The organism is Nitrincola lacisaponensis, assembly GCF_000691225.1.
Lineage (GTDB): Bacteria > Pseudomonadota > Gammaproteobacteria > Pseudomonadales > Balneatricaceae > Nitrincola > Nitrincola lacisaponensis.
Map to the genome: position 1 here is coordinate 228,553 of NZ_JMSZ01000016.1, position 56,032 is coordinate 284,584.

Here is a 56,032-nt window from a genome sequence, read left to right on the forward strand (position 1 = left end):
TGAGCTCAGCTTCGCTGGCGCCCGGGTGTTGGTGGTGCATGGTTTCATACAGGCTGTCAAACAGATACTGCTGTACCCGCCAGGGGCGCCAGCCATCCAGAATCACCAGACTCAGGCCATCAGGTAGCGAGCGCGCCACTGCCAGCAGGCGGCGGTAGACACCCTCGCGGATAAAACAGTCAGCTACCGCGCCGGGTGTGCCCAGTCGATTATAGGCAGGGAACACCTTGATCGGTGCGGGTGCCAGAGATAAAGGCACCAGCGGTTCGGCACACTCCTGAATTGGAATCTGACTGACCTGGCTCCAGTCAGGTTCCGTCTGGTGGGGAATGGGTTTTAGCAAGCGTTCGTTGTGTAACGATTTCATAGTGTTCAACATCCGTTTATCCGAGCGTGTTAGGCAGCCAGAGCGTCAGTGCCGGGAAGAGTATCAGCAAGAGCAGAACCAGAATGGCGGTCAGTACAAAGGGCCAGATGGTCTTGAACAGCTCGACGATTTCGATGCGACTGACCGCTGCTGCGACAAAGACACAGGCTCCCATGGGCGGTGTAATCAGGGCAATGGTGATATTCAGCGTAATGATGATGCCCAGATGCACAGGGTCGATGCCGGCCATCATGGCAATGGGGGCAAAAATAGGCGTCAACAGCATCAATGCCGAAACTTCTTCCATGAACATACCCGTGATAAAGGTGATCAGGCTGAGTATCAGCAGAATCATGACCGGCTTATCCACATAGGGTGCCAGCAGCTCAACAAACTGAGCCGGTACCTGTGCGTAGGACAGTAGCCAGCTGATGGTGGCTGAGGCTGCCATGATCAGAAAAATAGCTGATGTCAGGCGAGCCGTGTCCTTGATCGCCTGCCACAGCGCGCGCAGGCTGAGTTGCCCCAGCAGCATGCCACACAGCGCCACATAGGCAGCGGTCAGAGCACCGGATTCTGTCGGTGTGACGATTCCCATGACGATACCCGCCACGATGATAAAGGGCGCGACCAGTGCGGGCATGGCACCGAGCGTTGCTACTGCCAGCAGCTTTAACGGTGGAAATCCGCCTTGCTTCTTGAGCTGGTGTTTCCATGCATACCAGGCGTTCAATCCCATGAAGGCGATACCCAGAATCAGGCCGGGAATGACACCTGCCAGGAACAGGCTGCCGACGGAGGTGTTTGTCAGCGAAGCATAGAGGATCATGAAAATACTGGGTGGAATAATCGGGCCGATCAATGAGCTGCCGGCAGTAAGTCCCGCCGCAAACGCGGTAGAGTAACCCTCTTTTTTCATCGCGGGTACCAGCAGTGAACCCAGCGCTGAGGTATCGGCTACTGCCGAGCCATTCACACCGGCAAAGAACACGCTGGAGACGACATTCACATGACCGACGCCACCGCGCAGATGGCCCACCAACAGTTTTGCCAGACGCATCAGGCGTTCGGTCAGGCCACTGGCATTCATCAGATTGCCTGCCAGAATAAACAGTGGAATTGCCATCAGTGAAAAGACGTTAATACCACCAAAAAACTGTTGTGGCATGATGCGCCCGATCATGCTGGGGTCAACAAACAGAAAGCCCACCACGGCGGTGGTCAGAAGGGCCAGAAACAGGGGTAGCCCGAGCAGTACATGGGCCAGGAAAACGAGCAGCATTACCAGAGTCATTCCGGATTCTCCGACATCACGGGCAGGCGTTTAGGGCCATGCAGTAATACCTGCACAGCCAGCAATCCGAAGCCGATGGGCATGGACAAGAGTGGCCAGGTTCGGCTGATCCCCAGTCCAGGGGTTTTGAACATGCCGACAGACAGCGCATAGCGGTAGCTGAATACCGCCGCACACACGGCGATCCCCAGTGTTAACAGCCACTGATAGGTGATCAAAAGTTGGGACAGGCGTTTAGGCAGCCGGGTCTCCAGCAAGGCAATACGCATATGTCCCCCTTCAACCCATACGGCTCCCGCAGCCAGCAGGGTGCAGCCGATGATCAGGAAACGGGCGGCCTCATCGGTCCAGATCGGAGCACCCCCGACGAGATAGCGCAGTGTCACGGCATAGAGAATAATCAGTATATTGGATAGCAGCAGCGCGCTAGCCAGCAGCAGTGTCGTGCGTTGCAGCCACGACAGTGTCTGTAATCGTAACCAGTTCATAGGATTTCCATCGTAAACAGGCCGGAGCAGCGCTGAGCACTGCTCCGGAGAGAGACGTCACTGACGAGAATCACTTCACTTGGCGAGTGCTTTGGCGTCTTCCAGAGCCATCTCGATCAGCTGTGGATCAATTCCTCGCTCATGCAGCCAGGTCAGGAATGCCGGTTGACCGATGCTGCGGAAGGCTTCCATGTCTTCGGTGCTGGGACGAATCACTTCCATGCCTTTTTCAGCCAGGAAGGCGATACGTGATTCTACCTGTGCTTCGTTGTGAGTACGTGCAGCAGCGGTGGCTTCTGCAACAGCTTCAAGGAAGGCTGCACGAGTCGTGTCATCCAGGCTTTCCATCAGCGCGCTGTTACCGACCAGGAACTGCATGGAGTACTTGATGTTCGCCAGCGTCAGGTACTGCTGTACTTCATACAGACTGCCCAGAATGATATACATCGGCGGGTTCATCTGACCATCCGCTACACCGGTGCGCAGTGACATATACACTTCAGTCCAGGGAATGGGCGTGCCGGATGCGCCAAAGGCTTCATACAGCGCGACCTGGCTGGGGTCCATGGCACGGAAACGCAGTCCCTCAAAGTCTGCAGGTGAGTGGATCGGACGCTTGTTGTTGGTAAACGCCAGGAATCCGCCTTCCTCAACGACTGCCAGCATATCGACACCGGCACGTTCTTTCAGTTTGGCCGAAATAGCCTGCCAGTACTGACCTTCATCAAAAAAAGCCCGGGCTGAATCGAAGTTCTCGAACAGGAACGGTGTCGCACTGACAAACACCTCGTCAACCAGAGGAGAGACACCCGCAAAAGAAGCAATATTCAGGCTGGGTGAGGTCATGGTTTGCTCCATGCGCTCTTCTTCGGTGCCCAGCATGCTGTTTGGATAGAGTACCAGCTCGATCTGCCCGTTGGTTTTCTCTTCTACCAGCGACTTCAGGTGAGTTGCAAAAACATGTACGGCGTTTTTATCCGGATCTGGCGCGCCGTTGTAACTCAGGTTAACGCTGGTGGCGGCGGTTGCATAGCTGCTCAGGGTAGCGGCGCACAGCAGACAGCTGGCAGCCAGTGCTTTCAGGGAAAACCCTTTGTGTCTCAACATAATGATCTCCATTGTTGTTATTCAGAGTGGCCGGTAGACCGGTTAGCTCGATCTTAGGAGTTGATATGTTGACTATGCAATAGAGAAGGTGTTGTTATTATAACAACACCTTCTGGCCGCTGAGACGCGGTGCATCTGCACGAAAAAAGTGCATACCCTGACGCAGGTGGGCGACACAGGCCTTGGCAGAAAGGGTCAGCTCATGACCGGCCAGGCTGACAATCTGGGCACGGGCACCGTTGAGAATACTGTGCGCCATTGGCAGCGCATGGATTTCACCGCGCTGCAGTTCAGCGGCTACAGTGAGTTCCGGCATAAAGGTCACGCCAATACCGGAACGGACAAAGTTTTTCAGCACTGTGACTGAATTGGTATGCAAGCGGGCATGCAGGTGTACGCGTTCCTGTTGTGCCACCATATTGACCATCTGGCGCATGCCAAAGGGGTTATCCATCAGCCCCAGGGGCAGACCTTGCAGCTCACTGAGGTGAATCGGACGATTCAGTGCCAACAGCGGATGTTCCGGTGGCACTATCAGATCAAGTGGCTGACAGGTTTCCACGTGACAGGTCAGCATCGGGTCAACGGGTGGGGCATAGAGCAGGGCAATATTGACCTCCATCTCCTTGACCAGTGCAATGGCTTCATTCACTCCCGCCATACGCACTTCGATTTCGATTCCATCAAAAGCCGACATGAAGGACTGTAGCGGTGCTGCAATCAGGTCGCTGAGGAAACCTTCTCCAACAGCGATCCTGACTTCACCGCGAGCCAGTCCCTGAATCGCCATAATCTGTGACAACACCACTTCTTCTGCACTGCGCTGGGTGTGGTAGTGGCGAACCAGCAAGCGTCCGGCTTCGGTAGGGCGCATCCCATTACCCTGGCGCTCACACAGGGCTACACCCAATGTTTCTTCCAGGCTTTTAATGTGGCGGCTGAGCGCAGAAGCATCGATATGCAGATGGGCAGCGGCCCGACGAATCGAGCCCCGCTTGACCACTTCATTCAGACACGCCAGCGCACGCTGATTGAGCATAAGCCTTACTCCAGCAGGCGTCGATCAGACAGCCAGTTTCCAGCGCAGGGTTTCACCCGCACGTAATGGCACGATCACATCCTGCCCGAAGGGCATTTCGAGAGGCGCTTGCCAATCCTGCCGGACCAGGGTGATCTGCTCGGTGTTACGTGGCAGGCCATAGAAATCAGCACCGTTAAAGCTGGCAAAGGCTTCCAGTTTATCCAGTACCCCAAGATCTTCAAAAATCTCGGCATACAGCTCGATAGCGGCATAAGCACTGTAACAACCGGCACAGCCACAGGCATTTTCCTTGGCGCCTTTGGCATGCGGAGCGGAGTCTGTGCCCAGGAAGAACTTATGACTGCCACTGACGACAGCATCCTGAAGAGCTTGCTGGTGGGTGTTACGCTTGAGAATCGGTAAGCAGAACAGGTGTGGCCGGATACCTCCTACCAGCATATGGTTACGATTGTACGCCAGGTGCTGAGGTGTAATGGTTGCACCGACCTTATCACCATGTGCCAGCACAAACTCGGCGGCATCACGGGTAGTGATATGCTCGACCACCAGCTTCATGTGAGGATGGCGAGCTGCCAGCGGGGTCAGGATCTCATCCAGAAACTGCTTTTCACGATCAAAAATATCGACATGCTGATCAGTGACTTCGCCATGGACCAGCAAAGGCATGTCTGCCTCGGTCAGCGCCGCACAGATATCATCCAGCCTGCCCAGATCCGTCAGACCCGAGTCCGAATTGGTGGTGGCTCCGGCAGGATACAGCTTCACTGCCTTGACGTGCGGGCTGGCACCGGCCGCTGCGATCATGTCGGCAGTGGTGTTATCCGTCAGATAGAGGGTCATCAAGGGATCAAAACTGATCCCCTGCGGAACGGCGGCCAGAATACGTTCACGATACGCCAGTGCCTGTTCCAGATGTGTAACAGGTGGCTTCAGGTTCGGCATCACAATGGCGCGGCCCATCTGGCGGGCGGTTGCCGGAACAACATGTTCCAGCACCTCACCATCACGTAAATGCAGGTGCCAGTCATCGGGGCGGATCAGCGTCAAACGGTCAGTCATGGTGTAGAGTTTTCCAGCAAACAATTAAGTGAGCTCAGTGTATCACACACCCTCAGCGACGGTTCAACTGGTCGAACACTCCACCATTACTGAAGTGTTTTTGATGCACATCCTGCCAGCTGCCAAACAGCTGCTCCAGACGAAAGAGCGTGACGGGCTGAAACAGGCTCAGTACTTCAGCGTCAAGGTGTTCCGGGTGCTGTGGCCGGAAAAAATGCTGCGCCGCCAGCGCCTGTCCCGCTTCAGAATAGAGATAATTGACATAGGCATTGGCCACTTCGGTGGTTTGACGACGCTCGGTATTCTGAGTCATCACCGCAACCGGCGGCTCTGCCAGAATCGACAGGCCGGGAACAACCAGCTCCAGACCGTTGTGCTCCAGATGCTGCAGACTCAACAGCGCTTCGTTTTCCCAGGCGATCAACACGTCACCCATGCCGCGCTCGACAAAAGTGTTACTGGCACCTCGCGCCCCGGTATCCATCAGCAGCACCCGGCTGAACAGCTGTCGTACAAAATCACGCGCCGCTGCTTCCGCCTGCTCATGCTGAGCTGCTTCGGCAGTCTCCAGTGCGCTCAGGCCGCCCAGTGCCTGGATATAGGCATGTCCCCAGGCCGCCAGATAGTTCCAGCGAGCACCACCCGAGGTTTTCGGGTTGGGGGTAATAATGCTGACATCGTCACGAATCAGGTCATCCCAGTCCTGAATGCCTTTCGGATTACCTTCTCGGACCAGAAAGACAATGGTAGAGGTGTAGGGGGAGGATGCATGAGGTAACTGTGCTTGCCAGTCAGCGGGCAAACGTCCCGTACGTTCGACAACCATGTCGATATCATAGGCCAGCGCCAGTGACAGAATATCTGCGTTGAGGCCCTGCATGACGGATAGCGCCTGGCGGCCAGAACCCCCATGCGACATGCGTACACGTAGGGTATCGCCGGATTCGGCTAACCAGTGTTCGGCAAAGAGCGCGTTGTATGCCTGGTAGAACTCACGGGTCGGGTCGTAGGATACATTTAACAGATCAATATCAGCCGCCTGAGCGTTGCTGGACACACTCACAAGTCCCCCAAGAAACACTCCCAGACCTAATTGGCGAACGTTTTTTAACCAGGCGATACCCTTCATGACTCAGTGCTCCGTCAGATTCTAGAGCGCTGAGCATAAAGCGTATTTTATAAAACTAAAAAGAATTAATAATTATTTTTTTATAACTGGAATCTGGTTGCCCATGAAAGTGGGTGATGCTGATGTGCAGCACCCAGCATATAGATAAACACCAGAATCGCTAGACAGGCAGCTATTGCCCGAATGCGGGGTGTAGGCCCACGCTTGATTGCCAGCGTTCCCAGAAAAATGTACAGCAACAACGCAACCAGTTTGGCGCTGAGCCAGTCAGGGAGCGGCCAGAGCTGCAGGAATACTGCCATCGATACGCCCAGCAATAACAGCAGGGTATCCAGTAGATGCGGTGTCACCCGAACCCAGGTGGACTTTAGGCGGTGGTCTTCGGCAACCGACCAGACTGCTCGCAGGATAAAGAACGCAAGGCTGCAATAGGCTGCGGTGATGTGTAGATGTTTGATCAGCAGGTAGTGTTCTGACATAGTGGTTTAGGCTGGTGCGAAGTGCTCCGGGTTAAGCGCCTAACAGGCGACGGGCGAGTACGGCTTGCATGTCACGGCGTCCGTCAGCAATCAGGTAAATAATGACTTGGTTGCCGGTGGTGCGGTAAATCACGCGGTAGGGTTTGAAGAAAGTCTGACGGTATTCTTTGATCCCAAGACCTACCAGCTCCTTCGGATAGCGGCCAGGTTCTGGGAATTTCGACAGACTCTCCACAACCGCCATCAACTCATCCAAAACAGAGTTGGCGTTGGTCACACAGTCGAACTCGGAGATGTAGTCGTGGATGGCCTCCAAGTCTTGCTCCGCGCCTTCGGTAAGCAGGACCTCAAACTTGGCAGATCTGCCTGACATCAGGTAGAGGCTCGCTTGGCGTGGAGGCGGGCAACAACGTCAGCCACAGGCTTGACCTTGCCAGCGATCACATCCTGATTACCCAGCGCAAGGATTTTCAGTAAGGCCAGTGTTTCTTGCGTCTCTTCGTACGAAGCGACGTCTTGAAGCACAGCCTTCGCTTCACCATTTTGTGTAATAACCATCGGTTCGCGCTGCTCCGCTAGGTTCGTCAAAACCTCGGCTGCATTGGCCTTGAGATAGCTGATCGGTTTGACTTGTGATGAATAGCGCATGGCGGGCTCCAGATCTAAATAGGACTTAATATAGTCTTTATATGGTTCTGTGGCAAATCGCCTGAACTTGTCTTTGGTTTGAAGAGAGAAGCGAATTTCGCGTTCAGGGATGTTTAGAGACTGGCGAAGGTCTTTGGGCGCGACAAAACGGGCAAAGAAATAGCCTGTCGAAGATCGGTATGTGTAGGGTGGGGACGAAGTCATTGAGACCCCCCCAGTGTCACCTGTGAGTGTCACCAATCGGGTTGGGAAAGTTCTCTTGATAAGAAAATGATTGTGAATCAATCATTTATGGCAATTTGGTGGAGGTGGCGGGTTTCGAACCCGCGTCCGCCAATCCTCTGCCTTAGGACCTACATGCTTAGGCATCTCTATTTAGTTAACCCATCACGACCCGAGAGCCAGGGTGTTTAGGGCGAGCTCTTTTAGTTTTAACCCTTCAGCTTAGAGCAAAGCATCCAGGCGATTCTGTCTCGTATGACACCGCGAACCTCTGAGTTACAGACACCTTAGAGTGCGGCGCTAGCTGACTTATGCAGCTAGAGCGTAGTTATCGTCGTTTGCAACTATAACTGTGTGATGAGGGATTTACGAGAATCATCACGTTCTCGGCATGCACCCAAGGGTTCGTAATCGGCGTCGAAGCCATGTCACCCCCAGATATCAGCGCCAGTATAGCGGATACTGGCGCAAAGCAGAAGTATTAAACTTTGAACTGTTCCACTTCGGCTTTCAGGCGCTGGGCCAGTTCGGTCAGTTGCTGGCTGGCCTCTGCTGTCTGATCTGCGCCACTCACGACTTCGCTGACGATGCGGGCAACGGTATGTACATTCTCGTTGATGTCATTGGCAACTGCGGTTTGCTCTTCGGTTGCGGAAGAGATCTGCACGTTCATGTCCATGATGCGATTCACTGCTGTGCTCATGGCTTCGAAGGTGCTGCCGTTTTCACGCGCATTGTCGACTCCGGCGCGTGCGGCCTGAGTGGATTTCTGCATTTCGCGGACAGACTCTTTGGCAACTCGTTGCAGGTCGCTGATGCTTTGTTGTATGCGTTCAGTGGACTGCTGGGTGTTGCCTGCCAGATTGCGGACTTCATCGGCGACAACAGCAAAGCCGCGTCCGGCATCACCGGCACGTGCCGCTTCGATGGCCGCATTCAGAGCCAGCAGGTTGGTTTGTTCGGCAATGGCCTCTATGACATCCAGTACTTCGGTGATGCGCTCTGCCTGGGCATCCAGGTTGCTGATGCGCTCTGCCGATGAATCGATGCTTTCAGCCAGAGATTCGATGGCACGAATGGTGTCATGGGTGCGGTTTAGGCCAATGCCGGCTTGCTCATTAGCCTGCTCAGCTGATGTCGATGCACTCTGTGCATTGCTGGCTACTTCGCTGATTGCAGCGGTCATCTGGTTGATGGCTGTGGCGATCATGGTGGTTTGTTGTTCCTGATCGCGCGCACCGCCACTGACCTGTGAACTGATGGCGCTCATCTCTTCTGCTGCTGCAGCCAGCTGGTCTGTGGCATTGCCAAGGCTTTTGATCAGTTGCTGGAAATGGTCCATCATGCTGTTGAAGTAGCGGCTGAGTTCGGCGATTTCATCCTTGCCCTGAATGTCGGCGCGCAGTGTCAGGTTGGAGTCTCGGCTGATGTGTTGCACTGTCTCTGACAGGCGTTTCACCGGGGTCTGGATGGAGACGGAGATGCGCCAGGCCAGCAGTCCGCTGATCAGTACCACCAGGGTGCCTACGATGATAAACATGTTGCGGTCACGCTGGTACTGGGCATCTGCACGGTCACGTAAGGCTGCGGCGGCCTCAAGTTCCATATCGATCAGTCGGTTGAGGCTTGCTGTCAGCGGGTCATAGGCTGCCGCCAGGTTGTCGTTGAAAATAGGTAGTGGGGTCAGGCGCAGTCGCCCAGATGCTGCTTCTTCCAGCATTTTTTTCTGCAAGTCGAGTACCGCTTTGATATGGGTATCTGCTTGCTGAAAAGCGGCGTTGGTATTGGCTTGTAGCAGTCGTTCCCAGGCTGCGTTGCCTTCGCTTTCTGCGCGAGCCAGGCGTTCCTGAAGATCAGGCTCCAGAATCTGCCCGGAGCGGAATTGTCTCAGGGCGTTGGCGCTGTCAGCGGTAAATGCGTCAGATACGGTTTTCAGCTCTCGAATAGGCAGGATGCTGTCGTTGAACATGGTGTCGGTGTTCTGGTTCAGTAACCGCATATCATTCAGTGCGACGCTGAAGCTGATGATCAGTGCCAGAATAGGAAATACGCTGAGTATGATCAGGCGTGTGGCGACTTTGAGTTGCGTGAGCATAACAGTACCTCGACAGCTTGTGTTTCAGCACATTATGCCGATATCACCGAGGTGTGCAAATTTATGCAACTTTAGTCTAATTTTTGATCAGGGATATCCAGTATTAGCCGTTGGCAGCTGTTGCCATTACGCGCTGCTTCTGGCGTTCCCAGTCTTTGTCTTTTTCAGCGGCGCGCTTGTCATGCAGCTTCTTGCCTTTGACCAACGCAATTTCGCATTTTACGCGGCTCTGTTTCCAGTAGAGAGCCAGGGCTACACAGGTATAGCCTTTGGCCTGAGTTGCGCCGATCAGACGGTCGATCTCTCGCTTGTGCAGGAGTAACTTGCGGTCACGTCTGGGGTCTGCCAGGGTGTGCGTGCAGGTTGAGATGATCGGTGTGAAGTGTGCACCGACCAGCCAGGCTTCGCCGTCTTTCAGTACAACATAGGAATCGACCAGCTGTGCGCGGCCAGCCCGCAGGCTTTTGACTTCCCATCCGGACAGGGCTAATCCTGCTTCGAACTTTTGTTCAATGCTGTAATCGTGACGTGCCTTTTTGTTCTGGCAGATAGTGGCGCTGGTAGGTTTTACTTTCTTTTTTGACATGCGCGAATTATATAGACGAGACAGGGGCTTTGAAAGCTGTTTTACTTGAAGTCTCAAAGAGGTACTTCATTCACGAAGAGAGTCTATGCAAACGGATCGTAAAGCGCAGGAGCTATGGTCGCATCGCAGTGTGTTCATTCTGGCACTGATGGGTTCATCGGTCGGCCTGGGCAATATCTGGAAATTTCCGTATCTGACCAGTGAGCAGGGTGGTGGCACCTTTGTATTGCTGTACCTGGCCTGTGTGTTGCTGGTGGGTGTGCCGATGATGAAAGCTGAAGTGCTGCTGGGACGGCATACACGTAGTAATCCGGTGCAGGCAATGCGCTTGCTGAGTCGGGAGGCCGGTGTATCGGAGCGTTGGCGAATCCTTGGCTGGTTGGCGGTGCTGACGGGGGTGCTGATTTTCTCGTTTTATGCAGTAGTTGCTGCGTGGATTTTCTATTACGTATTTTCCTTATCTGCAGGTTTGCTGGCGGATGCGGGCTGGGAGCAGTCGAACAATTTCTTTTCACGAATGCTGGCGGACCCGGATACGCTGTTGACCAGTCATACCTTGTTCATGCTGGTGGTGCTGTTGATTTTAGGCGCGGGTGTACGGCGCGGACTTGACCGTGCCATCCGTTATCTTATGCCTCTCATGTTGTTGCTGGTGTTGATTCTGCTGGTTTATGCCTATCAATCCGGTTATTTCTGGCAGGCCTACCAGCAGTTGTTTCAGTTTCGCCCCGAGCGTATTGATGGCGCGATGGTGTTGGCTGCGTTAGGGCATGCCTTTTTTACGCTGTCGTTAGGTACGGGTGCTGTGATGACCTATGGCGCGTATCTGAGTCGCAAGGAGTCTATAGGACAGGCCGTTGCCTGTGTGGGGGTGTTGGACACGCTGTTGGCTCTTTTGATCGGTATGGTTATTTTCCCGGTGTTGCTGGCGGCCCAGATGCCTTCGACCTCTGGACCTGAATTGCTGTTTATCAGCTTGCCGGTGGCGTTTGGTCAGTTGCATGCCGGGCAGGTGTTATGCGTGATGTTCTTTTTGCTGGTCGGGGTGGCGGCTGTGACATCCGCTATCTCCTTGATGGAGCCCTTCACAGCGCTACTGGAACAGCAGTGGGGTTTGCGTCGGGTTGTGGCAGCCGTGATCTCGGTGGCTACGGCCTGGTGCATGAGTCTGGCTGTTTTATTTTCCTTCGGTCATCTGGCCGGTGTGACCTGGTATGGCATGAATCTGTTTGAACTGCTGAACTTTGTCACGACCTATTTCCTGCTGCCGCTGGTCAGTCTTGCCATCATGGTGTTTACAGGTTGGATTTTGAGTCGGCGGATTACGCAGAGTGAATTAACCCTGTCGGTTCCCGGCTATTACTTGTGGCGGCTGTGCCTGCGGTATCTGGTACCTTTGGCGATTGGACTCATTTTTTTGACAAATCTGTATAATGTCAGCTTTTGACCTGAATAGACTGAAACCGCATGACTGAAATTCACAAGAGTGCGTTGGTGTTGCACACGGCTGAGCAGATGTTTGATCTGATCAACGATGTGGGTCGCTATCCTGAGTTTGTGCCCTGGTGTGCCAAAACTCAGGTGATTCATGAGTCTGAGGATGAGATTCAAGCGACCTTGCATGTTGCCAAAGCTGGATTAAGCTATAGTTTTACCACGCGTAATCGCAAGCGTCGTCCCGTATATATGGATATGAATCTGGTAGAAGGGCCGTTTTCAACCTTCAGTGCTGCCTGGCATATCACGCCTTTGAGTGATGAGGCGTGCAAAGTTGAATTTACCATGAAGTATGATTTTGCTGGAAAACTGGCCAGTCTGGCCATGAATAAGGTGTTTAGCAGTGTTGCGGCAACCATGGTTGATGTGTTTGTAGAGCGGGCAGATAAACTCTATGGCTGAGGTTGAGCAAATGATTCGTGTTGAAGTGGCCTACGCACTGCCGGATGAACAGAAAATTGTGGCGTTAAATGTGCACGAAGGGACGACAGTGCATGAGGCGGTAGTACTGTCAAAGCTGCATGAGCATTTTCCGCAGATTAATCCGGATACTGATCCGGTCGGGATTTTTGGCAAGGCCGTGAAAGATCCGCATACCACTCTGTTGCGAGCTGGCGATCGGGTAGAAATTTATCGCCCGTTGCTGGCAGACCCAAAAGAGATTCGGGCGCGAAAGGCTGCGGAGAAAGCTGCCCGGGAAAAAGCAGAGAGCTGATTTCCCCGGGCGAATGTATTAGTTTGAATCACCGCCTGGGCGGAAGTCGCCACTGATACGGCTGAGCTGGCCATTGTCAAAGAAGAGCGTGATACGCTCCTGCTGACGAGGCCCGCCACCTTGCTGGATGCTGTAGAGATAGTCCCAGCGTTGGTCGGAGAAGGTGTCGGTGATCAGCGGGGTTCCCATGATGAAGCGCACTTGACTGTGCGTCATGCCGGGACGTAGCTGATCAACCATTTCCTGAGTCACCACATTGCCTTGGGGGATGTCAATTTTGTACACCCCGGGGAAGCAGCCGGACAGGAAAAGGGTGGCCGCCAGAGCAATCAGAATCTTTCGCATGGGTAAATAACTTCCACTTTGCAGCGTAAACAATGATAATGAAGTCTACCACTGCAGATCCCAAACCGTATAGTAAATAGAGATAGATTATGGCATTAGAGAATCAGGAGCTCCGTAAAGCAGGGCTTAAAGTTACCTTGCCGAGGGTAAAAATTTATCAGCTGCTGGAACGCGCAGGCGAGGGAGAGCATTTCAGTGCAGAAGACATTTACAAAATGTTGATGGAAATGGGTGAAGATGTTGGCCTGGCAACCGTATATCGGGTGCTGACTCAGTTTGAGTCGGCGGGTCTGGTGTCACGTCATCATTTTGAAGGCGGTCATTCAGTATTTGAGCTGGCGCGTGATGATGATCATGACCATATGGTGTGTGTTAAAACCGGTCGTGTCTGCGAGTTCACTGATCCTCGTTTGAATGAACTGCTGGATGAAATTGCCGAGAAAAATGGCTTTTCTATCTCTGATCGTACTCTGTACCTCTACGGTCAGTTCAAAGATGATGTCCAGGGCTGATAGCCGCTGCTAACTCGCTGTATCCGGCAGCCCTCCCTTGGGGAGGGCTGCCGGAAGAGTCAGTGCTGCAACATCTCTTTTGCGTGAGTCAGGGTGGCGTCAGTGACCTGGATGCCTCCGAGCATGCGTGCCACTTCCTGTAAGCGCGCACCATCATCCAGATGGTGTATCTGTGTGTGTGTTTGTTGTCCCTGGTTGCGCTTGCTGACGAACAGATGCTGATGTCCCTGCGAGGCGACCTGCGGTTGATGCGTGACGCAGAGTATCTGGGTACGCTCACCCAGCTCACGCAGCAAGCGTCCGACGACTTCGGCGATGGCGCCACCAATACCGACATCGACTTCATCAAACACCAGTGTAGGCGTGCTTGAGGTTTGTGCCGTGATGACCTGAATGGCCAGGCTGATGCGTGACAGTTCACCACCGGATGCAACTTTCGCCAGCGGTCGTGCCGCCTGTCCCCGGTTGGCGGCGATCAGAAACTCTACCTCTTCCAGTCCCTGTGCATTCCAGCGCGCCTCTGGCTGGCGTGACAATTGGACGCTGAAGCGGGCATCCAGCATGCCCAGACTTTGCAGTTGCGCATCAACGGCCTTCTCCAGTTTTGTAGCGTGCTTCTGACGTGCATGGCTGAGCTGTTCGGCCAGTGTCAGATAGTGCTGGCGTGCGGCCAGTGCTTCGGTGTGCAGTTGTTCCAGGGCTTCGTCGGATTGATGCAGACTGTCCATTTCGTCCTGCAGGGTTTGCTGTAATGCCAGCAACTGATCCGGTTGTACCCGGTGTTTGCGGGCAACATCATAGATGCTGCTCAGTCGCTCTTCGACGGTATGCAGTCGTTCGGGGCTGATCTCAATGGCGTCGAGATAGTGGCGGAGTTCATGGGATGCTTCATCTACCAGTATTTGCGCATTATTGAGCATTTCGCTGACTTGTGAGAGAGCCGGGGCGTGTCGGCTCAGTTGTAACAGTAATTGCTGGCTCTGATTCAGCAGGCTGATGCAGTTCTGCTCATCATGCTCGGCGATAATCTCAATCACCTGGTGGCCGCTTTGCAGTAGCTGCCCTGCGTTTTCCAGCAGCTTTTGCTCCTGCTCCAGCTGTTCCAGTTCTTCGGGTTGCAGTGCCAGTTGTGACAGCTCTTCCAGCTGGTAGCTGAGTAACTGGGTGCGGGCTGTTTTTTCTGCACTTTCTTCGGTGAGTTGTCGGAGTGTCAGGTCCAGCTTTTGCCAGCGCTGATAGTGTTGACGTACCGCTTCGGCAGTTGTGCCTTGTCCGGCAAAGTTGTCCAGCAGAACGCGATGATATTCACGGTGCAGCAGGCGTTGATGTTCATGCTGGCCATGGATGTCCACCAGCATCTGCCCCAGCTCCTTGAGCTGGTTCAGCGGTGCGGGTTGGCCGTTGATATAGCTGCGACTGCGGCCTTCGCGGGTGATGATACGGCGAATCTGGCACTCATGCTCCTGTTCCAGATCGTGCTGGCGCAGCCATTCCTGTGCTTCAGGTATGGCTTGCAGATCAAAGGTGGCCGTGATTTCGGCACGCTCCTCGCCATCGCGAACGGTATCACTGTCCGCTCGGTCACCGAGCGTCAGACCGAGTGCATCCAGCATGATGGACTTACCGGCACCGGTTTCACCGCTAATCACGGTCATGCCGTCTTTCAGTTCCAGTTCCAGCTGGTCAACCAGTGCAAAATTTTTAATCAGCAGATGTGTGAGCATGATGACAATACATGGTTATTTATACAGTGTTATGTATAAGATATTTTCGGGAAGCCTGCAAGAGGGATGTAAAGTCCTGCACGAAAAATTCTTGAGAATGCTTGAATCGTGGAATTCTGTCCCCATTAATCAGGCATTCTCAAGCTATTGCAGATGATCACAGGAGAAAGTGGATGGCTAACGATCAGCAGAAACCTTCGGATACAGCACCGGAAACACCGGAGCCGATGGCGGCTGACGCTGTTAACCCGGACCTTGAGCAGTCGGATGCGGCGGCGGTTGAAGCCGATGCCACAGAAACGGCTCAGGCAGATAATGCATCAGTGGAGCTGAATGACAGTGCTCAGAGTGATCTGGCGCTGGCACGTGATGAAGTTGAGCGCCTCAAGCAGGAGCTGGTGGAAACACAGTTGCGTGCCCAGGCGGAGATTCAGAATGTGCGTCGTCGAGCTGAACTGGATGTCGAAAAAGCGCACAAGTATGCCCTGGACAAGTTTGCTCAGGAGCTGCTGCCTGTTATCGACAGCCTTGAACGTACGGTAGACGCCTGTCCTGCAGATGATGAAGCAACCCGTGCTTTGCGCGAAGGCGCTGAGATGACGCTGAATCTGTTTATCAGCAGTGTGGCCAAGTTCAATCTGAATGTGGTGGATCCTGTCGGTCAGGCATTCGATCCTGAGCTGCATCAGGCGATGTCGATGGTCGATGCACCGGGTGCTGAAGCCAATACAGTGGTGGCGGTGATGCAGAAAGGTTACACGCTGAATGGTCGACTGGTGCGCCCGGCGATGGTGATGGTCGCAAAAGCCTGACAGAGGCTTGAAATGTCCTGATTCGATCCTCATATAAGGATCAACAGTAAAACACAGAATTCAACCGCTCGGCGGTTCTAGAGTACGGAGAGTAAAATGGGAAGAATTATCGGTATTGACCTGGGTACAACCAACTCCTGCGTGGCTATCCTGGATGGTGACAAAACCCGCGTCATTGAGAATGCTGAAGGGGATCGTACCACGCCGTCGATCATAGCCTTTACCAATGATGGCGAAACCCTGGTCGGACAGTCTGCCAAGCGTCAGGCAGTGACAAACCCGGACAACACACTGTTTGCGATCAAGCGTCTGATCGGTCGTCGCTTTGAAGATGATGTCGTTCAGAAAGATATCAAAATGGTGCCTTACAAGATTGTCAAAGCCGACAACGGCGATGCCTGGGTTCAGGTGCGTGACAACAAGATGGCACCGCCACAGGTATCCGCTGAAGTTCTGAAAAAGATGAAGAAAACGGCTGAAGATTACCTGGGCGAGCCAGTAACCGCTGCCGTTATCACGGTGCCGGCTTACTTCAATGACTCACAGCGTCAGGCTACCAAGGATGCCGGTAAGATCGCCGGTCTGGAAGTGAAACGTATCATCAACGAGCCGACTGCTGCTGCACTGGCTTATGGTATGGATCAGTCCAAAGGCGACAAGACGATTGCTGTCTATGACCTGGGTGGTGGTACGTTCGACGTATCGATCATTGAGATTGCGGATGTTGATGGTGAGCACCAGTTCGAAGTACTGGCGACCAATGGTGATACCTTTCTGGGTGGTGAAGACTTCGACCTGGCGGTAATCAACTACCTGGCGGACCAGTTCAAGAAAGAGTCCGGTATTGATCTGCACAACGATCCGCTGGCACTGCAGCGCCTGAAAGAGGCGGCTGAAAAAGCCAAGGTTGAGCTGTCTTCTTCTCAGCAGACAGATGTCAACCTGCCTTATATTACAGCGGATGCAAGCGGTCCGAAGCACCTGAACGTTAAACTGACACGTGCCAAGCTGGAGTCGCTGGTTGAAGAGCTGGTTGAGCGTTCACTGGAGCCGTGCAAAATTGCATTGAAAGATGCCGGTCTGTCTGCATCTGAAATTGATGAAGTGATTCTGGTCGGTGGTCAGACACGTATGCCTCTGGTACAGAAGCGGGTATCTGACTTCTTCGGCAAAGAGCCACGTAAGGATGTTAACCCGGATGAAGCGGTCGCCATCGGTGCTGCTATTCAGGGTGCGGTCCTGTCAGGTGATGTGAAGGACGTTCTGTTGCTGGACGTGACACCGCTGACCCTGGGTATCGAAACCATGGGCGGTGTTGCAACGCCTCTGATTGAGAAGAACACCACGATTCCAACCAAGAAATCCCAGGTGTTCTCAACAGCGGATGATAACCAGACCGCCGTGACCATTCACGTGGTTCAGGGTGAGCGCAAGCAGGCGAACCAGAACAAATCGCTGGGACGTTTTGATCTGGCTGACATTCCGCCTGCACCACGCGGTGTGCCACAGATTGAAGTGACTTTCGATATCGATGCCAACGGTATTCTGAATGTGTCTGCCAAAGACAAGGCGACTGGAAAACAGCAGTCTATCGTCATCAAGGCCTCCTCTGGTCTGAGTGATGAAGAAGTCGAGCAGATGGTACGTGATGCCGAGGCGCATGCTGAGGAAGATCGCAAGTTTGAAGCCCTGTCTCAGGCGCGTAACCAGGGCGATGCCATGGTGCATACCGCCAAGAAAACGCTGAAAGATGCAGCGGACAAGGTTACAGACGAGGAAAAAACCAAGATCGAAGCGGCGATCGTTGAGCTTGAAGAAGCGCTGAAAGGTGATGACAAAGACGCTATCGAAAGCAAGACTGAAGCGCTGACTGAAGCTGTCTCCGGGGTTGCACAGAAGATGTATGCCGATGCGGCTGCAGCTGAAGGCGCACAGGGGCAGGCTGATGAAAAGCCCGCTGATGACGTGGTCGATGCCGAGTTTGAAGAAGTGAAGGATGACAAAAAGTAATCCTTCATGCCTGGCATGAACCATTGAAATGAAGGCGACGCGGGCAACTGCCCGCGTTGTCGTGTCCGGCTCCCGCAGGAGTCATCGTTAACCGGATCAGATTCGGACTATGTCAAAAAAAGACTATTACGAACTACTGGGTGTCCCGCGCGATGCCTCAGACCGCGATATTAAAAAAGCCTATCGTCGCCTGGCGATGAAATACCATCCTGACCGTAATCCGGATGATAAGGATGCAGAAGACAAGTTCAAAGAGCTGAGTGAAGCTTATGAAGTATTGTCTGATGCCCAGAAAAAAGCCGCCTATGATCAGTTTGGTCATGCCGGTGTTGATGGGCAGGGTATGGGCGGCGGTTTCCGCGGCGGGTTTGAGGGTAACTTCTCCGATATTTTCGGGGATGTATTCGGCGATATCTTTGGCGGCGGTGGTGGCCAGCGTCGCAGCAGTGTTCAGCGTGGTGCTGATCTGCGTTATAACCTTGATCTGACACTCGAAGAAGCGGTACGTGGCTGTGAAAAGAGCTTGCGTGTCCCGACTCTGGTGAGTTGTGAGGTCTGTGACGGCAGTGGCGCCAAACCGGGCACCAGTGCCAAAACCTGTGGTACCTGTGGTGGTATGGGGCAGGTACGGATGCAGCAGGGCTTTTTCTCGGTACAGCAGACCTGTCCGACCTGTCACGGTGCCGGTAAAGTGATTGCCGACCCCTGTAATGCCTGTCACGGACAGGGACGGGTGGAAAAAGTCAAAACCCTGCAGGTCAAAATTCCGGCCGGTGTGGATACTGGTGACCGTATTCGCCTGTCAGGTGAAGGAGAGGCCGGTGCTAATGGTGGTCCGGCGGGTGATCTCTATGTTCAGGTCAGTGTGCGAGAGCATCCCATTTTCCAGCGTGACGGCAAACACCTGCACTGCGAAGTACCTATCAGCTTTGTAGATGCTGCGCTCGGTGGTGAACTGGATGTGCCAACGCTGGATGGACGGGTCAAGCTCAAGGTGCCAGCGGAAACGCAGACCGGTAAACTCTTCCGCTTGCGTGGCAAGGGAATTACCCCGGTTCGGGGTGGCAGCGTCGGTGATCTGATGGTCCGTGTCATAGTGGAGACGCCGGTAAGCCTGAACAGTCGCCAGAAAGAACTGCTGCGCGAATTCCAGGAAGCCACTGAAGAAGGGAAGCACAAACACAGTCCCAAGCGACACGGTTTCTTTGATTCAGTGAAGAAATTTTTTGAGGATATGACCTGATCCTGATCAGGTCACAAGGCAGGTAACACGATGCTGAGAATTGCTGTGACAGGTGCGGCGGGTCGCATGGGCAAAACCCTGATTGAGGCGATCCAACAGGCCGAAGGTGCTGAGCTGACTGCGGCGATTGTTGAGCCAGGTAGCTCACTGGTCGGTGCCGATGCCGGTGAGCTGGCGGGTGTAGGCAAGCTGGGTGTCAAACTCAGCGGTTCGCTGGCTGAGGTGAAGGATGACTTTGATCTGCTGATCGACTTCACTGCACCGGAGGTGACGCTGCAGAACCTTGCCTTCTGCGAAGCAGCAGGCAAGAAACTGGTGGTCGGTACAACCGGACTGGATACTGATCAGAAAGCGCGTTTGCAGCAAGCCGCCGAACGCATTGCGTTGGTGTTTGCGCCCAACATGAGTGTGGGTGTCAATCTGTGCTTCAAATTGCTGGAAATAGCTGCCAGGGCTCTGGGTGATGATGGCGGCTATGATATTGAAGTCATTGAAGCACACCATCGTCACAAGGTTGATGCGCCTTCGGGTACAGCCTTGCGTATGGGTGAAGTGGTCGCAGATGCGTTGGGACGTGATCTGAAAACCTGTGCGGTCTATGGTCGTGAAGGTCAAACCGGACCGCGAAGTGCCAAGGAAATCGGGTTTGAAACTATTCGTGCCGGGGATGTGGTTGGTGATCATACGGTGCTGTTTGCTACAGAGGGCGAGCGCATCGAAATTACTCACAAGGCATCCAGCCGTATGACCTTCGCCAAGGGGGCCGTGCGTGCCGCGCTGTGGCTTGCGGATAAGCCGCAAGGGCTGTTCGATATGCAGGATGTGCTCAACCTGAAATAAACACGGAACGCGAATGTATAAACTCTGTGTGTTTGTCCCTGAAAGCCATCTGGAACCGGTCAAGCAAGCTGTGTTTGCGGCCGGTGCCGGGCGTATCGGAAATTACGAACACTGTTGCTGGCAGACACTGGGCACCGGGCAGTTTCGGCCTTTACCGGGAAGCCAGCCTCATCTGGGTGAACTCGGTGAGCTGGAACAGGTGCCTGAGTGGAAGCTTGAGCTGGTGTTGGAAGCTGACCGGCTTGCATCTGTAATGGAGGCCATGTACCGCGCCCATCCGTATGAAGAACCGGCGTTTGACCTGATTCAGCTGGTTACATTCAAATCTCCTTAATCGCTGTATTGTAAATGTAATCGAAGCATGGCTTAATCTTTCTGTGCCATTCATACAGGAAGTGTGCCGTGTCTCAGTTGCTTTTGTGTTACTCGCGGATACTGGAAATTGTCGGTGATCTGGTCAAGGTTTATGTGCCTGAGCCGGATCGGGACGCCACAGGCAGCGTCGGCTTTGGCGATCTGGCCCTGATTGAAAACCCGCTTGATCCGTCACAACTGCCCGCCCTGGCGCAGGTGATTGAGTTGAACCGCGACAGTGTGTCGCTGCAAGTCTTCTCTGGTACCAAGGGCCTTTCGACCCAGGCCAGCATTCGTTTTCTGGGTCACTCCATGCGGGTTGCCTTTTCCAGCAATATTCTTGGACGTGCCTTTTCCGGCGTTGGTGCACCTATAGATGCTGGCCCGGATCTGACGGAAGAGCCTCATATCGAAATCGATGGTCCAACGGTGAATCCGGCCCGTCGCGTGCTGGCCTCACGTATGATTCGCACCGATGTACCCATGATCGATGTGTTCAATTCACTGGTCGAAAGTCAGAAAATTCCAATCTTTTCAGTGGCCGGTGAGCCTTATAACCAGTTGCTGGCCCAGATCGGTGCCCATGCCGATGCCGATATTATCGTCTTTGGCGGTATCGGGTTGATCTTTGATGACTATCATTTCTTCAAAACGGCTTTCGAACAGGCGGGTGTGCTGGCGAAAACAGTGATGTATGTTCACCTCGGTTCCGACCCTACGGTGGAGGCGCTGTTAGTCCCGGATATGGCACTGGCGGTCGCCGAACGCTTTGCTGTAGAGGAAGGCAAGCGTGTGTTGGTGTTACTGACTGATATGACAGCCTACGCCGATGCGCTGAAAGAAGTCGGCGTGGCGATGGAGCATGTGCCTTCCAACCGTGGCTATATTGGTGATTTGTATTCACAGTTGGCACGGCGTTATGAAAAGGCCTGTGACTACAAGGGAGCAGGCTCGGTCACCATTTTATCTGTCACCACCATGCCCGGCGATGATGTGACTCACCCTGTGCCGGACAATACCGGCTATATCACCGAAGGTCAGTTTTATCTGCATGATGGTGTACTGGACCCCTTCGGCTCACTCTCACGTCTGAAGCAGCATGTGATCGGCAAAGTCACACGTGAAGACCATGGCCAGATCATGAATACCATGGTGCGTTTTTACGCCGCAGCCCAGGATGCCCAGCAGAAGCAGGCGATGTCATTTGAACTGACTGAATATGACCTGCGTTTGCTGCGCTTTGGTGACCTGTTCCGGCAGCGCTTTATGGATATCAGGGTAACCTTGCCGCTGGAAAAGGCCCTGGACCTGAGCTGGAAAACCCTGGCAGAGTGTTTTGAAGCAGAGGAACTGCTAATGAAGCAGGATCTGATTGATAAATACTTTCCGGTGGCTACGCAGCGGAGTTGATCATGGCGCGCCTGGCACTGAATAAAAGCACGCTCAACAAGGAAGGACGCAAGGTACGGGCCTACCAGAAGTTTGTCCCTGCCCTGGATTTGAAGCGTAAGCAGTTGCTGGCAGCCAGGGCAACGGCTGAGCAGACATTACAGCAGCAGCAGCGTGAGCTGGTCGAGATAGAGCAGCAGGTACGCAATCAACTGAGTATGCTGCCCAATTTTCAGGGGCGGGCAGACCAACTGGTCAGTATTGGTGCCATGGAACTCAGCGAGGTCAATCTTGTGGGTATTCGCCTGCCAGAGCTGAAATCTCTGCAGGTGGTATTGGAACCTTTCTCCTGCCTGGGTACCGAGCACTGGCTGGATCATCTTGCCAGTCTGTTGCAACAACAGGCGACCTTACGAGTGCGGCAGCAGCTCACAGAGCAGCGGTTGCTATGCCTGAATCAGGGGCTACAGAAAACCACGCAGCGTCTGAACCTGTTTGATAAGGTATTGATTCCTCAGGCACGACAGAATATTCGCAAAATTCAGATTGCGCTGGCTGATGCTGAACGAGCTGGTGTGGTACGTGCCAAAATTGCCAAACGTAAACGTCAGGAAATGGGTGTATGAGTATTCTGCGCCTGAAAAAAACGGCTCTGGTAGGGCTGACTGAAGAAAAGGTTCATTTGCTGGATGCCTTGCAGCAACTGGGGGTGATGCATGTGATTCCCCTGCAGGAGCCTCAGCCGCGCAACCCGACGGAAGACAGTGTCAACCCTGAGCGCCTGAAGCGTGCCTTGCAATATTTGCTGAGTTGCCGGGAAAAACGTCGACAGGTCGTTCGCACCCGACAGTTTAATCTTGCCGACATGCTGACGCGCATAGATCACAACCGCAGTCAGCGACTGGAACTGATGTCGCGACGTGACTTTCTGGAAAAACGCATTGCTGATCTAATGCCCTGGGGTGATTTCAGTTTCCCGGCGCCTGAAGCGCTGGCGCATCAAAAGCTGTGGTTTTACCTGGTGCCTAACTTCCGTATGCCGGCGGTGGAGCGTTCGGGGCTGGTCTGGTGTTGCGTACATCGTGACAACCGGCATGCCTATATTGTCGTGCTGTCTGAGCAAGAGCCTGACGCCAATCGTATGCCAGTGGCGCGCACCCTGACAGGCCAGGTGCCGCTGAGCCAGCTGGAGCAGGATCTTGAGGATCTGGAAATCGAGCTGGAGGCGATTGAGGCGGAGCGTGAGGCGCTGACACGCTGGATTTACCAGTTGCAACGCTGTATTGCCGATACCGAAGATCGGGCCTTTCTGGATGAAGTGACTGATCAGACACTGGATTGTGAAGAGATTTTTGCGGTTCAGGGATGGGTGGCAGAGAAGCATATCAATGCGCTACAGCAGTTCGCTGAAACACATCAGCTGGCATTGCTGGTTGAAGAGCCTGAAGCTGACGAACTGCCACCGACTCAGCTGGAAAACCCTGAAAAGCTTCAGGGAGGGCAAGAGCTGGTCAGCTTTTTCCAGACACCCGGCTATCGTAGCTGGGACCCCTCGCGTGTGGTGTTTTTCTCCTTTGCAGCCTTTTTCGCCATCATTATGTCAGACGCCGGTTATGCATTGCTGATGGGGCTGGTGCTGGCCTATTACTGGAACGACATGGCTGCAACGCAGACTGCACGACGTCTGCGTTCGCTGGCGGCTACACTGACGGTGACCAGTCTGGTCTGGGGTGTGTTAGTGGGCAGTTACTTTGGTGCGGCTGCGCCACTGGACTGGTTGGCCGGGCTGAAGCTGCTCGACTTACAGGATTTTGATGCGATGATGCGTTTCTCCATCAGCTTTGGCGCGTTGCATCTGGTGTTGGCAAATCTGATGATGGCCTGGGTCAGGCGAACGCGTCTGGAGGCCTGGGCATCGGTAGGTTGGGCGCTGGCGGTGCTGGCGGCCTTATTGGGCTGGCTGCAGGGATTCCAGGCAGGGCACTGGTTGCTGTTTACGGCGGCCTTGCTGCTGGTGTTGCTGATGTCAGGACAACAGCAGTCCTGGCAGTGGCGTTCCGTTATTTGGGGTGCGCTGGCACTGACCAATATCACCAAGTTGTTTGGTGATGTGCTCAGTTACCTGCGTCTGTTTGCATTGGGGCTGGCCAGTGCTTCATTGGCCATTACCTTTAACCAGTTATCAGTGGATGTAGCGACGGCCTTGCCGGGTATCGGGGTGTTTCTGCAGTTGCTGATTCTGCTGACAGGCCACCTGCTGAACTTTGTCTTGACGGTGGTCAGCGGTGTGATTCACGGATTGCGGCTTAATTTAATCGAATTCTATAACTGGAGTCTGGCAGATGAAGGCTATGCCTTCCGGCCTTTCTCGAAACAGGAGGTTACACCTTGGACAACCTGATTATGGCGTTAGGCTGGGCCGGGCTTTATGGTCCGATGGCGTTGGGCGCAATTGGCAGCATGATTGGTTGCTCACTGGCTGGACAGGCGGCTGCCGGAGCGCTGCTGGAGACGGAAACCGGACATGGTCGTTATATCGGTATCTCCGCGATGCCTTCATCACAGTCGATATACGGCATAGTGGTGATGTTTGCCTTGAATCGTGATGTCACCCCGGAAAATGCGGCAGGTTTGGCCGGGATCGGATTGCTCTGTGGTCTGGCGCTGATGTTCAGTGCTATTTATCAGGGCCGCAGCTGCGCATCCGCGATTAATGTTTCCAAAATCCGCCCGGAAATTTTTGGTATGTCACTGGCCCCTGCGGCGATCGTTGAGGGTTTTGCCGTGTTTGCCTTTATCTTCGCGTTGGTGATCAGTGCCGGTGTACCGGCCTAGGAGTAACGGATGAATCATCAGGAAAAGCATCATCCATCTTCGGGTGTTGAAGCACTGATAGAGCAACTGCGGGATCAGGGTGTGCAGCGCGGCCGTGATGAGGCTGAACAGCTGCTGCGTGAGGCACGCCAGAAGGCCGCCCAGTTGCTGGAAGATGCGCGCCATGAAGCGGAATCCTTGCGCCTGAGTACGCGTAAAGAGGTCGAGCAGACACGCAAGGCCGGTGAGGATGCGTTGAAAATGGCCGCTCGTGACCTGCTGTTAAGCCTCAAGGAAACCATGGCGCTGAGCTTTGCTGATCAGGTGGAACGTCTGGTTGAACAGCAGATGGATAACCCGGAGTTTATGCGTCGCCTGATTCTGGAGCTGGCCGGAAAAGTGCGTGAGCAGTCACAGCTGGATCAGCAGGACATTGAGATCCTGCTGCCGGATGAGTTTATCGGGCTGGATGAACTGCGGCGTAATGCCCATGAATACCGCCAGGGACAGCTCAGCCAGTTTGTACAATCCCTGTCGGCAGATCTGCTTCGAGAAGGCGTGTGTCTGGACAGCCATTCCGGTTGTGGGTTGCGTATCCGTCTGGTGGGTAAAGAAGTTGAGATCGACTTGACGGAAGAGGCTGTTGCTGAGGTGTTGCTGAAGCATCTTCAGCCACGCTTCCGGGCGCTGCTGGAAGGAGTGATCCGTTAGTGGCGGACTATTACACCTTGGTCACGGGACTGCCCTGGCTGCCGGAGCAGATGGAAAAGTGTACCCAGTTACCGCTTTCCAGAATTGCATTGGAGCGGCGTCTGACGTTACTCAACGAGACTGACCAGAAAGTGCTGCGCTCAGCTGAAGCGCTCTATCATCCGTCCTTGTCAAATATGCAGCCGGATCAGGCGCGGGTACAGGCCTGGCAGCAGCAAGTCGATCAATTGCCTTCTGAAACCCTGCGACAGGTGGTTGGCTTGCGTCTGGAAATACAAACACTCCTGGCAGCGCTGCGTTATCGGCGGCGGCCAGATACCCAGGCTGAACATTTTCAGGGGTTTGGACGCTGGACTCAGTGGATTCGACAGCACTGGAAAGAGCCGTTGTTCGGACTGGAGGGCAGGCTGGAGTTTCTGGAGCACTGGGGTGAACTGTTTGCCCAGGGGCAGACCGGTGATCTGCAGACCCAGGTAGATCTCTATCTGTGGCGGCAGCTGCTGGCGGTTGAGCGCAGTCATCACTTCACGCTGGAAACTGTTGTGTGCTTTGTGTTGCGTTGGGGGTTGGCAGAGCGTCGTCTGCGCAGCGATCCTGATGCAGCGCTGAATGAATTCCAGGCGCTGGGGGATGCTCTGTTACAACACAGTGGTATCCAGCAGCGATTGACCCAATTGTTTGAGGATAGCTATCGATGAATGGAATGCCGGTTACAGCACGCGTTGCCGGCGTGCGGGATGATATCGTCACTATTCGCCTGATGCAGGATGATGCGGGTGAGTTTTATCCGTTGATCAAGAATGAGGTGGTGTATATCTGTCCTGAGCGCCGCCCGGGTGATGGTCGACAGGAACGCCTGCAGGCTGAGGTATTACGGGTACGGCATGGTGAGGCCGATGTGCAGGTGTTTGAAAATACCCGCGGAGTCGCTATCGGAGATCGTGTTGAGCAAAGTCATCGTCTGTTATCCGTGGCGTTGGGTCCAGGACTGCTGGGGCAGATTTATGACGGGTTGCAGAATCCACTTGAGTTGATTGCCGCTCAGCAGGGTTCTTTTTTGCCTCGTGGGCTGGATGTGGAAGGGATTGATCTGCAGCATCTGTGGGCCTTTCAGCCAGTGGTGAAAATCGGTGCCCGGGTGCGTGCCGGAGACCCTTTGGGGAAAGTGCAGGAGCGCCGGTTTACACATAAGGTGATGGTGCCGTTTAACCTGCGAGGTGAGGCGGAAGTCACCTGGATTCAGGAGGGCAGTTTTACCGTCACGACACCGGTTGTCAGACTGAAAGATACTCAGGGTGAAGAGCACGAAGTCACCATGCGCCAGTTCTGGCCGGTGCGGGTACCGGTAAACCGTGACCTGCTGCGAGCCGGTTACAGTGAACGACTTTATCCTGATCAACCGATGCTGACGACCATTCGCCTGATTGATACCTTCTTTCCGGTCGCCAAGGGTGGTACTGCCTGTATTCCCGGGCCTTTTGGTGCAGGTAAAACGGTGTTGCAGAGCCTGATTTCACGCTATTCGGATGTCGATATAGTGGTCATTGTTGCCTGCGGCGAGCGTGCCGGCGAGGTGGTTGAGACGATTACCGAGTTCCCCAAAACACCGGACCCCAAAGGGGGGACGTTGATGGACCGTACCGTGATCATCTGTAACACCTCCTCCATGCCGGTTGCCGCCCGGGAAGCTTCCATCTATACCGGCATTACCATCAGTGAGTACTATCGCCAGATGGGCTATAACGTGCTGCTGATTGCCGACTCCACATCCCGCTGGGCTCAGGCAATGCGTGAAACCTCCGGGCGTCTTGAAGAAATACCGGGTGAGGAAGCCTTCCCGGCCTATCTGGATTCAGCCGTTCGTGCCTTGTATGAGCGTGCCGGTCTGGTGCGTACCAATGACGGCTCTACTGGCAGTTTGACACTGATAGGGACGGTGTCACCGGCAGGTGGGAACTTCGAAGAGCCGGTCACCCAGTCGACGCTCAGAACCGTGAAAACCTTTCTCGGGCTGAGTGCTGACCGGGCATACAAGCGCGCCTATCCCGCAGTGGACCCGCTGATCTCCTGGTCGCGCTATCTGTTGCAGCTGGAATCCTGGTTTAATCAACATCTGGACCCGGACTGGGTACCTCAGGTACGCCAGATGCTGAGCCTGTTGAAGCAGGGTGAAGAGGTGCAGCAGATGATGCAGGTGACCGGCGAGGAAGGTGTTACCCTGGAGGACTACGTCCTGTGGCAGAAGGCGCAGTGTCTGGATCAGGTCTATCTGCAGCAGGATGCGTTTGATGCGGTGGATATCTCCTCACCGATTCAACGTCAGCGTGATCTGTTCCGCCTGTTGGTTGCCAGTCTTGAAGGCTTGCCGCCCCTGAGCACTAAGGAAGCGGTGCGCAAGCATTTCGTCCACCTGACCAGCCTGTTGCGCAATCTGAACTACACCCGTCAGGACAGCCCTGACTATCAGCGCCTGTGGCAAGAAATCGAGGCGTTGTCAGCACATCACTGATGTGTGCCCAGTTCACAGCATAACTCGCCCTGCGGCCCCTGGCTCAGGGCGAGATGGCGCAGTGGAAAATGGCCCGTTTTCCGATCACTGAAGTAAAACTGCAGGGCGTTGCGGATGGTTGGAAACGCCAACTGGTCCCAGGGAATATCCGCTTCAGTGAACAGGCGTACTTCCAGAGACTCTTCGCTGATGGAAAACTCGGGCGTCGGCAGATCGGCCAGATAGATCATCTGTACCTGATCAACATGCAGAATCGATGTCAGGGTGTACAGGCTGCGAATCTTGACCACTGCATTGGCTTCTTCCAGCGTCTCACGCAACGCCGCCTGTTCTGTGGATTCGCCGTTCTCCATAAACCCGGCAGGCAGTGTCCACAGGCCATAGCGTGGCTCGATGGCGCGTTTACAAAGCAGTACCTGATCCTGGTACACAGGCAGGCATCCGGCAATGATGCAGGGGTTCTCGTAATGCACTGTGTGGCAGTGGCCGCACACGTACCGATGCCGATTATCTCCGGCGGGAATTTTTTGCTCGACTACTGCACCACAGTTTGAACAGTATTTCATGCTGGCTTCCTTTTGGCGTACAGCAACATTGTAGTCAGTTGCAACAGGACTAGTCGACCCGTTTTTTTAACGCTATGATCCAAGACATAAGGAGGGGGCATGCTCAGTCAGGCAATTACACGTATACAGCGTCATCGGTCCTGGTGTCTGCGTCAGCAGGGGCGTGAGGCCGCTGTGCTGATTCCCATCACCAGATCCGAGCTGCACCCCGAGTTGATTCTGACGGTACGTTCGGCTTTGTTGAATACCCATCGGGGCGAAGTCTGTTTTCCGGGTGGAAAGCGGGATGAAAGTGACCGTGAGCTGTCTCAGACTGCACTGCGTGAGGCACAGGAAGAGCTCGGTATCGCATCGCGTGATGTTGAACTTTGCGGGCCACTGGGTCAGGTGGTGTCGAAGCATCATTTGCACGTCACGCCCTGGGTCGGTCTGGTGCCGTCCAGTTTGCCACTGCATCCCAATCCTGCCGAGATTGCGCGGGTGTTCAAGGTGCCCTTGCGTTTCTTTCTTGAGCAAGGGCCTCCTGAAATAGAGCGTTTAATCGTTGAAGGGCAGGTCTGGGAGATGCCTTCCTGGGTGTATGACGGTGAGCGGATCTGGGGGCTGACAGCCTATATGATTTGTGAACTGCTCAATGTCGGCTTTCAGCTGTCTATTCCCATGCCTCGCCGACCTGAACGGCATACTGGCTAGCGTCAGTGATTGCGGTCCTTGCGGATCGGAATCATACGCACCGTCTGAATAAACTTGTCCTGAATTTGCAGCGTTTCGACACGGTATTCAGCAATTACCAGGCAGACATTGGCATCCGGAAGTGATTCCAGTGTTTCGGTAATCAGGCCGTTCAGGGTCTTGGGGCCGTCTGTGGGCAACTGCCAGTGCAGTGCGCGGTTAATATCACGCACATAGGCACCACCGTCAATAAAGTAGCTGCCATCATCCTGTGGATGAATATCTTCTACCAGGTCGTTGTGTTCTTCCGAGAGTTCGCCAACGATCTCTTCGAGAATATCTTCCAGGGTGACAATCCCTTCAACATCACCGTACTCATCCACAACAATACCGATCCGGCGGCTCTGCTTCTGAAAGTTCAGCAGCTGCGTTTGCAGCGGGGTGCTTTCCGGAACGAAATAGGGTTCGCGTGAAACTTTCAGAATGGCTTCTTTGGTGACTTCTCCGCGCTGAATCAGTTGTGCCAGATTGCGCATGTGCAGCAGTCCTACCACCTGATTGATATCGCCATGATAGATAGGCAGCCGGGTGTGTTGTGTATTGGACAGCTGTGTCAGTATCTGTTCCAGGGATTGGTCCAGATCTATCCCCTCCACTTCGTTGCGTGGGATCATAATATCATTGACGGTGACTTCTTCCAGTTCCAGTACGCCCAGCAGCATCGACTGATTGCGTTTGGGCAGCAGAGCGCCTGCTTCATGTACCAGGGTGCGCAGTTCTTCTGTACTCAAATGGTCGTTACCGTGCTGTCCTGGCTTGACCCCAAAGAGCTTGAGCAGATTGTTGGTAATGGCACCGACCAGCCATACCAGTGGATAAAAGACTTTCAGCAGTACCTTCAGGATGTAGCTGGCCGGGAACGCGATACGTTCAGGGTGCAGGGCTGCCAGGGTTTTGGGTGTCACCTCGGCAAAAATAAGAATGACCAGCGTCAGCACCACAGTGGCGATGGCGATGCCTGCATCCCCCCAGAGCTTCACTGCAATCAGTGTGGCGATGGCTGATGCGAGGATGTTCACGAAATTGTTACCGATCAGAATGACGCCGATCAGGCGGTCTGGTCGTTCCAGCAGACGGCTGGCGTTGATGGCACTGCGATGATTTTTTTTCACCAGATGCCGCAACCGGTAACGGTTCAACGCCATCATCGAGGTTTCGGAACTGGAAAAGAAAGCTGACAGGATAATCAGAAAACCAAGCAGGATCAGCAGTGAGCTTATCGACGCGTCTTCCAAAATAAGGACCCGATTTTTAAAATAGGAAAACCATTTTCAGAGTAGAGCCTGGCGCTGTCAATACTCAATGATGTCACTAAAGAATGAATTCCAGCACCAGCTTTGATCCAAAGAAGCCCAGCATGAGCAGCAAGAAGCCACCAATCGTCCAACGAATGGCGGTCATGCCGCGCCATCCCATGATCTGACGGCCTCCCAGCAGCGTCGCATAAATCAGCCAGGCAGCCAGTGACAGCAGGGTTTTGTGGACCAGGTGCTGGGCAAACAGGTTGTCAACAAACAGCCAGCCACTGATCAGAGAAATACTCAGCAGAATGAAACCAACCCACAGCATTTCAAACAGCAGCTTTTCCATGATTTGCAGAGGCGGGAGGCTGGCCACCAGTCCACGCGTGTGATGTTGTTTCAGTGCCAGCTGCTGCCGCCAGAGCAGCAGTGCCTGCAGTGTGGCCAGTGTAAAGATGCTGTAGGCCAGCACTGACAGGAGTATATGCAGGAACATGCCGCTGCCATAGGGCTTCAGGACCTCGGATGTTGGCATCAGGCTGGCCAGCAGAACGGTGACGGCCGCCATCGGAAAAACACCGATGAACAGGTTATCGATACGCTGTCGCAGGCTGCTGCCGATAACCAGCGCAGTGACCAGCCAACTGATCAAAGAGCCCATGCTGAACAGGCCGAGATCAATGCCGGCGGGGTGATGCAGTGTGTGGTATACCGATATGCCGTGGACCGCGAAGCCTGCTATGCCAAGCAGTAGTACGGTCGGGCGTACATCCAGGCGACGGCCGGTCGCACGTTGCCATTGCAGCCAGGATGCGATGGCATAGCACACAACAGCAAATAACGAGATGAAAATCAGCATCCAATGAGTCTCCTTTCAGGGGCATAAGTTTGGCATAAACTGGGTAAAGAAGAAATATAGGGTGCCGCCAGTGGGTCGTGATCTGTATAATGCCCGGCAATACAGTTTCCGCGGCTGTTGTCTGCGTCAGACTCAACGCGAAGGAATTTTTCAGAGGTACGGCATGTTCGATAATCTTACACAACGACTCACCCAGACATTACGAAGTGTTACTGGTCAGGCTCGTCTGACTGAAGAGAATATCAAGGGTACCCTGCGTGAAGTGCGTATGGCGCTGCTCGAAGCGGATGTGGCACTGCCTGTTGTCAAAGCCTTTATTGACAGTGTCAAAGAGCGTGCTGTCGGGCAGGAGGTCAGCAAAAGCCTGAGTCCAGGGCAGGTCTTCGTAAAAATAGTCAACGAAGAGCTGATCAAGGTGATGGGCGAGGCGAATGCTGAGCTTGATCTGAGTACGACGCCCCCTGCCGTGGTGATGATGGCCGGTCTGCAGGGTGCCGGTAAGACGACCTCAGTGGCCAAACTGTCACGTTTTCTGAAAGAACGCAAAAAGAAAAAAGTACTGGTGGTATCGGCGGATGTATACCGTCCGGCGGCGATACGCCAGCTGGAAACACTGGCCGCCGATGTCGGTGTTGACTTCTTCCCGTCTGATGCCAGTCAGAAGCCGATCGATATCGTCAATGCGGCTATCCGGCATGCACGTTTGCAGCATCATGATGTCCTGCTGGTCGATACCGCCGGTCGTCTGGCAATCGATGATGCGATGATGGCCGAGATTCGTGATCTGCATGCTGCCGTGCAGCCGGTCGAGACACTGTTTGTTGTTGACGCCATGACCGGTCAGGATGCGGCCAATACGGCGCGTGCATTTAACGAAGTGCTGCCGTTGACCGGTGTGGTGTTGACCAAGACTGATGGTGATGCCCGTGGTGGTGCGGCCTTGTCTGTGCGTCATATCACCGGAAAACCGATTAAATTCCTTGGCGTTGGTGAGAAAACCGATGCACTGGAAGCCTTTCACCCGGATCGTGTGGCATCACGTATTCTGGGAATGGGCGATGTACTCAGTCTGATTGAAGAGGCTGAGCAGAAAATTGATAAAGCCAAAGCTGAGAAACTGGCGAAGAAAATCACCAAAGGCAAGGGCTTTGATCTGGAAGATTTTCGTGAGCAGATTCAGCAAATGGGCAATATGGGCGGCATGATGGGCATGCTGGAGAAACTGCCGGGTATGGGGCAGATGGCTCAGGCAGCCCAGGCCGCACAGGCCGAAAAAGGTATGAAGCAGTTCGAGGTGATCATTAACTCCATGACACCTAAGGAACGCCGTAATCCGGATATTATCAGTGGTTCGCGCAAGCGCCGTATTGCCTTGGGTTCTGGCACGCAGATTCAGGACGTGAACCGTCTGCTGAAGCAGCATAAACAGATGGCCAAAATGATGAAAAAGTTTGGCAGCAAGTCGGGTATGACCAAGCTGGCGCGTGGAATGAAGGGAATGATGCCGCCAGGTATGGGAGGCGGTGGCGGTTTTCCACGCTTCTGAATATAGTCTACTTTTATTTGTTGGCTGTTTGGCGTACAATTCGCGCCTTGATTTTTAAGATTGGCCCCTGTCTTGTCGGCTGCAACAGCGAAGAGGCGGGGATTATTAACGATGGGCGATCCTAAAACCCATCCTTGCGAAATAAAGGGGTCCAGCGCATGGTCACTATTCGTTTGTCTCGCGGCGGCGCCAAAAAGCGTCCGTTCTACCACATCACCGTTGCCGATTCACGCTTTGCGCGTGACAGCCGCTTTATTGAGCGGGTGGGCTTTTTCAACCCGATTGCTCGGGGTCAGGAAGAGCGTCTGCGCGTTAACCTGGAGCGTGTTGATTACTGGATCAGCAAGGGTGCTCAGACCTCTGAGCGTGTTGCCCAGTTGCTGAAAGACGCACGCAAAGCAGCCGCACAGTAAGTTTGGCGGATCTGACAGGCATGGAACAGACAGCAGCTGAAAAGCTGACCCTGGTCGGAAAGTTGGCAGCACCTTACGGTGTCAAAGGGTGGGTGAAAATCTACTCCTATACCGATCCGATCGATAATCTGTTTTCCTACAAGCCCTGGCAGGTAAAACGTGACGGGCAGTGGTTTCCAGTCAAGCTGGAAGCAGCCAAGCGTCACGGAAAAGGCTTGATTGCCAAGTTGGCCGGTATCGAAAGTCCGGAACAGGCCAGAGACTGGGGAGGGGCTGAAATTTATGTCTCTCTGGATCAGTTACCTGAGCTTGAGGCCGGTGAGTATTACTGGAGCCAGCTTGAGAATCTTTTGGTATTGACCGAATCCGGCGAGTTGCTGGGTCGGGTTGATCACCTGATTGAAACCGGATCGAATGATGTGCTGGTTGTGAAAGCGACTGCTGACAGTCGCGACAAGACTGAACGACTCATTCCGTATTTGCCGGAACAGGTGATTAAAGAGATAGATCTTGACGCAGGAACGATACGGGTCGATTGGGATCCGGAGTTCTGAGTGATGTGGTTCGGAATCGTCAGTTTGTTTCCGGAAATGTTTGCCGCTGTCAGTGGCTATGGCATTACCGGGCGTGCGGTTCGTAACGGATTGCTGACGGTTGAGTGCTGGAATCCCCGTGATTTTACACTCGACAAGCATCGTACCGTGGATGACAGGCCCTATGGCGGTGGTCCTGGTATGTTGATGAAAGTTCAGCCGTTACGTGATGCGATTCAGGCTGCCAGAGCTAAAGCACCGGGCTCACCGCGAGTTATTTACCTGTCCCCTCAGGGACGGCGATTGACTCAGGAGGGTGTGTGCGAGTTGGCGCAGGCGGATAGTCTGATTCTGGTTGCCGGGCGCTATGAAGGCATTGATGAACGCCTGATAGACGCAGAAATTGACGAAGAGTGGTCGCTTGGTGATTTTGTACTGAGCGGTGGTGAGTTGCCCGCCATGGTGATGGTGGATGCCGTATCCCGATTGTTGCCCGGTGTATTGGGGCACGAAGATTCGGCTGCAGAAGACTCATTTGCTCAGGGGTTGCTGGATTGCCCGCACTATACGCGGCCTGAGGTACTGGATGATAAGCCGGTACCTGCTGTGTTACTGGGGGGGAATCATGCTGAAATCAGGCGCTGGCGTCTGAAACAGCAGTTAGGGCGTACCTGGCAACGACGACCGGACCTATTGGAAAAGATCGAACTCAGCCCGGAACAGCAGGCGCTGTTAAGCGAATATATCCGCGAAGCCGAACAGGCGTGCGGTTGAAAAAACAGGAGCGAGCGATGAGCAGCAAAAGTAATATTATTCAGCAGATCGAAGCTGAACAGATGAACAAAGAGGTGCCTGCGTTTGCACCCGGTGATACCGTTGTAGTCCAGGTTAAGGTTGTTGAGGGTGATCGTACCCGTCTGCAGTCTTTCGAAGGTGTTGTCATCGGTAAGCGTAACCGTGGTCTGAACTCTGCATTCACTGTGCGTAAAATTTCTCACGGTGTAGGCGTTGAACGTACCTTCCAGACTTACAGCCCGGTTATTGACAGCATCAGCGTCAAGCGTCGTGGTGATGTACGTCAGGCTAAACTTTACTACCTGCGTGAGCGTAGTGGTAAGTCTGCACGTATCAAGGAAAAGCTGGGTTAATTTGTCCAGTATCAAAAAAACGGCCATTAGGCCGTTTTTTTTTGATTTCCGCATTCGCCAAACGGCTAAAATCTGCCTAGAATGCAATATCGGGGATTATTAGCTGAGAAGAGCCGGATGCGTATCGTTAAGCTGCTGTCGCGGATATTTTTGCTGTTGTTGTTACTGGCGTTGGCAGCCTATGCTGGCTATTACTATCAGGTTAAATCGTCTGTTGATCGTCAATTGCAGCAGTGGCGTCCTTTTCTTGATGCCGGCTATGAAAGTCTCTACGTCAATCCGCTGGGTGAAATCAGTCTCAATACAGTCTCATTGAACCTGATGGGGCAGCCAGGCGGTTTTATCATTGATCGGATCAGTTTGAAGTCTGATCCGCTGTTTTTACTTCAGTTTGATTCACGTAGTGCTCGTGGTGAGTGGCCCGGCTCATTTGCCTTGGCTGTTGAAGGGCTGAATGTTGATTTCAGCATGCCACTGTTTCTGATGCTGGAGCAGTTTGCTCAGGCAGAGGAAGGTATTCAGCCTGCCGCGCTGGGCTGTGGACGTGTACGCCATTTTGATATGTCAGCACTGCGCATGATGGGGATGCGCCAGGGGCGTTTTGACCTCTATCTGAATGCGCGCAGCCCCGCGAATGCGCAGTTGAATCTTGAGCTGCTGGCGTTGATGCATGGTTGGGGTGAGCTGGTTATCGATCTGGAAATGCAGAATGTTACAGGTATGCAGGCGTTGACCAATGTGGCGCCTCAGCTAAAGCGTTTTGCCTTCAGTTACCGGGATATGGGCTACAATCAGCGCAAGAATCAGTTTTGTGCCATGCAGTCGGGTGTAACGGTTGCAGAGTATCGTGCGGAGCATCAGACGTTGCTGCGTGACTGGTTATCTGTTGCAGCTCCTGAATTGCCAGACAGTTTTATCCTCTCGTACGATCAATTGAATGAACCCAATTCAACCTTCTCGATGAGCCTGCAGACAGAGGGAGTAAGCCCTCAATCCTGGATGGATCCTGAACAGCTGTTGCTGGACTTGAGTCAGCGTGTGACGATCCATGTTAACAATCAGCCTCAGTCCTATGATGCAGAACATCTGGGCTTGTTTATGGCATTGATGCAGCAGCCGGTTCAGTTTGAAGCCGAATCTATGGAAGAAAGTGATGCCGTGGCCGCTCTGGATGCGCCGCGCAGTATGCCAGGTGTTGCATCGCCGCCCGTTCAGCCTTCACGGGTGGTGGAGCCGCGACGCTATCGCCATACACCACCGGATGAGCTGGTGAACTATATTGGTCACCCGGTTCGTTTCTTTACCTCTTTTGGTAAGCGCGTTGAGGGTGTCCTGGTTAGTGTTGAAGGTACCACTGTGCGTGTTGCTGAGCGGGTGCAGCAGGGCACGGCACAATATCCGGTGGAGATTGAAGCGCTTCAGGCCACTGAGGTTTATCGTTGACCCAGGATCGACGTTTTAATGCATTGATACCGGATGACCGTGATCGACAGTTGATACAGGAGTATGTACGACTGGCCTGGCTGGAAAAAGGTTTAAGTCGTAATACTCAGTTATCCTATCAGCGTGACTTGAATCATTTTGCCTGCTGGTTAAATGCGCGTAAATCTTGTCTGCTGCAAACGACTCGTGCCGACCTTCAGCACTATCTGGACTGGCGAGTAGGGCAGGCGTTCAAGGCGGTATCTACAGCGCGGGTGTTGTCCTGTTTGCGTGGATTTTATCGCTATCTCTTGCGGGAAGGGCAGATCGCCCTGGACCCGACGCTTAATATTCTCAGTCCGAAACCGGGTCGCCCCTTGCCTAAAACGCTGACAGAGGCGGATGTGGAATCTTTGCTGGCTGCACCGGATACCAATGATCTGCTGGGGCTGCGTGACCGGACCATGCTGGAGTTGCTCTATGCGGCTGGGCTCAGGGTGACAGAGTTGGTAAGTTTGCGCTTGGATCAGGTGAGCGTGCAGCAGGGGGTGTTGCGCATAGTGGGTAAAGGCGACAAGGAGCGTCTGGTTCCGGTCGGTGATGAGGCGTTGGCCTGGCTACAGCGTTACCTGAAGCAGGTGCGCCCCCTGTTGCTGACCCAGGCGGCTGAAGAAGTGGTATTTCTCAGTCGTCGTGGTACACAAATGACGCGACAGACCTTCTGGCACCGAATACGCCAGCATGCCGTTCAGGCTGGTATCGACAAGCCTTTGTCGCCACATGTACTGAGGCATGCCTTTGCAACCCATTTGCTGAATCATGGAGCTGATTTGCGGGTGGTACAGATGTTGCTGGGTCATGCTGACCTGTCAACCACACAGATCTATACCCATGTTGCCAACCATCGTTTACAGTTGCTGCATCAGGCGCATCATCCGCGTGGATGAACTTTTGCCGGGCCAGCCAATCAGAGAGAAGAGAGTGATTAACGTGAAAGCAGTGCAATTTCTTGAGGCAAATATGAAAAGAACCACGCAGTGGGTAGTGTTGTTGGCCAGTTTGGTATTCAGTGCACAGGCGCTGGCGGATGCACGCGATGTGATCCGTGAACAGTTATACAAGGCAGATTCGCGCATTCCGGTGAAAAGCATTGAACCGACAGAAATGTCCAGTGTGTATGAGGTAGCACTGGAGAGTGGCGAGCTCATTTATGCCCATGAGTCGGGTGAATTTTTCATGGTCGGCCACCTGTTTCGAATCGATGATCAGCAGGGGCTGGTGAATGTGACAGAGCAAACGCAGAATCGTATGCGTCTGGATGCATTGGCGGCGGTGCCTGCTGAACAGATGATCACCTATCCGGCTCACGGGGAGCGTAAAACCAGTTTGAAGATTTTCACAGATGTGGATTGTCCCTACTGCCGACAAATGCATGATGAGGTTGAGGCACTGAACGAGATGGGTATCGAGGTCAGTTATCTGGCATTTCCCCGAGGTGGACCCAATACAGCGACCTACCGTACCATGGTCAGCATCTGGTGTGGTGACACAGCCGAAGAGCGTAATCAGTTGATGGATCGGGTCAAGTCGGGCGCTACAGTAGCTGAAAAAAGTTGCGAAAACCCTGTGTTTGACCAACTGGTATTAGGGCAGCGCATCGGTGTATCGGGTACACCTGCGATGGTTCTGGAAGACGGCACTCTGATTCCGGGCTATATGCCTGCTGCGCGCATCGGACAAATGTTGGGTATCCAGTAATAATCTGATCCAAAGGGTATAAACGACGGGGGCTTGCATAGTGCAAAGCCCCCGTTTTCGTTATACTAAGCCCCATTTTTATTTTCCGCGACGGCGTGGAATCATCTGGTGAATTGAATCGAGAGGTGTGGTTTGAAGCCTGTTAAAGTCGGGATCTGTGGTCTGGGTACTGTCGGTGGCGGTACATTCAATGTGCTGATGCGAAATGCGGGCGAAATTACCCGCCGTGCAGGTCGTGCGATTGAGGTGACGGCCATTGCCTCGCGGCATGAAAATCCGGCCTGCGATACGTCTGGCTTCACGCTGCAATCGGATGTCATGGCGTTGGCCCGTGATCCTGAGATTGATGTGATTGTTGAGCTGATTGGTGGCTATGATGTTGCCAAAGAGCTGGTGATGACTGCGATCCAGCATGGCAAACATGTTGTAACAGCAAATAAGGCCCTGATTGCCGTTCATGGTAATGAGATTTTTGCAGCTGCGCGTGAACAGAATGTGGTGGTGGCGTTCGAAGCGGCTGTTGCCGGAGGCATCCCGATTATCAAAGCGATACGTGAAGGTCTGGCGGCTAACCGTATCAACTGGCTGGCTGGCATCATTAATGGTACCGGCAACTTCATCATGACTGAAATGCGTGAAAAAGGCCGTGCGTTCAGTGATGTGCTGGCCGAAGCCCAGGCACTGGGATATGCCGAAGCTGATCCGACCTTCGATGTTGAGGGGATTGATGCTGCACACAAGCTGACCATTCTGGCGTCGATTGCCTATGGTATTCCACTGCAGTTCGAGAAAGGCTATACCGAAGGGATCAGCAAAATTACCCCGGACGACGTGCAGTATGCCGAGGAGCTGGGTTACCGTATCAAGCATCTGGGCATCAGTCGTCATACCGATCAGGGCATTGAGCTGCGTGTGCATCCGACCTTGATTCCCAAGTCGACCTTGCTGGCGAATGTGAATGGTGTCATGAATGCTGTACTGGTGTCTGGCGATGCCGTAGGGCAAACGCTTTACTATGGTCCGGGTGCAGGTTCCGAAGCGACTGCTTCAGCCGTGGTTGCCGACCTGATCGATGTGGCGCGTCTGCTGGATACAGATACGCACAGCCGGGTACCGCCGCTGGCCTTCCAGTCTGATGAGCTGTCTGCTGTACCTGTTTTGCCGGTTGAGCAGACTGTCAGCGGTTATTACTTGCGTTTGCAGGCGGTTGAGCGCCCCGGTGTTCTGGCACATGTCACTCGTATCCTGGGTGAAAAAGGCATCAATATTGAAGCCATAGTGCAGAAGGAAACCCGTGAAGCGCAGGTGCCGGTTATCATGCTGACACAGCGTGTAGAGGAACGCATGATGAATGAGGCGATTCGTGAAATTGAAGCCTTGCCGGATATTCTCGGTGATGTGATTCGCATCCGTATCGACCACCTGGAAGACTGAGGACTGAAACGATGAAGTATATTTCAACACGCGGTCAGGCACCGGCTCTGAGCTTTGCTGATGTGCTGTTGGCTGGCCTGGCTGAAGATGGCGGTTTGTATGTGCCGGAGCAGCTGCCCACGTTCAGTCAGGATGAAATCGCCTCCTGGTCAGGTTTGCCATACAGTGAGCTGGCTTTCCGTATTGTGCAGCCATTTGTTGCCGGGTCTATCCAGGATGCGGATCTGAAGCGCATGGTGGATGAAACCTATGCGGTGTTTGATCACAGTGGTGTGGCTCCCCTGGTTCAGTTGCGTCCTAATGAGTGGATTCTGGAACTGTTTCATGGACCGACCCTGGCGTTCAAGGATTTTGCCCTGCAGCTGCTGGGACGCCTGATGGACCATGTGCTGGCCGAGCGTGGTGAGCGTCTGGTGATTATGGGTGCAACATCGGGTGATACAGGGTCTGCTGCGATTGAAGGGTGCCGTCACAGCAAGCATCTGGATATCTTTATCATGCACCCTTATAACCGGGTGTCAGAGGTCCAGCGTCGTCAAATGACCACGATCCTCGCCGATAATGTGTTCAATATTGCACTGGAAGGGAACTTCGATGACTGCCAGGGCATGGTCAAAGACAGTTTTGCTGATCAGGCATTCCTCAATGGCATGAAGCTGGGTGCTGTGAATTCGATCAACTGGGCGCGTATTATGGCTCAGATCGTCTATTACTTCTCTGCCGCTCTGGCTGTGGGAGGACCTCACCGCCCGGTATCCTTCTCTGTGCCAACGGGGAATTTTGGTGATATTTTTGCCGGTTACCTGGCCAAGCAGATGGGTCTGCCGGTGGAGCAGCTGGTTGTTGCAACAAATCGCAACGATATTCTGCATCGGGTGATTTCCGGCAATGATATGTCCAAAGGCACGCTGGAGCATACCCTGTCTCCTTCGATGGATATTATGGTGTCATCCAACTTTGAACGCTTGCTGTTTGATGTGTATGGTCGTGATGGTGCCGCAATTGCCGATCTGATGCAGCGTTTCCGCAGTGAGCCTGTACAACTGGAAAGCAGTCGCTGGGAGAAGGTACGGGCACTGTTTGACAGCTATGCTGTGGATGATCAGACGACCTGTGATGTGATTCGGGACGTACATGCTGAAACCGGCTATCTGCTTGATCCGCATACAGCGATTGGTCTCAAGGCGGCGCGTGAGTGCTGGCGTAACACACACACGCCGATGATTACACTGGCAACCGCACATCCGGTGAAATTCCCTGAGCCGGTTGTCAAAGCCGGACTGAATGCGCCTGAGTTACCTGAGCGCCTGAGTGATCTGATGGAGCGCGAAGAGCGTTTCACTGTGCTGCCTAATAACCTGTCTGATGTACAGGCGTATGTAGCCTCACATGTACACCGTGATTAAGCTGCACTGACAAAACACCTGTGACTCCCGGCCAGGCCGGGAGTACTTCTTTCGATTGAATGGACAGCTTCTCTACTGATGTCTGCTGCACTGATTAAACGTCGTTCACCGCCTGCCGGAACCTCCTCTGCCCTGTCACATCTGCACCCTGTGTTGGCACGTGTGTACGCCGCCAGGGGGATTGATGATCCGCAAAAAGTTGGGCGTCATCTGCGCGAGTTGTTGCCGGATGCGCAACTCAAAGGGATGGAGGCTGCCGTCAGCCGTCTGGTACGCGCCCTGGAGCAGCAGCAGCGCATTCTGATAGTGGGGGACTTTGACTGCGATGGCGCTACCAGTACGGCTCTGGCGGTATTGGCGCTGCGCATGATGGGCGTCGAGCAGGTCAGTTACCTGGTGCCAAACCGTTTCGAGTATGGCTATGGCCTGAGTCCGGAGATAGTTCAGGTCGCAATGCAGGCTGCTCAACCACCTCAATTGATTATTACAGTGGATAATGGCATTTCCAGTGTCGAAGGGGTTCAGCGGGCGCGTGACCTGGGTGTGGATGTGCTGATCACTGACCATCATTTACCGGGTGATCAGCTTCCGGATGCCTGTGCGATCGTCAACCCCAACCAGCGGGGCTGCGAGTTTATGGCCAAGTCCACCTGCGGGGTGGGGGTCATTTTCTATGTCATGATTGCGTTGCGTCGTGCGTTGATAGCACAGGGCTATTTTCAGCAGTTGGGCATAGAGGCACCGAATCTTGCCTGTTTGCTTGATCTGGTGGCCTTGGGAACCGTGGCGGATGTGGTCGCTCTGGAGCATAACAACCGTACGCTGGTCCATCAGGGGTTGCTGCGCATTCGTGCCGGGCAAGCGCGCCCCGGTATTCTGGCATTGCTGGAAGTGGCCGGACGTCAGCGAGAACAGCTGATGGCGGCTGATCTGGGATTTGCGATTGCGCCTCGTTTGAATGCGGCGGGTCGGCTTGAGGATATGTCTATTGGTATCGAGTGTCTGCTTAGCGACGACCCTGAGCAGGCACTGGCGTTGGCGCAGCAGCTCAATGACCTGAATGTTGAGCGACGCAGTATTGAGCGTCAGATGCAACAGGATGCACTGAAGCTGCTCGATCACTTACCTCTGGAAGTTGACAGTATGCCCTGGGGTGTCTGTTTATATGAACCGGGCTGGCATCAGGGGGTAATTGGTATTCTGGCTTCCAGAATCAAGGAGCGGCTGCACCGCCCGGTGATTGCCTTCGCGCCGGGTGACGCGGATGAGCTTAAAGGCTCAGCCCGATCAATTGCCGGATTCCATGTGCGCGATGGGTTGGACGCTATTGCTGCCCGTCATCCCGGTCTGTTGCGCAAGTTTGGTGGTCATGCGATGGCAGCGGGCTTGTCACTGGCCCGGCAGGATCTGCCTGCGTTTCGCCAGGCATTTGATGAGGAAGTGCGTCAGCGATTGCAAGAGGATGACCTGCAACGTGTCATCGTCACAGATGGTGCATTGGAGGAGATGGATTTTACGCTGGAGCTGGCTGCCTTGTTGCAGGATGCAGGCCCCTGGGGGCATCAGTTCCCGGAGCCTCTGTTTGATGGTGAGTTCCGCGTACTGCAGCAGCGCATTGTAGGTTATCGCCATCTGAAGCTGGTGGTGATGCCGGTGGGTGGGCAGCTGGCGCTGGATGCGATCGTGTTTAATGTGGATACTGAACAGTGGCCCGATACCAGTGTCCAGCAAGTCCGGCTGGTCTACCGGCTGTCACCAAACCAGTTTCGGGGACAGGTAACCCTGCAATTGATGGTTGAGGCGATTATACCCAGTTCTTGATAGATAAAATTAATCGATCACTTAACCTATATTAATTTCCAAATGTAACGAATATTTCCTATCATGGCTCCTGTTGAATAACGACAACCTCTACAGGAGAACGAAATGTCACTGATTAACACTGAAGTTAAACCTTTTACCGCTACCGCTTACCACAATGGTGAGTTTGTTCAGGTTTCTGATGCAGATCTGAAAGGCAAGTGGTCAGTCGTATTCTTCTACCCAGCCGATTTCACCTTTGTTTGCCCAACTGAGCTGGGTGATCTGGCAGACTTCTATCCGAAGCTGCAGGAAATGGGCGTTGAAGTTTACTCAGTTTCTACTGATACCCACTTTACCCACAAAGCGTGGCACGATGCGTCTGAAACCATCAAGAAAATTCAGTTCCCAATGGTTGCAGATCCAACAGGCGCTATTTCCCGCAACTTCGAGGTGATGATCGAAGAAGAAGGTCTGGCTCTGCGTGGTACGTTTGTAATCAACCCTGAAGGTCAGATCAAAGTTGCTGAAATTCATGACCTGGGCATCGGCCGTTCTGCTAAAGAACTGGTTCGTAAAATCCAGGCAGCTCAGTACGTAGCTGAGCACGATGGCGAAGTATGCCCAGCTTCCTGGCAGCCAGGTGAAGAGACTCTGTCTCCATCACTGGATCTGGTTGGAAAAATCTGATCCCGATCAGCTTGCTGATTCAGCCGGCCCCGTTCGGGGTCGGTGTTACCCCTTCTAAATTCCGAATTTAGTCTTCAATCGTTAAAGGACGGTCTCATGCTGGACGCGAATATCAAAAAGCAACTGGACACCTATCTGCAGAATATCGTAAATCCGATTGAGATTACTGTGTCCGTTGACGAATCGGCTAAAGCCAAAGAACTGCTGAATCTGTGTCAGGAAATTACCGGGCTGAGTGACAAAATCAGTCTGAAACAACTGACTGATGGCAGTGAAAGAACCCCGAGTATGGCGATTGCACCACTGGGCGAAAAGCCACGTGTGCGCTTTGCCGGTATACCGATGGGGCATGAATTTACATCACTGGTACTGGCTTTGCTGCAGTCCGGTGGCTATCCCTCCAAGGCCGATGCGCAGCTGATTGAGCAGGCACGTGAATTGAAGGGTGAGTTTCATTTTGAAACCTACATATCCCTGTCCTGCCAGAACTGCCCGGATGTTGTGCAGGCTCTGAATCTGATGGCGATCCTCAATCCGAATGTCACCAGTGTGATGATTGATGGTGCCTTGTTCCAGGATGAGGTCAATCAGCGTCAGATTATGGCAGTACCAACCGTGCTGCTGAACGGCAAGCCGTTTGGTCAGGGACGTATGACACTGAAAGAGATTTTGGGTAAGGTCGACTCGGGTGCTGCGCAGCGTGAAGCTGCCAGTCTGAATGACAAAGACCCTTACGATGTGCTGATCGTTGGCGGTGGCCCCGCGGGTGCTGCGGCTGCAATTTATGCCGCACGTAAAGGTATCCGTACCGGCCTGGTGGCTGAGCGTTTCGGTGGTCAGGTGATGGACACCGTGGGTATCGAGAACTTTATTTCGGTCAACTATACCGAAGGTCCGAAGCTGGTTGCCAGCTTGGAACAGCATGTTAAAGAGTACGAAGTGGATGTCATGGACAATCAGCGCGCCAGTAAGCTGCGTCGTGACAAGCTGGTTGAGATTGATCTTGAAAGTGGCGCAACACTCAAAAGCAAGGCGGTGATTTTGGCAACCGGTGCCCGCTGGCGTGAAATGAACGTGCCAGGCGAAAAAGAATATCGGGGCAAGGGCGTGGCTTACTGCCCGCATTGCGATGGTCCTTTGTTCAAAGGCAAGCGGGTTGCAGTCATCGGTGGTGGTAACTCGGGTATCGAGGCGGCAATTGATCTGGCCGGTATCGTTGAGCACGTGACCGTGCTGGAGTTCAGCGACACGTTGCGTGCTGATGCGGTGCTGCAGAAAAAGGCCGCGTCGATGGCCAATATCACCATCATTAAAATGGCTCAGACTACCGAAGTTCGTGGTGATGGCAACAAGGTGATCGGTTTGACCTATAAAGACCGTACCCGGAATGAAATGTTTGATCTGGATGTTGCGGGGATCTTTGTACAGATAGGTCTGGTGCCCAATACCGAGTGGCTGAAAGGCGATCTGGAACTGAGCCGCTTTGGTGAAATCGAGGTCAACAGCCATGGTGAAACCACTGTGCCCGGTGTGTTCGCTGCTGGGGATGTCACCAATGTGCCTTATAAGCAGATTATTATTGCCATGGGCAGTGGTTCAACCGCCGCATTGGGCGCGTTTGACTATCTGATTCGTTCGTCTGTGGAAGATGAAGCCGCTGCCTGATCAGGCAAAGGTGTTCCCCCAGATTTCGGCCTGAACGCAATTTGCGTTCAGGCTGTTTTTTAGCCGCTTTTACCTGCCAGATAAAGTCCGGCCGCCATCATTAATGAACCGGCGCTGCGATTGATCACTTTCATTGAACGCTCTGAACGGAACAGTTTTCGAGCGGTTGCAATACCGCCGGCAATCAGCAATAAACCCGTCATCAGCGCAGCAACGGTAAGGCTGTTGACCAGCAGCAGGTCTTGTCGGGTCAGTCGGCTGAGATCAATGAAACTGGGCAAAAAGGCGATATAGAACAGGATCACCTTGGGATTGGAAGACGAAATCAAAAAGCCCTGTAAAAAGCCTTTCAGCATCCCAATACGGCTTTTATCTTCGCTGATTTGGGACAGGGCGATAGGGGTTGTCCACATTTTCCAACCCAGCCAAAGCAGGTAGGCTGCACCCACCAGGCGAATCACGGTGAAGGCTTCATTCCAATGCTCGGCCAGTGCCGCCAGACCAAAAAAGGCCAGTGTGAGATATAACAGATCACCCAGCGTCATACCGGCTGCCAGTGGGATGCAACTGCGAAATCCGCTGCTCATACCGCGTGCCAGTAATGCAAAGATGCCCGGACCGGGTGTAATGGCAAAAATGAAAATGGCAATGAAATAGGTAATCGCGCCTTCAATCGACATGAAACAATCCTGGAATTTACGGGTAGAATGACAGCTTGTCACCCTGATACAGGGTTGTAAAGTAGCAAATTGTGCTGAATACACTGAGAGAGGTTTAAGTGAGTGACTATTGGATTGGTGCGCACGTCAGCGCGTCGGGAGGTGTGGAAAATGCACCTGACAATGCTAAAGCGATAGGTGCCAATGCCTTTGCATTATTTACCAAAAATCAGCGCCGTTGGGATGCCAAACCCCTGACCCAAAAAAGTATTGAAAGCTTTCGTCACCGCTGCGCACTGCATGGGTTCCGACCCGAACAGATTCTGCCGCATGACAGCTATCTGATTAATCTCGGGCACCCGGATGCCGATGCCCTGGCAAAATCCAGGGCTGCATTTGTGGATGAAATGCAGCGTTGTCAGCAACTGGGTCTGGTATGGCTGAACTTCCATCCTGGCAGTCACTTGCGTGAGCTGTCTGAGTCCGATTGCCTGACGCGTATTGCCGAATCGATCAATCTGGCTTTGGCGCAAACAGAAGATGTTGTTGCTGTTATTGAAGCGACTGCAGGGCAGGGTAGCAACCTGGGACATCGCTTCGAACATTTGGCCGATATCATCCAGCAGATCGATGACCCATCACGTATCGGGGTTTGTATCGATACCTGTCATATTTTTGCTGCTGGTTATGATCTGCGGACGCCTGAGGCCTGTGCTGCGACTTTTGCCGAGTTTGATCGTATTGTTGGATTTGAATATCTCAAGGCTATGCATTTGAACGACTCCAAAGGTGGTTTGGGTAGCCGTATCGATCGACACCATTCTCTGGGTCAGGGAGAGATAGGCTGGGCTGTGTTTGAGTATGTGATGCAGGATGCGCGTTTTCAGAAAATGCCTCTGATTCTGGAAACAATTGAACCGGAAATCTGGCCTGAAGAGATTCAACAGTTGCGAAATTTCAGTGTGCAGTGAAGGGTTTAGCAGTCAAGACTGGTCTTGATGCCACTAAGGTCTTATGATGTCGGGGTTTATGTCTGTAACGGTTGAAGTAGTATGCAGCTGTCTGATAAATCCCGAACGCTTCCCCGCCTGCATCTGGCCGGGACGCTGCTGCTGGTCACCTTGCTGACACTGTTTCTTTCGGGCTTTTTTACCTGGCAAAAAATCCATGAGCACAATGCTTCAATACAGCGGATTGAATCTTCAGCCCTGCAGCAATTGCAGCAGCGTTTGCGCCGTGAAATGCTCGCCATCCGTGCAGATATTGATTATACCCAGACACAGACAGAAGTAGAGCTGCGTTTGCGGCTCACGGAAATGGTTGATCTGGCCTGGACCCTGGCGACATCCCTGTATCAGCAACAGCGTTACACGCTGAATGAAGCTGACCTGCGGCGTACTATCATTGAAGGCTTGCGGCCTCTGCGCTTTTTTGAAGGCAGGGGCTATTACTTCATTGATGAAATGAATGGCCGTTTCATTCTTTTGCCGACAGCTCCCGAGTTTGAAGGGCAATTATTACCCGATAATCAGGACGATACTGGCCATTATATTATGCAGGGCTTGATCGAGGCTGCACGGTTACCCGTGGGTGAGGGGTTTTCGGCCTATCGCTGGTATCGCCCGGATGATGCTGAACGTATGGCTGACAAGCTCGCCTATGTACGTTATTTCGAGCCCTTTGACTGGTTAATTGGTGCGGGTGATTACACCTATGAGTGGGAAAAAGATCTGCAACAGCAACTGCTGACACAGATCCGTAACCGGCGTATTGGTGAAACAGGTTATACCGCGGTCATTAATACAGAGGGACAGGTACTGCTGTCACTGGACAGTCAGCATCTGGAACAGCAGCCGATACAGTCCCAGTCGGAGCTGGAGCAGGCTGCGATAGTGCAGATGCTTGAGACGGCTGCAGAGGGTGGTGGTTTTATTCGTTATCCCTGGCCGAACCCGGTAACAGGAGAACATTCCTGGAAAACAGCCTTGGTGGAACCTGCCGGTCATTGGAACTGGATACTGATCTCGACCATTTTTGAAGATGAAGTAAGAGATCTTTTAAAGGATGAAGTACAGGCATTCGAAGCCAGTGCGTCACACAACTGGCATACTTACCTGACCGCCATTGTCATATCATTGTTGCTCGCATTGATGGCGTCGTTGCTGTTTTCCCGTTGGTCTTCCGGGCTGTTTCGTGCCTATCATGCGGAACTGAGTGCGCAACGGGAAGCGTTGAAACGTAAAGCAGACGAGCTGGCATTAAGTGAGAGTAATATCCGTCATCTGGCGTTTCACGATGCTCTGACCGGCTTGGCTAATCGTCGCTTGCTGATTGATCGTTTACAGCAACAGTTGCGCCAGAATCAGCGCAATGCAGATTTCGGTGCGCTGTTATTTATTGACCTGGATAACTTCAAAACCCTGAATGATACTCTGGGACATGACAAGGGGGACGAACTGTTACGCCAGGTGGCGCATCGCATCAGTTTTTGTGTGCGTGAAGAAGACACAGTGGCACGTTTTGGCGGGGATGAGTTTGTCGTCATGCTGGGCTGCTTGAGTCGTGATGAAGCTGATGCAGCGGCCCGAGCTCGTATTGTTGCTGAGAAAATTCTCACAACACTGCGTCAGGAATATCAGTTTGATGGTCAACATTATTTCAGCACTCCCAGTATCGGTATTACCCTGATTCATGGCAATGCGATTGCAGATGAATTGCTGAAACAGGCTGATCTGGCAATGTACAAAGCCAAGGATGCCGGGCGTAACTGCCTGTATTTTTTTGATCCGGCAATGCAGCAGGCGCTGTCGGCACGTGCCCAGATGGAATCCGAGTTACGTGTAGCCCTGCAGCAGGAGCAATTACTGCTGTACTATCAACCGCAAGTCGATGCAGCTGGAGTGTTGACCGGCGCAGAAGCACTGGTGCGCTGGCAGCATCCTCAGCGTGGTTTGGTGGCACCTGCTGAGTTTATTCCGGTTGCTGAAGCATCCGGACTGATTTTGCCTCTGGGGAGCTGGGTATTGCAGCAGGCCTGTAAACAGCTGTCTGTTTGGGCGAAAACACCAGGTTTGTCGGATTTGAGTATCTCGGTGAATATCAGTGCGCATCAGTTCAAGCAGCCTGGCTTTGCTGATGAAGTACTGGCGTTAGTGAAGCACTTCCAATTAGTACCTCAGCGCCTTAAGCTGGAATTGACAGAAAGCCTGTTGATCGATGATATGGCATTTTCTATCGAGCGCATGCGCTTTCTGAAACAGCAGGGTGTTGGTTTTGCCCTGGATGATTTCGGAACAGGCTATTCATCGCTGGCCTATATTAAACAGTTGCCGCTCGATCAATTGAAGATTGACCGCTGCTTCATTGACGGCTTGCCGGAAGATCCCAATGATGCAGCGATTACCCGTATTATTATCAGTCTGGCTAATGAGCTGAACCTGTGGGTTGTTGCTGAAGGGGTTGAAACCGAAGCCCAGCGTGATTTCCTTCAGGCAATACAGTGCCCCGGCTATCAAGGGTACTGGTTCGGACGCCCCGTACCTGCTGCTGAGTTCAGGCAGCAGGCACTGAACCGAAAACAGGAGTGAATATGAGTCTCTGGAAACCCACTTTCTCTGCAGCTGACGTACTGGTTGAAGAAGACCGCTGTGTTTTTCAGGGATTCTTCCGGATGCATGAACTGCGTATCCGGCATGCCCGCTTTCAAGGGGGAGATCTGACTGTCACTCGGGAAATGTTTCGTCGTGGTGATGCGGTAGCGGTGTTGTTGTTTGATCCACGCCGGGAAGCTTTAGTGTTGATTGAGCAGTTCCGTCCTGGTGCATTGGCAGCGCCGGGAGGTCCCTGGTTGCTGGAACTGGTTGCCGGTATGATTGAGCCCGATGAAACTCCGGAAGGGGTAGCCGAGCGGGAAACACTGGAAGAAGCAGGACTCCATGTCACAGGCTTGCAGCCGATACTGGGTTATCTGCCCAGTCCTGGAGGGATGGATGAGTGGATACATCTGCTGTATGGTTTCGTTGATGCATCGAATGCCGAAGGCTTACAGGGTTTGGTTGATGAAGGCGAGGATATACGCGTCCACTGCTTGCCGGTTGCTGATGTATTTGAGCTGTTGCGCAAAGGGCAGCTGAATAACGCGGCCATTGTAATTGCGGTACAGTGGTTACAGCTTAACTATACAGCGATACACCAGCAGGGGTTCCAATTAGTGCAGCATGAAGATGAAACGTAAATATATACCCGATCTGACCCGTCAGATGGCAATTTGTCAAAGCAACTATGCCCGCATTCTGCGGCTGTTACCGCAGCTGCAGCTGGGAGCAAGGTGTGACTTTGATCTCTGCCATGATGCACGGGATGTACAGATTACCCTGTTGGTTGAAGAGGCGTTCCGCTATACAAGTACGCTGGTGATGCGGCAGACACAAACGGCTGGCTCTCCCTGGCTGGAGGTGCCTGAGCTGGTGGTTCGGCTGTATCATGATGCGCGTATGGCTGAGGTCATTTGTACCCGCCGTCGTCGCCAGTTCAGTGGTGTATATCCCTATCCGAATGCCGAGATGCATCAACCGGATGAGAAATTTCAGCTAAATCAGTATTTGGCAGAATGGCTGAACCAGTGTCTCAGTTATGGTTGCGCGCGTGATCCGGTCGCTCTGACATGACACCGGTGACACTTCTGCAGCTCAGTGATTGTCATTTGACCCCCCAGGCCGGTCAGTTGTTTCGAGGTGTTGATCCGCGCCAGACGCTGGCGCAGGTGATCCGTCATGTGCAGCAGTCAGGTCATCAGTTTGATCATCTGCTGCTCAGTGGTGATCTGGTACATCACGGCGATGCCGGTGTCTATCAGGAATTATTGCAGCAACTGGCCGTACTCGAACTGCCGACCACCTGGCTGGCGGGTAATCATGATGATCTGCAGGTCATGCAGCAGGCGGCAGATCTTGATCGCTTCAGTGTATCTCTGGGGCCCTGGCAATTACTGTGTCTGGATTCCAATCATGCGCCAGATGGACGTGGTTCAGGAGCGATTGCGTCTCATACACTGGAACGCCTGAGCCGACAGTTAGCGGCTGACAGGCGTTTCACCCTGCTGGCGTTGCATCACAATCCACTTGCCAGTGGTACTGAGTGGCAGGATCAGATCATGCTCAGTAATGCATCTGAGCTCTGGCAGTGTCTTGCTCAGGCTCCTCACTGCAAAGCCATAATTTGCGGGCATCTGCATCAGCCACTGCACTGGCAGCACCAGGGTGTTTCCGTCTGGTCCGCGCCATCGACTGCCGTACAGTTCTGCCCTGGTAGCGCCCAGGTTGAGGTGGCTCAGCAGCCACCTGAGTCCTGGCCAGGCTATCGATGGTATCAACTCTGGCCGGATGGTCGTATCGATGCACATTTCGAGTCTGTGCCACTGCGCACTGCTGATCAGGGGGAGCCATGCCCAAACCGCTGCTGATCTATATTCATGGCTTTAACAGCTCACCTGACTCCTGGAAGGCACAGGTGTTGCGCAACCTGCTGGCCGGGGCCGATGCACCGGCAGATCTTTTGGTGCCTCGCTTGTCTCATTGGCCCGCGGAAGCCGTACGGCAGTTGCAGTTGTTGATTGAAGCCGCTTCTGAGCGTCGAATTACACTGATTGGCAGTTCACTGGGTGGTTTCTATGCTACCTGGTTGTGCCAGCAGTTCCCGGCATTGCGCGCTGTGCTGGTCAATCCGGCGGTGTATCCGGATCGCTTACTGGCCGACTGGCTGGGTGAAAATGAAAATATCTATACTCATGAACGTTACTGCCTGACACGTGAACATCTGCGCCAGTTGCAAGCGCTGCAAGTGGAGACCCCTGCACGACCTGAGCAGTTATTGCTGCTGGTCCAGACTGCCGATGAAACACTCGACTATCGCGAAGCGGTGGAAAAATATGCGCAATCGGTGCAGTATGTGCAACCAGGTGGCAGTCACGGTTTTGACGCGTTTGATCGACTGATTCCGGCCATTCTGGCATTTGCTGAAGGCCGTGTAGAACTGCCCGAATGTACCCCTTTACCCGAAGCTGTCCGTAACTGAACAGGAACCTGCATGACCAAGCAATACAACGCCGAAGCGATTGAAGTCCTCAGTGGTCTTGATCCCGTTAAACGCCGCCCCGGTATGTATACGGAAACTGATCGCCCCAATCATCTGGCGCAGGAAGTTATTGATAACTCAGTGGATGAAGCCCTGGCGGGTCATGCCAGGCAGATTGATGTCGTGTTGCATGACGATGGTTCGCTGTCCGTGGCAGATGATGGCCGTGGGATGCCGGTCGACATTCATCCCGAAGAGGGCGTCAGCGGGGTGGAACTGATCCTGACCCGCTTGCATGCCGGTGGCAAGTTCAATAACGACAACTACACCTTCTCGGGTGGTCTGCATGGTGTGGGCGTGTCCGTTGTTAATGCCTTGTCCAAATTGCTGCATGTTGAGATACGCCGTGACGGACAAGTCTATCGCATCGGTTTTGCCGATGGCGAAAAGGTCTCTGATCTGGAAGTGATCGGCAGCTGTGGCAAGCGCAATACCGGTACCACGGTTCGCTTTACGCCAGACCCAAAATACTTTGATACCCCGAAATTCAGCCTGACACGTCTGAAGCATAACCTGCGCGCCAAAGCTGTCCTCTGTCCCGGCCTGAAGGTCACCTTTACTGACATGACCGGCGGCAAGAAAGAGCAGGAAGTCTGGTATTACGAGGAAGGTCTGGAAGCCTACCTGAAAGGCACCACCCAGGTATGGGAAACCCTGCCGGATGCACCCTTTACCGGCAGTCTGACCGGTCAGGAAGATGCGGTGGATTGGGCTGTTCAATGGCTGGCAGACGGTGGAGAGATCACGGCTGAAAGCTATGTGAACCTGATTCCCACGGCGCAGGGCGGTACACACGTCAATGGTCTGCGGACCGGCTTGCTGGAAGCGATGCGTGAGTTCTGTGAAATCCGTAACCTGCTGCCGCGGGGGGTGAAACTGGCTCCCGATGATATCTGGGATAAGTGCTGTTATATCCTGTCGGCCAAAATGCGTGATGCACAGTTCTCCGGGCAGACCAAAGAACGCTTGTCGTCACGTGGTATTGCCGCCTTTATTTCCGGTGCAGTCAAAGATGCGTTTTCGCTGTGGCTGAACAAGCATGTCGAAGAGGGCGAAAAAATTGCCGAGCTGGTCATCAGCAATGCCCAGCGCCGCATGCGCAGCAACAAGAAGGTGGTGCGTAAAAAAGTGACTCAGGGACCAGCCCTGCCCGGCAAACTGGCAGACTGTTCCGGTGCGGATGCCGACCGTTCCGAACTGTTTCTGGTTGAGGGTGACTCTGCAGGCGGCTCCGCCAAACAGGCGCGTAACCGTGAGTTCCAGGCGATCATGCCGTTACGCGGCAAGATTCTCAATACCTGGGAAGTGGACTCTGCTGAAGTGCTGGCTTCCCAGGAAATTCATGATATCTCCGTCGCCATCGGTGTCGATCCCGGTTCAGATAAACTGGAAGGACTGCGTTACAGTAAAATCTGTATCCTGGCCGATGCCGACTCCGATGGTCTGCACATCGCCACACTGCTGTGCGCCTTGTTTGTACAACATTTCCGGCCACTGGTTGAAGCGGGTCATGTCTATGTGGCCATGCCGCCACTGTACCGTATCGACGTGGCCAAGGAAGTCTTTTATGCACTGGATGATGAAGAGCGGGATGCCATCATCGATCGTATTCGTGCCGAGCGGCGTAACGCCAAAATCGGCGTGCAACGCTTCAAGGGTCTGGGTGAAATGAACCCGCTGCAGCTGCGTGAAACTACCATGTCGCCGGATACCCGTCGTCTGGTGCAACTCACTATCGATGCTGATGATGACACGCTGGAACTGATGGATATGTTGCTGGCGAAGAAGCGTGCATCTGATCGCAAAGCCTGGCTGGAACGTAAAGGCAACCTGGCTGAGGTGTAAAGGGCTGTTCAGCTCAGGCTCAGTCGGGTCGTGCTTTGATAGTCAGTCCGATTATCTGAGGAAACTGATATGCGACGGGTGCTAAGTGCGATACTGCTGTGTGGTTTACTGATCGGCTTGAGTGGCTGTGCCAGCCTGTCCGGCAGCTATGAAAAGCCACAGGTGAATGTGACTTCTTTCAATCTGGCGCCGAATACTCAGGGTATGGCACCGCGCTTTGATATCGGCATACAGATTATTAACCCCAACCGGGTATCGCTACCGTTTCGGGGCATGACCTATGCGGTCGAGATAGAAGGCTACCGGATTCTGAGCGGTGCCACACCGGATATTCCCACTGTACCTGCCTATGGACAAGCAGATTTTGTGATTCAGGCCAGTCCGGATCTGTTGGGCAGTGCACGTTTGCTGGGAGACCTGCTGAGCCGTCAGCGCAACAGTCTTGCTTATAATTTCAGCGCCCGGCTGGATGCCGGACGCCTGATACCGATGATCAATATTGAGGAAGCCGGGCAGTTGCAGCTGACGCCTTGATCAGCTGCTGCGTCCAACCCGCTCAATCTTTTCACCACCGCGCTGGATATCCTTGCCCAGCCCTTCAACCGTGTTGCAACCGGTCAATGTCAGACTACCCAGCAGCAGTGCTACTGTCAGCAGCATCAGGTAAGTTTTTCGGATCATGACACGTTTCCTGTAGGTTGTATTGAATCCAACTCTCTGAATTTAACCCGCTGAATATTATCATGCTTGTGGATAAATCAGGTAAGGTTAGATGACACGCGGGTTAAGGAGAGTGGCATGCAGGCAAAAACACTGTTGATGGTTGGATTGGGCGATCTGGGTGGTCGAATTGCACAGTTGGGGGTGCAACAGGGTCTGCAGGTCTTCGGTATGCGGCGTGGATCGGAGGCACCTTCCGGTGTGTATCTGTTACAACAGGATGCGTCTCAGTCATGGCAGGAGCTTCCGTGTGTGCCTGATGATGTAGTGCTGTGCCTGTCCCCTGACCGCTCAGACAGTCAGGCGTATCGACAGGCCTACCTGGACGTAGCTAGGCAGGCTGCAGCCACCCTTAAACGTGTGGCCCCGGATGCACATGTCTGGCTGATCTCTTCGACCGGTGTGTATGGTCAGTCGCAGGGGGAATGGGTGGATGAACAGGCTGAACGCCAGCCTCAGCGAGAGACTGCCAGAGTGTTGGTTGAGGCTGAAGACTTCTGGCTGCAACAGTCTCAGCCCGTTACGCTGCTGCGCCCTTCCGGTTTGTATGGTCCGGGGCGTTATTTTCTGCTGCGTCAGGCGCAACAAGGGCTCTTGCCACCAGCAACACCGCCACTCTATACCAATCGTATCCATATTGAGGATGCCGCAGGTGCCGTCATGCATCTGATCAGCTGCCGTCACCGGGGACAGGCAGTCGCCTCTGCCTACAATCTGACCGATACCTGCCCGGCGAGTCTGCATGAGGTGTTGCAGTGGCTGCAGCAGCAACTCGGGGTCCAGGTTCAGACAACCACAATGATGCAGCGTGAGAGTAAGCGGGTGTCTCACCAGCGCCTGAAAGACAGTGGCTTTGTCTGGCGCTATCCAGACTATCAGGCGGGTTATGCTGATCTCTTGAAATCCTTGCGCTGAATAGTCTGTACGACCAAGGATAGATTGCTCACAGAGCTTAAACTCCTTAATATGAATATATTCTAATTTAGTGTTAAGGAGTTTTGCATGCGTCGGCTTCTCTTAGTTAGCCTGTTATCCTGCCTGTTCTCTGTGCCTGTATGGGCTATGGGGCTTTCACCTGAAGAAACCTATGTGTTGAAACAGGAGAAAGGAGATCAGGTTCTGTTTATCGATGTTCGCGATCCTGTTGAAGTGATGTTCATTGGTTCAACTGATGTCGTTGATGCCAATATTCCCTTCATGCAAGTGGACCGTTATGACTGGGATGCTGAAAATAACCGCTTCCGTATGTCCATCAATCCTGACTTTGCGGCTGAAGTAGAAGCCTTGCTGGTTGCGCGCGGTCTGGATAAAACGGCCCAGGTGATCACGATGTGCCGCTCAGGCAGTGAACGTGGTGAACCCAGCGCACGTTACCTTCAGCAACAGGGGTTCACTCAGGCAGAGTTCGTGATCAACGGGTTTCAGGGCGACTCAGCTAAAGAAGGCACACATGCCGGAATGCGGGTGGTGAA

At 53.5% G+C, this 56,032-nt stretch carries 59 protein-coding genes and 1 other RNA gene (2 of these 60 running past the window's edge); 40 read left to right on the plus strand and 20 right to left on the minus strand.

The window, feature by feature from the left end; genetic code table 11:
- The 13 genes from ADINL_RS04340 to smpB all read right to left on the minus strand — a co-directional run.
- Positions 1 to 367 carry the 5' portion of a M15 family metallopeptidase gene (locus tag ADINL_RS04340; RefSeq protein WP_193364957.1) on the minus strand. Its footprint begins 362 nt before the window's first position, so only the first 367 of its 729 coding nucleotides appear in the window; its start codon is at positions 365 to 367; its stop codon lies off the left edge, out of view.
- Positions 368 to 383: 16 nt separating this feature from the next.
- Positions 384 to 1,661, minus strand: coding sequence for a TRAP transporter large permease (locus ADINL_RS04345; RefSeq protein ID WP_036544323.1), 1,278 nt, complete (start codon positions 1,659 to 1,661; stop codon positions 384 to 386).
- Positions 1,658 to 2,149, minus strand: coding sequence for a TRAP transporter small permease (locus ADINL_RS04350; protein ID WP_036544325.1), 492 nt, complete (start codon positions 2,147 to 2,149; stop codon positions 1,658 to 1,660). The genes ADINL_RS04345 and ADINL_RS04350 overlap by 4 nt, the downstream gene beginning before the upstream one ends.
- Before the next feature lie 75 nt (positions 2,150 to 2,224).
- Positions 2,225 to 3,256 carry a TRAP transporter substrate-binding protein DctP gene (gene dctP, locus ADINL_RS04355; RefSeq protein ID WP_036544327.1) on the minus strand — a complete coding sequence of 344 codons (1,032 nt, stop codon included), beginning with the start codon at positions 3,254 to 3,256 and terminating at the stop codon, positions 2,225 to 2,227.
- 97 nt (positions 3,257 to 3,353) lie between these two features.
- Positions 3,354 to 4,295: a LysR family transcriptional regulator gene (locus tag ADINL_RS04360; protein WP_036544332.1), complete on the minus strand. Its 942-nt coding sequence runs from the start codon at positions 4,293 to 4,295 to the stop codon at positions 3,354 to 3,356.
- A 24-nt stretch (positions 4,296 to 4,319) separates the two neighbouring features.
- The gene (gene pyrC, locus ADINL_RS04365; RefSeq protein WP_036544334.1) at positions 4,320 to 5,357 is read right to left on the minus strand and encodes a dihydroorotase; all 1,038 of its coding nucleotides are present in this window, start codon (positions 5,355 to 5,357) and stop codon (positions 4,320 to 4,322) included.
- A 52-nt stretch (positions 5,358 to 5,409) separates the two neighbouring features.
- The gene (locus ADINL_RS04370) at positions 5,410 to 6,486 is read right to left on the minus strand and encodes a sulfate ABC transporter substrate-binding protein (protein ID WP_036544336.1); all 1,077 of its coding nucleotides are present in this window, start codon (positions 6,484 to 6,486) and stop codon (positions 5,410 to 5,412) included.
- 80 nt (positions 6,487 to 6,566) lie between these two features.
- Positions 6,567 to 6,965, minus strand: a complete 399-nt coding sequence (locus tag ADINL_RS04375; RefSeq protein WP_036544338.1) for a SirB2 family protein — start codon at positions 6,963 to 6,965, stop codon at positions 6,567 to 6,569.
- Positions 6,966 to 6,996: 31 nt separating this feature from the next.
- A complete protein-coding gene (locus tag ADINL_RS04380) occupies positions 6,997 to 7,338 on the minus strand; it encodes a type II toxin-antitoxin system RelE/ParE family toxin (RefSeq protein ID WP_036544340.1) in 342 nt (113 codons plus the stop codon).
- Positions 7,338 to 7,817 (minus strand): type II toxin-antitoxin system Phd/YefM family antitoxin, encoded by a 480-nt coding sequence (locus ADINL_RS16630; RefSeq protein WP_239644330.1) that lies wholly within the window; start codon positions 7,815 to 7,817, stop codon positions 7,338 to 7,340. The genes ADINL_RS04380 and ADINL_RS16630 overlap by 1 nt, the downstream gene beginning before the upstream one ends.
- Positions 7,818 to 7,913: 96 nt before the next feature.
- Positions 7,914 to 8,271: a transfer-messenger RNA gene (ssrA, locus tag ADINL_RS16200) on the minus strand.
- A 45-nt stretch (positions 8,272 to 8,316) separates the two neighbouring features.
- Positions 8,317 to 9,930 (minus strand): methyl-accepting chemotaxis protein, encoded by a 1,614-nt coding sequence (locus ADINL_RS04390; protein ID WP_036544344.1) that lies wholly within the window; start codon positions 9,928 to 9,930, stop codon positions 8,317 to 8,319.
- A 103-nt stretch (positions 9,931 to 10,033) separates the two neighbouring features.
- The gene (gene smpB / locus ADINL_RS04395; protein ID WP_036544345.1) at positions 10,034 to 10,516 is read right to left on the minus strand and encodes an SsrA-binding protein SmpB; all 483 of its coding nucleotides are present in this window, start codon (positions 10,514 to 10,516) and stop codon (positions 10,034 to 10,036) included.
- 85 nt (positions 10,517 to 10,601) lie between these two features.
- Here smpB and ADINL_RS04400 point away from each other — a divergent pair, with 85 nt between their 5' ends.
- Genes ADINL_RS04400 through ADINL_RS04410 form a run of 3 tightly spaced genes read left to right on the plus strand, consistent with a single transcriptional unit; the run spans position 10,602 to position 12,728 of the window.
- On the plus strand, positions 10,602 to 11,963 hold the full coding sequence (locus tag ADINL_RS04400; protein WP_036544347.1) for a sodium-dependent transporter: 1,362 nt from the start codon (positions 10,602 to 10,604) through the stop codon (positions 11,961 to 11,963).
- 20 nt (positions 11,964 to 11,983) lie between these two features.
- Complete coding sequence (locus ADINL_RS04405) at positions 11,984 to 12,415, plus strand: type II toxin-antitoxin system RatA family toxin (RefSeq protein ID WP_036544350.1); 432 nt, start codon at positions 11,984 to 11,986, stop codon at positions 12,413 to 12,415.
- A complete protein-coding gene (locus tag ADINL_RS04410) occupies positions 12,408 to 12,728 on the plus strand; it encodes an RnfH family protein (RefSeq protein WP_051632560.1) in 321 nt (106 codons plus the stop codon). Before ADINL_RS04405 ends, ADINL_RS04410 begins: the two co-directional genes overlap by 8 nt.
- 18 nt (positions 12,729 to 12,746) lie before the next feature.
- Here the strand turns inward: ADINL_RS04410 and ADINL_RS04415 are convergent, their stop codons facing one another.
- Entirely contained in the window at positions 12,747 to 13,073 is a 327-nt protein-coding gene (locus tag ADINL_RS04415) for an outer membrane protein assembly factor BamE (protein ID WP_036544352.1), read from the minus strand.
- An 89-nt stretch (positions 13,074 to 13,162) separates the two neighbouring features.
- Between ADINL_RS04415 and fur the strand changes: the two genes are divergently transcribed.
- Positions 13,163 to 13,585, plus strand: a complete 423-nt coding sequence (gene fur / locus ADINL_RS04420; protein WP_036544354.1) for a ferric iron uptake transcriptional regulator — start codon at positions 13,163 to 13,165, stop codon at positions 13,583 to 13,585.
- 59 nt (positions 13,586 to 13,644) lie between these two features.
- Here the strand turns inward: fur and recN are convergent, their stop codons facing one another.
- A complete protein-coding gene (recN, locus tag ADINL_RS04425; protein ID WP_036544356.1) occupies positions 13,645 to 15,309 on the minus strand; it encodes a DNA repair protein RecN in 1,665 nt (554 codons plus the stop codon).
- Positions 15,310 to 15,482: 173 nt separating this feature from the next.
- Between recN and grpE the strand changes: the two genes are divergently transcribed.
- The 12 genes from grpE (at position 15,483) to ADINL_RS04485 (ending at position 27,991) form a co-directional block, all read left to right on the plus strand.
- Complete coding sequence (grpE, locus tag ADINL_RS04430; RefSeq protein ID WP_239644331.1) at positions 15,483 to 16,121, plus strand: nucleotide exchange factor GrpE; 639 nt, start codon at positions 15,483 to 15,485, stop codon at positions 16,119 to 16,121.
- 96 nt (positions 16,122 to 16,217) lie between these two features.
- On the plus strand, positions 16,218 to 18,131 hold the full coding sequence (gene dnaK, locus ADINL_RS04435) for a molecular chaperone DnaK (protein WP_036544358.1): 1,914 nt from the start codon (positions 16,218 to 16,220) through the stop codon (positions 18,129 to 18,131).
- Between the two features lie 109 nt (positions 18,132 to 18,240).
- A complete protein-coding gene (gene dnaJ, locus ADINL_RS04440; RefSeq protein WP_036544360.1) occupies positions 18,241 to 19,374 on the plus strand; it encodes a molecular chaperone DnaJ in 1,134 nt (377 codons plus the stop codon).
- Positions 19,375 to 19,404: 30 nt separating this feature from the next.
- Positions 19,405 to 20,214, plus strand: a complete 810-nt coding sequence (gene dapB, locus ADINL_RS04445; protein ID WP_204368195.1) for a 4-hydroxy-tetrahydrodipicolinate reductase — start codon at positions 19,405 to 19,407, stop codon at positions 20,212 to 20,214.
- Positions 20,215 to 20,227: 13 nt separating this feature from the next.
- Positions 20,228 to 20,548, plus strand: a complete 321-nt coding sequence (locus tag ADINL_RS04450) for a YqfO family protein (protein WP_036544362.1) — start codon at positions 20,228 to 20,230, stop codon at positions 20,546 to 20,548.
- A gap of 68 nt (positions 20,549 to 20,616) precedes the next feature.
- On the plus strand, positions 20,617 to 21,978 hold the full coding sequence (locus tag ADINL_RS04455) for a V-type ATP synthase subunit B (protein ID WP_036544364.1): 1,362 nt from the start codon (positions 20,617 to 20,619) through the stop codon (positions 21,976 to 21,978).
- Positions 21,979 to 21,980: 2 nt separating this feature from the next.
- Positions 21,981 to 22,583 (plus strand): V-type ATP synthase subunit D, encoded by a 603-nt coding sequence (locus tag ADINL_RS04460; protein WP_036544367.1) that lies wholly within the window; start codon positions 21,981 to 21,983, stop codon positions 22,581 to 22,583.
- Complete coding sequence (locus ADINL_RS04465; protein WP_036544369.1) at positions 22,580 to 24,358, plus strand: V-type ATP synthase subunit I; 1,779 nt, start codon at positions 22,580 to 22,582, stop codon at positions 24,356 to 24,358. The genes ADINL_RS04460 and ADINL_RS04465 overlap by 4 nt, the downstream gene beginning before the upstream one ends.
- Positions 24,346 to 24,792, plus strand: a complete 447-nt coding sequence (locus ADINL_RS04470) for an ATP synthase subunit C (RefSeq protein WP_036544372.1) — start codon at positions 24,346 to 24,348, stop codon at positions 24,790 to 24,792. The genes ADINL_RS04465 and ADINL_RS04470 overlap by 13 nt, the downstream gene beginning before the upstream one ends.
- A 9-nt stretch (positions 24,793 to 24,801) precedes the next feature.
- Positions 24,802 to 25,482 (plus strand): ATPase, encoded by a 681-nt coding sequence (locus ADINL_RS04475; protein ID WP_036544374.1) that lies wholly within the window; start codon positions 24,802 to 24,804, stop codon positions 25,480 to 25,482.
- Positions 25,482 to 26,180 carry a DUF2764 family protein gene (locus ADINL_RS04480; protein WP_036544377.1) on the plus strand — a complete coding sequence of 233 codons (699 nt, stop codon included), beginning with the start codon at positions 25,482 to 25,484 and terminating at the stop codon, positions 26,178 to 26,180. The genes ADINL_RS04475 and ADINL_RS04480 overlap by 1 nt, the downstream gene beginning before the upstream one ends.
- A complete protein-coding gene (locus tag ADINL_RS04485) occupies positions 26,177 to 27,991 on the plus strand; it encodes a V-type ATP synthase subunit A (RefSeq protein ID WP_036544378.1) in 1,815 nt (604 codons plus the stop codon). Before ADINL_RS04480 ends, ADINL_RS04485 begins: the two co-directional genes overlap by 4 nt.
- Here ADINL_RS04485 and ADINL_RS04490 read toward each other — a convergent pair.
- Positions 27,985 to 28,557, minus strand: coding sequence for an NUDIX hydrolase (locus ADINL_RS04490; RefSeq protein ID WP_036544380.1), 573 nt, complete (start codon positions 28,555 to 28,557; stop codon positions 27,985 to 27,987). The two genes, ADINL_RS04485 and ADINL_RS04490, sit on opposite strands and share 7 nt — an antisense overlap.
- Before the next feature lie 99 nt (positions 28,558 to 28,656).
- Between ADINL_RS04490 and ADINL_RS04495 the strand changes: the two genes are divergently transcribed.
- Positions 28,657 to 29,250, plus strand: a complete 594-nt coding sequence (locus ADINL_RS04495) for an NUDIX hydrolase (protein ID WP_036544382.1) — start codon at positions 28,657 to 28,659, stop codon at positions 29,248 to 29,250.
- A 2-nt stretch (positions 29,251 to 29,252) separates the two neighbouring features.
- Here the strand turns inward: ADINL_RS04495 and ADINL_RS04500 are convergent, their stop codons facing one another.
- A complete protein-coding gene (locus tag ADINL_RS04500) occupies positions 29,253 to 30,524 on the minus strand; it encodes an HlyC/CorC family transporter (protein ID WP_036544385.1) in 1,272 nt (423 codons plus the stop codon).
- A gap of 76 nt (positions 30,525 to 30,600) precedes the next feature.
- A complete protein-coding gene (locus tag ADINL_RS04505) occupies positions 30,601 to 31,389 on the minus strand; it encodes a cytochrome C assembly family protein (RefSeq protein WP_036544387.1) in 789 nt (262 codons plus the stop codon).
- A 163-nt stretch (positions 31,390 to 31,552) separates the two neighbouring features.
- On the opposite strand from ADINL_RS04505, the gene ffh reads away from it, so the two are divergent.
- The 13 genes from ffh to ahpF all read left to right on the plus strand — a co-directional run bounded on the left by ffh (position 31,553) and on the right by ahpF (position 45,204).
- Positions 31,553 to 32,935 (plus strand): signal recognition particle protein, encoded by a 1,383-nt coding sequence (gene ffh, locus ADINL_RS04510; RefSeq protein ID WP_036544389.1) that lies wholly within the window; start codon positions 31,553 to 31,555, stop codon positions 32,933 to 32,935.
- Between the two features lie 158 nt (positions 32,936 to 33,093).
- Complete coding sequence (gene rpsP / locus ADINL_RS04515) at positions 33,094 to 33,348, plus strand: 30S ribosomal protein S16 (RefSeq protein ID WP_036544391.1); 255 nt, start codon at positions 33,094 to 33,096, stop codon at positions 33,346 to 33,348.
- Between the two features lie 20 nt (positions 33,349 to 33,368).
- Positions 33,369 to 33,902, plus strand: coding sequence for a ribosome maturation factor RimM (gene rimM / locus ADINL_RS04520; RefSeq protein ID WP_036545448.1), 534 nt, complete (start codon positions 33,369 to 33,371; stop codon positions 33,900 to 33,902).
- A 3-nt stretch (positions 33,903 to 33,905) separates the two neighbouring features.
- The gene (gene trmD / locus ADINL_RS04525; RefSeq protein ID WP_036544393.1) at positions 33,906 to 34,655 is read left to right on the plus strand and encodes a tRNA (guanosine(37)-N1)-methyltransferase TrmD; all 750 of its coding nucleotides are present in this window, start codon (positions 33,906 to 33,908) and stop codon (positions 34,653 to 34,655) included.
- A gap of 17 nt (positions 34,656 to 34,672) precedes the next feature.
- A complete protein-coding gene (rplS, locus tag ADINL_RS04530) occupies positions 34,673 to 35,029 on the plus strand; it encodes a 50S ribosomal protein L19 (protein ID WP_036544396.1) in 357 nt (118 codons plus the stop codon).
- 117 nt (positions 35,030 to 35,146) lie between these two features.
- Positions 35,147 to 36,472, plus strand: coding sequence for a hypothetical protein (locus tag ADINL_RS04535; protein ID WP_036544397.1), 1,326 nt, complete (start codon positions 35,147 to 35,149; stop codon positions 36,470 to 36,472).
- Positions 36,469 to 37,398 (plus strand): site-specific tyrosine recombinase XerD, encoded by a 930-nt coding sequence (xerD, locus tag ADINL_RS04540; RefSeq protein ID WP_239644332.1) that lies wholly within the window; start codon positions 36,469 to 36,471, stop codon positions 37,396 to 37,398. The genes ADINL_RS04535 and xerD overlap by 4 nt, the downstream gene beginning before the upstream one ends.
- 73 nt (positions 37,399 to 37,471) lie before the next feature.
- Positions 37,472 to 38,209, plus strand: coding sequence for a DsbC family protein (locus tag ADINL_RS04545; RefSeq protein ID WP_036544399.1), 738 nt, complete (start codon positions 37,472 to 37,474; stop codon positions 38,207 to 38,209).
- Positions 38,210 to 38,341: 132 nt separating this feature from the next.
- Positions 38,342 to 39,643, plus strand: coding sequence for a homoserine dehydrogenase (locus ADINL_RS04550; protein WP_036544401.1), 1,302 nt, complete (start codon positions 38,342 to 38,344; stop codon positions 39,641 to 39,643).
- A gap of 11 nt (positions 39,644 to 39,654) precedes the next feature.
- Positions 39,655 to 41,049, plus strand: coding sequence for a threonine synthase (thrC, locus tag ADINL_RS04555; protein WP_036544403.1), 1,395 nt, complete (start codon positions 39,655 to 39,657; stop codon positions 41,047 to 41,049).
- Between the two features lie 78 nt (positions 41,050 to 41,127).
- Positions 41,128 to 42,870 (plus strand): single-stranded-DNA-specific exonuclease RecJ, encoded by a 1,743-nt coding sequence (recJ, locus tag ADINL_RS04560; protein ID WP_036544406.1) that lies wholly within the window; start codon positions 41,128 to 41,130, stop codon positions 42,868 to 42,870.
- Positions 42,871 to 42,975: 105 nt separating this feature from the next.
- A complete protein-coding gene (gene ahpC / locus ADINL_RS04565; protein WP_036544408.1) occupies positions 42,976 to 43,539 on the plus strand; it encodes an alkyl hydroperoxide reductase subunit C in 564 nt (187 codons plus the stop codon).
- Between the two features lie 96 nt (positions 43,540 to 43,635).
- A complete protein-coding gene (ahpF, locus tag ADINL_RS04570) occupies positions 43,636 to 45,204 on the plus strand; it encodes an alkyl hydroperoxide reductase subunit F (RefSeq protein ID WP_036544410.1) in 1,569 nt (522 codons plus the stop codon).
- Positions 45,205 to 45,263: 59 nt separating this feature from the next.
- Here ahpF and ADINL_RS04575 read toward each other — a convergent pair whose 3' ends face one another.
- A complete protein-coding gene (locus tag ADINL_RS04575; protein WP_036544412.1) occupies positions 45,264 to 45,884 on the minus strand; it encodes a LysE family translocator in 621 nt (206 codons plus the stop codon).
- 98 nt (positions 45,885 to 45,982) lie between these two features.
- On the opposite strand from ADINL_RS04575, the gene nfo reads away from it, so the two are divergent.
- The 8 genes from nfo (at position 45,983) to ADINL_RS04615 (ending at position 54,374) form a co-directional block, all read left to right on the plus strand.
- Positions 45,983 to 46,834: a deoxyribonuclease IV gene (nfo, locus tag ADINL_RS04580; protein ID WP_036544415.1), complete on the plus strand. Its 852-nt coding sequence runs from the start codon at positions 45,983 to 45,985 to the stop codon at positions 46,832 to 46,834.
- A gap of 81 nt (positions 46,835 to 46,915) precedes the next feature.
- On the plus strand, positions 46,916 to 49,450 hold the full coding sequence (locus ADINL_RS15890; protein ID WP_051632561.1) for an EAL domain-containing protein: 2,535 nt from the start codon (positions 46,916 to 46,918) through the stop codon (positions 49,448 to 49,450).
- A 2-nt stretch (positions 49,451 to 49,452) separates the two neighbouring features.
- Positions 49,453 to 50,097 (plus strand): NUDIX domain-containing protein, encoded by a 645-nt coding sequence (locus ADINL_RS04590; protein WP_036544416.1) that lies wholly within the window; start codon positions 49,453 to 49,455, stop codon positions 50,095 to 50,097.
- Positions 50,087 to 50,530: a DUF1249 domain-containing protein gene (locus ADINL_RS04595; protein WP_051632562.1), complete on the plus strand. Its 444-nt coding sequence runs from the start codon at positions 50,087 to 50,089 to the stop codon at positions 50,528 to 50,530. Before ADINL_RS04590 ends, ADINL_RS04595 begins: the two co-directional genes overlap by 11 nt.
- Positions 50,527 to 51,324 carry a metallophosphoesterase gene (locus tag ADINL_RS04600; RefSeq protein WP_051632563.1) on the plus strand — a complete coding sequence of 266 codons (798 nt, stop codon included), beginning with the start codon at positions 50,527 to 50,529 and terminating at the stop codon, positions 51,322 to 51,324. Before ADINL_RS04595 ends, ADINL_RS04600 begins: the two co-directional genes overlap by 4 nt.
- Positions 51,306 to 51,935: a YqiA/YcfP family alpha/beta fold hydrolase gene (locus ADINL_RS04605; RefSeq protein WP_036544419.1), complete on the plus strand. Its 630-nt coding sequence runs from the start codon at positions 51,306 to 51,308 to the stop codon at positions 51,933 to 51,935. Before ADINL_RS04600 ends, ADINL_RS04605 begins: the two co-directional genes overlap by 19 nt.
- 12 nt (positions 51,936 to 51,947) lie before the next feature.
- A complete protein-coding gene (parE, locus tag ADINL_RS04610) occupies positions 51,948 to 53,840 on the plus strand; it encodes a DNA topoisomerase IV subunit B (RefSeq protein WP_036544420.1) in 1,893 nt (630 codons plus the stop codon).
- A 69-nt stretch (positions 53,841 to 53,909) separates the two neighbouring features.
- The gene (locus ADINL_RS04615; protein WP_036544421.1) at positions 53,910 to 54,374 is read left to right on the plus strand and encodes an LEA/WHy family protein; all 465 of its coding nucleotides are present in this window, start codon (positions 53,910 to 53,912) and stop codon (positions 54,372 to 54,374) included.
- On the opposite strand, the gene ADINL_RS04620 is transcribed toward ADINL_RS04615, so the two are convergent.
- Complete coding sequence (locus ADINL_RS04620; protein ID WP_152547611.1) at positions 54,375 to 54,521, minus strand: entericidin A/B family lipoprotein; 147 nt, start codon at positions 54,519 to 54,521, stop codon at positions 54,375 to 54,377. It lies immediately after the preceding gene.
- Between the two features lie 117 nt (positions 54,522 to 54,638).
- Here ADINL_RS04620 and ADINL_RS04625 point away from each other — a divergent pair, with 117 nt between their 5' ends.
- Both ADINL_RS04625 and ADINL_RS04630 read left to right on the plus strand, forming a co-directional pair.
- Positions 54,639 to 55,475, plus strand: coding sequence for a Rossmann-fold NAD(P)-binding domain-containing protein (locus tag ADINL_RS04625; RefSeq protein ID WP_036544422.1), 837 nt, complete (start codon positions 54,639 to 54,641; stop codon positions 55,473 to 55,475).
- A gap of 87 nt (positions 55,476 to 55,562) precedes the next feature.
- On the plus strand, positions 55,563 to 56,032 hold the 5' portion of the coding sequence (locus tag ADINL_RS04630) for a rhodanese-like domain-containing protein (protein WP_036544423.1). It continues 73 nt past the right edge of the window; the window shows 470 of its 543 coding nt (coding positions 1-470); it begins with the start codon at positions 55,563 to 55,565; its stop codon lies off the right edge, out of view.

What these genes read in the sequence shown, in the direction of transcription:
- ADINL_RS04345 (WP_036544323.1), bottom strand. Translation starts at nt 1,661, where the DNA reads ATGACTCTGGTAATGCTGCTCGTTTTCCTGGCCCATGTACTGCTCGGG.
- ADINL_RS04350 (WP_036544325.1), bottom strand. Translation starts at nt 2,149, where the DNA reads ATGAACTGGTTACGATTACAGACACTGTCGTGGCTGCAACGCACGACA.
- dctP (WP_036544327.1), bottom strand. Translation starts at nt 3,256, where the DNA reads ATGTTGAGACACAAAGGGTTTTCCCTGAAAGCACTGGCTGCCAGCTGT.
- ADINL_RS04360 (WP_036544332.1), bottom strand. Translation starts at nt 4,295, where the DNA reads ATGCTCAATCAGCGTGCGCTGGCGTGTCTGAATGAAGTGGTCAAGCGG.
- pyrC (WP_036544334.1), bottom strand. Translation starts at nt 5,357, where the DNA reads ATGACTGACCGTTTGACGCTGATCCGCCCCGATGACTGGCACCTGCAT.
- ADINL_RS04370 (WP_036544336.1), bottom strand. Translation starts at nt 6,486, where the DNA reads ATGAAGGGTATCGCCTGGTTAAAAAACGTTCGCCAATTAGGTCTGGGA.
- ADINL_RS04375 (WP_036544338.1), bottom strand. Translation starts at nt 6,965, where the DNA reads ATGTCAGAACACTACCTGCTGATCAAACATCTACACATCACCGCAGCC.
- ADINL_RS04380 (WP_036544340.1), bottom strand. Translation starts at nt 7,338, where the DNA reads ATGTCAGGCAGATCTGCCAAGTTTGAGGTCCTGCTTACCGAAGGCGCG.
- ADINL_RS16630 (WP_239644330.1), bottom strand. Translation starts at nt 7,817, where the DNA reads ATGACTTCGTCCCCACCCTACACATACCGATCTTCGACAGGCTATTTC.
- ADINL_RS04390 (WP_036544344.1), bottom strand. Translation starts at nt 9,930, where the DNA reads ATGCTCACGCAACTCAAAGTCGCCACACGCCTGATCATACTCAGCGTA.
- smpB (WP_036544345.1), bottom strand. Translation starts at nt 10,516, where the DNA reads ATGTCAAAAAAGAAAGTAAAACCTACCAGCGCCACTATCTGCCAGAAC.
- ADINL_RS04400 (WP_036544347.1), top strand. Translation starts at nt 10,602, where the DNA reads ATGCAAACGGATCGTAAAGCGCAGGAGCTATGGTCGCATCGCAGTGTG.
- ADINL_RS04405 (WP_036544350.1), top strand. Translation starts at nt 11,984, where the DNA reads ATGACTGAAATTCACAAGAGTGCGTTGGTGTTGCACACGGCTGAGCAG.
- ADINL_RS04410 (WP_051632560.1), top strand. Translation starts at nt 12,408, where the DNA reads ATGGCTGAGGTTGAGCAAATGATTCGTGTTGAAGTGGCCTACGCACTG.
- ADINL_RS04415 (WP_036544352.1), bottom strand. Translation starts at nt 13,073, where the DNA reads ATGCGAAAGATTCTGATTGCTCTGGCGGCCACCCTTTTCCTGTCCGGC.
- fur (WP_036544354.1), top strand. Translation starts at nt 13,163, where the DNA reads ATGGCATTAGAGAATCAGGAGCTCCGTAAAGCAGGGCTTAAAGTTACC.
- recN (WP_036544356.1), bottom strand. Translation starts at nt 15,309, where the DNA reads ATGCTCACACATCTGCTGATTAAAAATTTTGCACTGGTTGACCAGCTG.
- grpE (WP_239644331.1), top strand. Translation starts at nt 15,483, where the DNA reads ATGGCTAACGATCAGCAGAAACCTTCGGATACAGCACCGGAAACACCG.
- dnaK (WP_036544358.1), top strand. Translation starts at nt 16,218, where the DNA reads ATGGGAAGAATTATCGGTATTGACCTGGGTACAACCAACTCCTGCGTG.
- dnaJ (WP_036544360.1), top strand. Translation starts at nt 18,241, where the DNA reads ATGTCAAAAAAAGACTATTACGAACTACTGGGTGTCCCGCGCGATGCC.
- dapB (WP_204368195.1), top strand. Translation starts at nt 19,405, where the DNA reads ATGCTGAGAATTGCTGTGACAGGTGCGGCGGGTCGCATGGGCAAAACC.
- ADINL_RS04450 (WP_036544362.1), top strand. Translation starts at nt 20,228, where the DNA reads ATGTATAAACTCTGTGTGTTTGTCCCTGAAAGCCATCTGGAACCGGTC.
- ADINL_RS04460 (WP_036544367.1), top strand. Translation starts at nt 21,981, where the DNA reads ATGGCGCGCCTGGCACTGAATAAAAGCACGCTCAACAAGGAAGGACGC.
- ADINL_RS04465 (WP_036544369.1), top strand. Translation starts at nt 22,580, where the DNA reads ATGAGTATTCTGCGCCTGAAAAAAACGGCTCTGGTAGGGCTGACTGAA.
- ADINL_RS04475 (WP_036544374.1), top strand. Translation starts at nt 24,802, where the DNA reads ATGAATCATCAGGAAAAGCATCATCCATCTTCGGGTGTTGAAGCACTG.
- ADINL_RS04485 (WP_036544378.1), top strand. Translation starts at nt 26,177, where the DNA reads ATGAATGGAATGCCGGTTACAGCACGCGTTGCCGGCGTGCGGGATGAT.
- ADINL_RS04490 (WP_036544380.1), bottom strand. Translation starts at nt 28,557, where the DNA reads ATGAAATACTGTTCAAACTGTGGTGCAGTAGTCGAGCAAAAAATTCCC.
- ADINL_RS04495 (WP_036544382.1), top strand. Translation starts at nt 28,657, where the DNA reads ATGCTCAGTCAGGCAATTACACGTATACAGCGTCATCGGTCCTGGTGT.
- ADINL_RS04505 (WP_036544387.1), bottom strand. Translation starts at nt 31,389, where the DNA reads ATGCTGATTTTCATCTCGTTATTTGCTGTTGTGTGCTATGCCATCGCA.
- ffh (WP_036544389.1), top strand. Translation starts at nt 31,553, where the DNA reads ATGTTCGATAATCTTACACAACGACTCACCCAGACATTACGAAGTGTT.
- rpsP (WP_036544391.1), top strand. Translation starts at nt 33,094, where the DNA reads ATGGTCACTATTCGTTTGTCTCGCGGCGGCGCCAAAAAGCGTCCGTTC.
- rimM (WP_036545448.1), top strand. Translation starts at nt 33,369, where the DNA reads ATGGAACAGACAGCAGCTGAAAAGCTGACCCTGGTCGGAAAGTTGGCA.
- trmD (WP_036544393.1), top strand. Translation starts at nt 33,906, where the DNA reads ATGTGGTTCGGAATCGTCAGTTTGTTTCCGGAAATGTTTGCCGCTGTC.
- rplS (WP_036544396.1), top strand. Translation starts at nt 34,673, where the DNA reads ATGAGCAGCAAAAGTAATATTATTCAGCAGATCGAAGCTGAACAGATG.
- ADINL_RS04535 (WP_036544397.1), top strand. Translation starts at nt 35,147, where the DNA reads ATGCGTATCGTTAAGCTGCTGTCGCGGATATTTTTGCTGTTGTTGTTA.
- ADINL_RS04545 (WP_036544399.1), top strand. Translation starts at nt 37,472, where the DNA reads ATGAAAAGAACCACGCAGTGGGTAGTGTTGTTGGCCAGTTTGGTATTC.
- thrC (WP_036544403.1), top strand. Translation starts at nt 39,655, where the DNA reads ATGAAGTATATTTCAACACGCGGTCAGGCACCGGCTCTGAGCTTTGCT.
- recJ (WP_036544406.1), top strand. Translation starts at nt 41,128, where the DNA reads ATGTCTGCTGCACTGATTAAACGTCGTTCACCGCCTGCCGGAACCTCC.
- ahpC (WP_036544408.1), top strand. Translation starts at nt 42,976, where the DNA reads ATGTCACTGATTAACACTGAAGTTAAACCTTTTACCGCTACCGCTTAC.
- ahpF (WP_036544410.1), top strand. Translation starts at nt 43,636, where the DNA reads ATGCTGGACGCGAATATCAAAAAGCAACTGGACACCTATCTGCAGAAT.
- ADINL_RS04575 (WP_036544412.1), bottom strand. Translation starts at nt 45,884, where the DNA reads ATGTCGATTGAAGGCGCGATTACCTATTTCATTGCCATTTTCATTTTT.
- ADINL_RS15890 (WP_051632561.1), top strand. Translation starts at nt 46,916, where the DNA reads ATGCAGCTGTCTGATAAATCCCGAACGCTTCCCCGCCTGCATCTGGCC.
- ADINL_RS04590 (WP_036544416.1), top strand. Translation starts at nt 49,453, where the DNA reads ATGAGTCTCTGGAAACCCACTTTCTCTGCAGCTGACGTACTGGTTGAA.
- ADINL_RS04595 (WP_051632562.1), top strand. Translation starts at nt 50,087, where the DNA reads ATGAAACGTAAATATATACCCGATCTGACCCGTCAGATGGCAATTTGT.
- ADINL_RS04600 (WP_051632563.1), top strand. Translation starts at nt 50,527, where the DNA reads ATGACACCGGTGACACTTCTGCAGCTCAGTGATTGTCATTTGACCCCC.
- ADINL_RS04605 (WP_036544419.1), top strand. Translation starts at nt 51,306, where the DNA reads ATGCCCAAACCGCTGCTGATCTATATTCATGGCTTTAACAGCTCACCT.
- parE (WP_036544420.1), top strand. Translation starts at nt 51,948, where the DNA reads ATGACCAAGCAATACAACGCCGAAGCGATTGAAGTCCTCAGTGGTCTT.
- ADINL_RS04615 (WP_036544421.1), top strand. Translation starts at nt 53,910, where the DNA reads ATGCGACGGGTGCTAAGTGCGATACTGCTGTGTGGTTTACTGATCGGC.
- ADINL_RS04620 (WP_152547611.1), bottom strand. Translation starts at nt 54,521, where the DNA reads ATGATCCGAAAAACTTACCTGATGCTGCTGACAGTAGCACTGCTGCTG.
- ADINL_RS04625 (WP_036544422.1), top strand. Translation starts at nt 54,639, where the DNA reads ATGCAGGCAAAAACACTGTTGATGGTTGGATTGGGCGATCTGGGTGGT.